Origin of the sequence: Labrenzia sp. 011 (assembly GCF_003075075.1) — a bacterium.
Lineage (GTDB): Bacteria > Pseudomonadota > Alphaproteobacteria > Rhizobiales > Stappiaceae > Roseibium.
On record NZ_QCYM01000023.1, the window covers coordinates 1 to 55899 of the forward strand.

56 protein-coding genes and 1 pseudogene (1 of these 57 only partly in view) are annotated in these 55899 nt (G+C 63.0%); 25 read left to right on the plus strand and 32 right to left on the minus strand.

Annotated features, from left to right (window positions below; all coding sequences use genetic code 11):
* Window positions 1-197, plus strand: a 197-nt coding sequence (locus tag DCO57_RS23730) for a hypothetical protein (protein ID WP_205756220.1), incomplete at its 5' end; no start/stop codon positions are given.
* Here the strand turns inward: DCO57_RS23730 and DCO57_RS19010 are convergent.
* The 6 genes from DCO57_RS19010 to DCO57_RS19035 all read right to left on the minus strand — a co-directional run bounded on the left by DCO57_RS19010 (window position 194) and on the right by DCO57_RS19035 (window position 6483).
* Window positions 194-1402, minus strand: a complete 1209-nt coding sequence (locus DCO57_RS19010) for an acetyl-CoA C-acyltransferase (protein WP_116700498.1) — start codon at window positions 1400-1402, stop codon at window positions 194-196. The genes DCO57_RS23730 and DCO57_RS19010 overlap by 4 nt on opposite strands.
* Window positions 1399-2850: an AMP-binding protein gene (locus DCO57_RS19015; RefSeq protein ID WP_116700499.1), complete on the minus strand. Its 1452-nt coding sequence runs from the start codon at window positions 2848-2850 to the stop codon at window positions 1399-1401. Before DCO57_RS19015 ends, DCO57_RS19010 begins: the two co-directional genes overlap by 4 nt.
* A gap of 39 nt (window positions 2851-2889) precedes the next feature.
* Window positions 2890-3474 carry a biotin transporter BioY gene (locus DCO57_RS19020; protein ID WP_116700500.1) on the minus strand — a complete coding sequence of 195 codons (585 nt, stop codon included), beginning with the start codon at window positions 3472-3474 and terminating at the stop codon, window positions 2890-2892.
* A 117-nt stretch (window positions 3475-3591) separates the two neighbouring features.
* Window positions 3592-4200, minus strand: coding sequence for an energy-coupling factor transporter transmembrane protein EcfT (locus DCO57_RS19025; RefSeq protein ID WP_116700501.1), 609 nt, complete (start codon window positions 4198-4200; stop codon window positions 3592-3594).
* Window positions 4197-4973, minus strand: a complete 777-nt coding sequence (locus tag DCO57_RS19030; protein ID WP_116700502.1) for an ABC transporter ATP-binding protein — start codon at window positions 4971-4973, stop codon at window positions 4197-4199. Before DCO57_RS19030 ends, DCO57_RS19025 begins: the two co-directional genes overlap by 4 nt.
* 100 nt (window positions 4974-5073) lie before the next feature.
* Window positions 5074-6483 carry a PLP-dependent aminotransferase family protein gene (locus DCO57_RS19035; protein WP_208978041.1) on the minus strand — a complete coding sequence of 470 codons (1410 nt, stop codon included), beginning with the start codon at window positions 6481-6483 and terminating at the stop codon, window positions 5074-5076.
* A 101-nt stretch (window positions 6484-6584) separates the two neighbouring features.
* On the opposite strand from DCO57_RS19035, the gene DCO57_RS19040 reads away from it, so the two are divergent.
* Window positions 6585-7181 (plus strand): LysE family transporter, encoded by a 597-nt coding sequence (locus tag DCO57_RS19040; protein WP_116700503.1) that lies wholly within the window; start codon window positions 6585-6587, stop codon window positions 7179-7181.
* 46 nt (window positions 7182-7227) lie between these two features.
* Here the strand turns inward: DCO57_RS19040 and purU are convergent, their stop codons facing one another.
* Entirely contained in the window at window positions 7228-8085 is an 858-nt protein-coding gene (gene purU / locus DCO57_RS19045; protein WP_116700504.1) for a formyltetrahydrofolate deformylase, read from the minus strand.
* Window positions 8086-8419: 334 nt separating this feature from the next.
* Between purU and DCO57_RS19050 the strand changes: the two genes are divergently transcribed.
* Window positions 8420-8836: a D-Ala-D-Ala carboxypeptidase family metallohydrolase gene (locus DCO57_RS19050; protein WP_116700505.1), complete on the plus strand. Its 417-nt coding sequence runs from the start codon at window positions 8420-8422 to the stop codon at window positions 8834-8836.
* A 32-nt stretch (window positions 8837-8868) separates the two neighbouring features.
* On the opposite strand, the gene DCO57_RS19055 is transcribed toward DCO57_RS19050, so the two are convergent.
* Window positions 8869-9228, minus strand: a complete 360-nt coding sequence (locus tag DCO57_RS19055) for an ArsC family reductase (RefSeq protein WP_116700506.1) — start codon at window positions 9226-9228, stop codon at window positions 8869-8871.
* A gap of 253 nt (window positions 9229-9481) precedes the next feature.
* On the opposite strand from DCO57_RS19055, the gene DCO57_RS19060 reads away from it, so the two are divergent.
* From DCO57_RS19060 to DCO57_RS19095, 8 genes are all read left to right on the plus strand, one after another.
* The gene (locus DCO57_RS19060; RefSeq protein WP_116700507.1) at window positions 9482-11239 is read left to right on the plus strand and encodes an adenylate/guanylate cyclase domain-containing protein; all 1758 of its coding nucleotides are present in this window, start codon (window positions 9482-9484) and stop codon (window positions 11237-11239) included.
* Window positions 11240-11255: 16 nt separating this feature from the next.
* Window positions 11256-12425, plus strand: a complete 1170-nt coding sequence (gene argE, locus DCO57_RS19065) for an acetylornithine deacetylase (protein ID WP_244287977.1) — start codon at window positions 11256-11258, stop codon at window positions 12423-12425.
* Between the two features lie 117 nt (window positions 12426-12542).
* Entirely contained in the window at window positions 12543-14126 is a 1584-nt protein-coding gene (locus DCO57_RS19070) for an ABC transporter substrate-binding protein (protein WP_116700509.1), read from the plus strand.
* Window positions 14127-14201: 75 nt separating this feature from the next.
* Window positions 14202-15176: an ABC transporter permease gene (locus DCO57_RS19075; RefSeq protein WP_116700510.1), complete on the plus strand. Its 975-nt coding sequence runs from the start codon at window positions 14202-14204 to the stop codon at window positions 15174-15176.
* 15 nt (window positions 15177-15191) lie between these two features.
* Entirely contained in the window at window positions 15192-16169 is a 978-nt protein-coding gene (locus tag DCO57_RS19080; protein WP_244287978.1) for an ABC transporter permease, read from the plus strand.
* A gap of 6 nt (window positions 16170-16175) precedes the next feature.
* Window positions 16176-17897, plus strand: coding sequence for an ABC transporter ATP-binding protein (locus tag DCO57_RS19085; protein ID WP_116700511.1), 1722 nt, complete (start codon window positions 16176-16178; stop codon window positions 17895-17897).
* Between the two features lie 622 nt (window positions 17898-18519).
* On the plus strand, window positions 18520-20109 hold the full coding sequence (locus DCO57_RS19090; RefSeq protein WP_208978042.1) for an HAD family hydrolase: 1590 nt from the start codon (window positions 18520-18522) through the stop codon (window positions 20107-20109).
* Window positions 20110-20214: 105 nt separating this feature from the next.
* On the plus strand, window positions 20215-22011 hold the full coding sequence (locus tag DCO57_RS19095; RefSeq protein WP_116700512.1) for an IlvD/Edd family dehydratase: 1797 nt from the start codon (window positions 20215-20217) through the stop codon (window positions 22009-22011).
* A 71-nt stretch (window positions 22012-22082) separates the two neighbouring features.
* On the opposite strand, the gene DCO57_RS19100 is transcribed toward DCO57_RS19095, so the two are convergent.
* The 3 genes from DCO57_RS19100 to DCO57_RS19110 form a co-directional block, all read right to left on the minus strand.
* Window positions 22083-22418 carry a chlorhexidine efflux transporter gene (locus tag DCO57_RS19100; RefSeq protein ID WP_133192710.1) on the minus strand — a complete coding sequence of 112 codons (336 nt, stop codon included), beginning with the start codon at window positions 22416-22418 and terminating at the stop codon, window positions 22083-22085.
* A 96-nt stretch (window positions 22419-22514) separates the two neighbouring features.
* Complete coding sequence (locus DCO57_RS19105) at window positions 22515-22832, minus strand: type II toxin-antitoxin system RelE/ParE family toxin (RefSeq protein WP_116700514.1); 318 nt, start codon at window positions 22830-22832, stop codon at window positions 22515-22517.
* A 4-nt stretch (window positions 22833-22836) separates the two neighbouring features.
* Complete coding sequence (locus tag DCO57_RS19110) at window positions 22837-23091, minus strand: addiction module antitoxin (RefSeq protein ID WP_116700515.1); 255 nt, start codon at window positions 23089-23091, stop codon at window positions 22837-22839.
* Window positions 23092-23216: 125 nt separating this feature from the next.
* On the opposite strand from DCO57_RS19110, the pseudogene DCO57_RS23960 reads away from it, so the two are divergent.
* The 3 genes and pseudogenes from DCO57_RS23960 to DCO57_RS19125 form a co-directional block, all read left to right on the plus strand.
* Window positions 23217-23321, plus strand: a pseudogene (locus tag DCO57_RS23960) (IS6 family transposase); the annotation flags it as partial.
* Window positions 23322-23711: 390 nt separating this feature from the next.
* A complete protein-coding gene (locus DCO57_RS19120) occupies window positions 23712-24380 on the plus strand; it encodes a hypothetical protein (RefSeq protein WP_116700516.1) in 669 nt (222 codons plus the stop codon).
* A 282-nt stretch (window positions 24381-24662) separates the two neighbouring features.
* Window positions 24663-24944 (plus strand): SCP2 sterol-binding domain-containing protein, encoded by a 282-nt coding sequence (locus tag DCO57_RS19125; protein WP_116700517.1) that lies wholly within the window; start codon window positions 24663-24665, stop codon window positions 24942-24944.
* Between the two features lie 142 nt (window positions 24945-25086).
* On the opposite strand, the gene DCO57_RS19130 is transcribed toward DCO57_RS19125, so the two are convergent.
* From DCO57_RS19130 to modA, 9 genes are all read right to left on the minus strand, one after another.
* Window positions 25087-26490: a TRAP transporter large permease gene (locus DCO57_RS19130; RefSeq protein ID WP_116700518.1), complete on the minus strand. Its 1404-nt coding sequence runs from the start codon at window positions 26488-26490 to the stop codon at window positions 25087-25089.
* A 10-nt stretch (window positions 26491-26500) separates the two neighbouring features.
* The gene (locus DCO57_RS19135) at window positions 26501-27121 is read right to left on the minus strand and encodes a TRAP transporter small permease (RefSeq protein ID WP_116700556.1); all 621 of its coding nucleotides are present in this window, start codon (window positions 27119-27121) and stop codon (window positions 26501-26503) included.
* 159 nt (window positions 27122-27280) lie between these two features.
* On the minus strand, window positions 27281-28288 hold the full coding sequence (locus DCO57_RS19140; protein ID WP_116700519.1) for a DctP family TRAP transporter solute-binding subunit: 1008 nt from the start codon (window positions 28286-28288) through the stop codon (window positions 27281-27283).
* A 266-nt stretch (window positions 28289-28554) separates the two neighbouring features.
* Window positions 28555-28734 (minus strand): hypothetical protein, encoded by a 180-nt coding sequence (locus tag DCO57_RS19145; RefSeq protein ID WP_116700520.1) that lies wholly within the window; start codon window positions 28732-28734, stop codon window positions 28555-28557.
* A 40-nt stretch (window positions 28735-28774) separates the two neighbouring features.
* Window positions 28775-30109 (minus strand): sigma-54 dependent transcriptional regulator, encoded by a 1335-nt coding sequence (locus DCO57_RS19150; protein ID WP_116700521.1) that lies wholly within the window; start codon window positions 30107-30109, stop codon window positions 28775-28777.
* 11 nt (window positions 30110-30120) lie between these two features.
* On the minus strand, window positions 30121-31905 hold the full coding sequence (locus DCO57_RS19155; RefSeq protein ID WP_116700522.1) for an ATP-binding protein: 1785 nt from the start codon (window positions 31903-31905) through the stop codon (window positions 30121-30123).
* Window positions 31906-31942: 37 nt separating this feature from the next.
* Window positions 31943-33034, minus strand: a complete 1092-nt coding sequence (gene modC / locus DCO57_RS19160; protein WP_116700523.1) for a molybdenum ABC transporter ATP-binding protein — start codon at window positions 33032-33034, stop codon at window positions 31943-31945.
* Entirely contained in the window at window positions 33027-33734 is a 708-nt protein-coding gene (gene modB / locus DCO57_RS19165) for a molybdate ABC transporter permease subunit (RefSeq protein ID WP_116700557.1), read from the minus strand. Before modB ends, modC begins: the two co-directional genes overlap by 8 nt.
* A gap of 92 nt (window positions 33735-33826) precedes the next feature.
* Complete coding sequence (gene modA / locus DCO57_RS19170) at window positions 33827-34588, minus strand: molybdate ABC transporter substrate-binding protein (protein ID WP_116700524.1); 762 nt, start codon at window positions 34586-34588, stop codon at window positions 33827-33829.
* Between the two features lie 159 nt (window positions 34589-34747).
* On the opposite strand from modA, the gene DCO57_RS19175 reads away from it, so the two are divergent.
* The 3 genes from DCO57_RS19175 (at window position 34748) to DCO57_RS19185 (ending at window position 37532) form a co-directional block, all read left to right on the plus strand.
* Window positions 34748-35926: a hypothetical protein gene (locus tag DCO57_RS19175; RefSeq protein ID WP_116700525.1), complete on the plus strand. Its 1179-nt coding sequence runs from the start codon at window positions 34748-34750 to the stop codon at window positions 35924-35926.
* Between the two features lie 99 nt (window positions 35927-36025).
* Window positions 36026-36490, plus strand: coding sequence for a DUF1203 domain-containing protein (locus tag DCO57_RS19180; protein ID WP_116700526.1), 465 nt, complete (start codon window positions 36026-36028; stop codon window positions 36488-36490).
* 208 nt (window positions 36491-36698) lie between these two features.
* Window positions 36699-37532 carry an isocitrate lyase/phosphoenolpyruvate mutase family protein gene (locus DCO57_RS19185; protein ID WP_116700527.1) on the plus strand — a complete coding sequence of 278 codons (834 nt, stop codon included), beginning with the start codon at window positions 36699-36701 and terminating at the stop codon, window positions 37530-37532.
* Window positions 37533-37575: 43 nt separating this feature from the next.
* Here the strand turns inward: DCO57_RS19185 and DCO57_RS19190 are convergent, their stop codons facing one another.
* Entirely contained in the window at window positions 37576-38736 is a 1161-nt protein-coding gene (locus DCO57_RS19190) for a citrate/2-methylcitrate synthase (protein ID WP_116700528.1), read from the minus strand.
* A 76-nt stretch (window positions 38737-38812) separates the two neighbouring features.
* Between DCO57_RS19190 and DCO57_RS19195 the strand changes: the two genes are divergently transcribed.
* Entirely contained in the window at window positions 38813-39916 is a 1104-nt protein-coding gene (locus DCO57_RS19195) for a citrate synthase/methylcitrate synthase (protein ID WP_165814788.1), read from the plus strand.
* Window positions 39917-39980: 64 nt separating this feature from the next.
* Here DCO57_RS19195 and DCO57_RS19200 read toward each other — a convergent pair whose 3' ends face one another.
* Both DCO57_RS19200 and DCO57_RS19205 read right to left on the minus strand, forming a co-directional pair.
* Window positions 39981-40709 (minus strand): tellurite resistance TerB family protein, encoded by a 729-nt coding sequence (locus DCO57_RS19200; RefSeq protein WP_116700530.1) that lies wholly within the window; start codon window positions 40707-40709, stop codon window positions 39981-39983.
* Between the two features lie 122 nt (window positions 40710-40831).
* Window positions 40832-41305 carry an Lrp/AsnC family transcriptional regulator gene (locus DCO57_RS19205; RefSeq protein ID WP_116700531.1) on the minus strand — a complete coding sequence of 158 codons (474 nt, stop codon included), beginning with the start codon at window positions 41303-41305 and terminating at the stop codon, window positions 40832-40834.
* A gap of 128 nt (window positions 41306-41433) precedes the next feature.
* Here DCO57_RS19205 and hppD point away from each other — a divergent pair, with 128 nt between their 5' ends.
* Complete coding sequence (gene hppD, locus DCO57_RS19210; RefSeq protein ID WP_116700532.1) at window positions 41434-42546, plus strand: 4-hydroxyphenylpyruvate dioxygenase; 1113 nt, start codon at window positions 41434-41436, stop codon at window positions 42544-42546.
* 199 nt (window positions 42547-42745) lie between these two features.
* On the opposite strand, the gene gshB is transcribed toward hppD, so the two are convergent.
* The 3 genes from gshB to rsmI form a co-directional block, all read right to left on the minus strand.
* The gene (gshB, locus tag DCO57_RS19215) at window positions 42746-43690 is read right to left on the minus strand and encodes a glutathione synthase (RefSeq protein ID WP_116700533.1); all 945 of its coding nucleotides are present in this window, start codon (window positions 43688-43690) and stop codon (window positions 42746-42748) included.
* Window positions 43691-43871: 181 nt separating this feature from the next.
* Entirely contained in the window at window positions 43872-44255 is a 384-nt protein-coding gene (locus tag DCO57_RS19220; protein ID WP_116700534.1) for a YraN family protein, read from the minus strand.
* The gene (gene rsmI, locus DCO57_RS19225) at window positions 44256-45170 is read right to left on the minus strand and encodes a 16S rRNA (cytidine(1402)-2'-O)-methyltransferase (RefSeq protein ID WP_116700535.1); all 915 of its coding nucleotides are present in this window, start codon (window positions 45168-45170) and stop codon (window positions 44256-44258) included.
* 251 nt (window positions 45171-45421) lie between these two features.
* Here rsmI and DCO57_RS19235 point away from each other — a divergent pair, with 251 nt between their 5' ends.
* The gene (locus DCO57_RS19235) at window positions 45422-46651 is read left to right on the plus strand and encodes a penicillin-binding protein activator (protein WP_116700537.1); all 1230 of its coding nucleotides are present in this window, start codon (window positions 45422-45424) and stop codon (window positions 46649-46651) included.
* A gap of 34 nt (window positions 46652-46685) precedes the next feature.
* On the plus strand, window positions 46686-47921 hold the full coding sequence (gene coaBC, locus DCO57_RS19240; RefSeq protein ID WP_116700538.1) for a bifunctional phosphopantothenoylcysteine decarboxylase/phosphopantothenate--cysteine ligase CoaBC: 1236 nt from the start codon (window positions 46686-46688) through the stop codon (window positions 47919-47921).
* Window positions 47922-48000: 79 nt separating this feature from the next.
* Here coaBC and DCO57_RS19245 read toward each other — a convergent pair whose 3' ends face one another.
* The 3 genes from DCO57_RS19245 to DCO57_RS19255 all read right to left on the minus strand — a co-directional run bounded on the left by DCO57_RS19245 (window position 48001) and on the right by DCO57_RS19255 (window position 49989).
* A complete protein-coding gene (locus DCO57_RS19245; RefSeq protein WP_116700539.1) occupies window positions 48001-48798 on the minus strand; it encodes a class III extradiol ring-cleavage dioxygenase in 798 nt (265 codons plus the stop codon).
* Window positions 48799-48968: 170 nt separating this feature from the next.
* Window positions 48969-49550: an OmpA family protein gene (locus DCO57_RS19250; RefSeq protein ID WP_116700540.1), complete on the minus strand. Its 582-nt coding sequence runs from the start codon at window positions 49548-49550 to the stop codon at window positions 48969-48971.
* Between the two features lie 22 nt (window positions 49551-49572).
* A complete protein-coding gene (locus DCO57_RS19255; protein ID WP_208978044.1) occupies window positions 49573-49989 on the minus strand; it encodes a hypothetical protein in 417 nt (138 codons plus the stop codon).
* A gap of 167 nt (window positions 49990-50156) precedes the next feature.
* On the opposite strand from DCO57_RS19255, the gene dut reads away from it, so the two are divergent.
* The 3 genes from dut to cysK all read left to right on the plus strand — a co-directional run bounded on the left by dut (window position 50157) and on the right by cysK (window position 52414).
* The gene (gene dut / locus DCO57_RS19260; protein ID WP_116700541.1) at window positions 50157-50612 is read left to right on the plus strand and encodes a dUTP diphosphatase; all 456 of its coding nucleotides are present in this window, start codon (window positions 50157-50159) and stop codon (window positions 50610-50612) included.
* 18 nt (window positions 50613-50630) lie between these two features.
* Complete coding sequence (locus DCO57_RS19265) at window positions 50631-51290, plus strand: HAD family phosphatase (RefSeq protein WP_116700559.1); 660 nt, start codon at window positions 50631-50633, stop codon at window positions 51288-51290.
* A gap of 164 nt (window positions 51291-51454) precedes the next feature.
* Window positions 51455-52414: a cysteine synthase A gene (gene cysK / locus DCO57_RS19270; RefSeq protein WP_116700542.1), complete on the plus strand. Its 960-nt coding sequence runs from the start codon at window positions 51455-51457 to the stop codon at window positions 52412-52414.
* 33 nt (window positions 52415-52447) lie between these two features.
* Here cysK and DCO57_RS19275 read toward each other — a convergent pair whose 3' ends face one another.
* Entirely contained in the window at window positions 52448-53419 is a 972-nt protein-coding gene (locus tag DCO57_RS19275) for an agmatinase (protein ID WP_116700543.1), read from the minus strand.
* 211 nt (window positions 53420-53630) lie between these two features.
* On the opposite strand from DCO57_RS19275, the gene DCO57_RS19280 reads away from it, so the two are divergent.
* Window positions 53631-54053 (plus strand): VOC family protein, encoded by a 423-nt coding sequence (locus tag DCO57_RS19280; protein WP_116700544.1) that lies wholly within the window; start codon window positions 53631-53633, stop codon window positions 54051-54053.
* 178 nt (window positions 54054-54231) lie between these two features.
* Here DCO57_RS19280 and DCO57_RS19285 read toward each other — a convergent pair whose 3' ends face one another.
* On the minus strand, window positions 54232-54471 hold the full coding sequence (locus tag DCO57_RS19285; protein WP_116700545.1) for a BrnA antitoxin family protein: 240 nt from the start codon (window positions 54469-54471) through the stop codon (window positions 54232-54234).
* Window positions 54472-54606: 135 nt separating this feature from the next.
* A protein-coding gene (locus DCO57_RS19290; RefSeq protein WP_116700546.1) for a YifB family Mg chelatase-like AAA ATPase crosses the window boundary here: on the minus strand, window positions 54607-55899 show its 3' portion. 234 nt of this gene lie beyond the right edge of the window; the window shows 1293 of its 1527 coding nt (coding positions 235-1527); the start codon falls outside the window, past its right edge; it ends in the stop codon at window positions 54607-54609.

Below are 55899 nucleotides of genomic sequence, written 5' to 3' on the forward strand. Positions count from 1 at the left end.
ACCTTGCAGCCCGGAACACGATGTCCGATTTTCAGGAATTTAGGACGAAAAACCCTCTCGCCAGCGACGTTGCCGCCGTCGATGAGCCGCGTTATACGCAGCACACTCCACACCGTCAACTCCTGAATTCGAAAAAAATCAAAAAACCCGAAAAAACTTTCAGTGCCGATTTTTTTTCGGCGAAATCATGCGGTTAGTCGTTACCCGCCTTTGCTCTTCGCGGGTCCGGACCGGCCTCCACAACCAGTCCTGCGGCCAGTCCGCCGGCTGCCGCAATCAGCGCCATGCCCCGGAATTGGGCAGACTCGGCGAGATCCTCCTGCAACCGCAGCCGCTCAAACAATTGCACCGCCAGAACAGCGCCGGAAGCGCCGACCGGATGGCCGCGTGCCAGGGCGCCGCCGAGCGGATTGAGGCGGCGGGGATCGATCCCGAGGTCCTCCACCGTGACCATGGCCTGAACCGCATAGGCTTCCATCAGTTCCACCGTGGTCAGGGACGCTGCCTCCAGGCCGAGACCGGCAAGCAGGCTCCGGGCAACCGCGATCGGGGCCAGGGCGGGCGCGGCCGGATCGCCGCCCGCGGTCAATCCGGCGACGATGCGCATCGAAGGTCGCCCGTTTTCCGCCGGACAGGTCCTAGTCAGGCAATCTTCCGCTACCAGCAGGACCGCGGCAGCCCCATCTGCCTGGCAGCAGATGGTTGCAGCACTCAGGCCGGTGTCTCCGGATCCGGCCAGAACAGGGGCGCGCAGGGCGGTTTGCAAAGACAGCGCTCTCGTGAAGCTGTCCCGATCAGCTCCCGGTTCCTCCACTTGCACCAGTCTGTCGCGCAAGGCGTTGGCCGCCTCGGCGGCCTTGGCATGCGACTGAACGGCGAAGTCCGCCTGGACCGTGCGCAACACGCCCCGTTCCGCCGCCAGCCGTGCGGCCGCAGCCGCCAGATCCGGATCCTCATAGGGCGGCGGCGCAAAGGCGGGCCGGTCATAGGCCACGGGCCGGGCCTCAGCGGACTGCGGACGGTGCATGCGAATTGGTGCCCGGCTGAAGCTTTCCGTGCCACCTGCCAGCACACAGTCGGCCGCCCCCGCCTCGATCATGCGGGCGCCGAGCAGGATGGCATCGAGACCGGAACAGCATTGGGTGTCCACGGTGAGCGCGGGAACGGAGGGCGGCAGGCCCGCACGCAGGGCGGCCAGGCGGGCCGGATTGCCGCCGCCATAAAGCGCATTGCCCAGAATGACATGATCGATCCGGCCTTCAGACAGCCCGCCATCGGCGATGAGCCGGGCCAGAACCGACGCGGCCAGCTCATCCGCCTGAAAGCGGGACAGGGCGCCACCGCGCGGGGCGATGGCCGTGCGTCTTGCCGCAGCAATGACAACCCGACGTCTTGCGGTCATGCCTTCTCCCTGCCTTGCTCCCCAAGAAGATCAGAAACGATCCGTTGAATATCCGGCTTTCCGCCGGCGGTCAGAGGGAGGCTTTCGCGGATATGGAAATTCCGGGGCACCTTTCCGGCGGCCAGACGGTCCCTGCAGTGACGCTGAAGAACATCTGCCGGGTCGGTCAATGGCCTGCAGAGCTGCACGACCGCTTCCAGCCTCTGGCCCCGGACGCTGTCAGGAAGACCGGCCACGACAGCCACCGCGACGGCGGGATGATCCACCAGGACCGCTTCGACCTCCTCCGGATAGACATTCAGTCCACCGGTGATGATCATCCGGTTGCCGCGCCCGGTCAGAAACAGAAAGCCGTCACTGTCGAGAAAGCCGTTGTCGCCGAAGGTCAGCCAGCCGTCGTGCCAGCGGGTCTGCGGTGCCTCTCCACAGATATAGCCGGAAAACAGCATGCCGCTCCTGACCCAGACAGGACCGGAGCGGCCTGCGGCTGCCGGGTTCCGCGGATCTCCAATGACGATCCGAACGCCCGGTGCGGCACGCCCGACCGAACCTGCGGGCACAGTGTCCTCAGGCGCAGCGATGGCAATGAAACTGGTTTCGGAGGCGCCGTAGAATTCGATCAGCCGGGCCTGCGGAAAGACACCGGCGAGGGCCTTGCGATCCTCCTCCCCCCATTTGGCGCCACTGGCCAGCACCTGGCGCACGGCTTCGACCGGCCCCAGGCGGCGTGCCGCCGCGCACAGATAATGAAGCTGGGTGGGCGTTGCATAGAGCGTGGCTCCGGATCCGGCGGATGCGAGTTCCGCCAGCAAGTTGCGCGGATCGAAGCGCGGCAGGAGAACGACCTCCCGGCCATAAGCGAGACCGCAGACGGCACCATAAAGATGCAGGGAGTGGGTCAGTCCGCCGGGCAGAACCACGCGATCCGCCTGCGCGGGACCGAACATGCGATTGCTGAGTTCGAAACTTTCCAGCCAGGAGCCATGGGTGCGCACATAGCCCTTGGGCAGGCCGCTGGTGCCGGACGTGAAGCCTGCATAAAAGAGATCCGCCGCTTCGGGTGGCGCATCCGTGTCCGCCGCATCCGGTACCGGCCGCGGCGCAAGGTGGCGGCGGGCAGCGGCAAACGACCCGTCGTCGATGCAAAGGTCCGGCTTCACCCCGGCCAGAATGTCGGATTTCAGGCCTGCGGGCCAGGCAGCATCGGCGACCACCGCAATCCGCCCGGTACGGGCGCAGGCAAAGAAACAGATGAGCAGCGCAGCCGGGTCCCTCAAAAGCAGGAGGATCCGGCCAGCGCGCGGCGCGTGGCTGCGAAGATGGCCTTCAACCGCCGCGATGTCGCGCAGCAGTTCCCGCCACGTCCAGCCGGCAGAGCCGCATCGCAGAGCGGCGCCGTCCGGGTTTTGCGCGGCAAAGGCCGTCAGATTGTCGCCGACAAATGCCATGGCGGGGCGGTTCCGAATGCGGCTCTCTTCACAGCCCGGTCAGTTCACCGTCTTGTCGTTCGCACCGGTCGGCGTGCGGGAGAGAACGGCTCCCGGCAGGCCGCGGGCAACCGTCTGGGTGATCAGCGCGGCCAGAACGACCTTGATCAGATCGCCGGGAATGTAGATGACGCTGGCAAGGGCCGCTTTCGGCAGGGACAGGCCCGCCATGAGGGCGACGCCGGGAACCCCGAAGGCATAGACCACGACAATTCCGCCAAGAGCCGCCGAGAGGCCCGCCGCCGCCAGGATGTTCATGTCGGACGTGGCGCGCATGACCCATCCGGCAACGAAGGCGCCGACCGGCCAGCCGATCAGAAAGCCGACGGACGGTGTCATGAAGACACCCCAGCCGCCCCGGCCACCGGACAGGAAGGGGGCGCCGAGCGCGACGAGAAACAGAAAGAGCAGAACAGCGAGCCCGCCGCGAACCGGCCCGAGCATCACGCCGGCCAGCATCACGCCGAGGGTCTGCGCGGTAATGGGCACGCCCCCCATGAGCGGAATGGCCACGGGCGGCACGAGCCCGAGGGCGGCAATCAGCGCGGCGTAGAAGGCAACATGCACGAGGGACCGGTCAGTCATTTGTTTTTCCTTGGTTTCCTGTTTGACGACCCGCGGAGGGCCTCAGCAGTGCAGTCATCTGCCGGGGCGATAGCGCAGATCCACGGCGAAGGCCAGACCCGAGCGGCATGTTCCTGCTCAACCCGAGAGTCCCTCGGAGCCGCCGCGAGCCTTCAGGGCTTCGGCCACATTATCCGACATGCGCAGCGATTGAACAGCAAAAGGCGCCAGCAGCCGCCAGGAGGTTCTCGATCCCGTCCGTGCCTGCCAGGCTTCCCGCAGCATGGAAAAGATCTGCGTCATGTGCGGCGCGAAGCGCAGGGCCAGCGCCACGCCCAGCGCCGGTTTGCGGGAGGACAGGCCGACCCATTCAAGAGGCCGGAAGAGCGGGCGGACAGCTTCCAGCATATCGTCCAGGCGCGTGGTCACCGAAACGAAATTCGCCGCCAGGAACATGACGACCAGCCGCAGCACAACCGCAATGCCCTCCATGAGCGTGCCGGACAGCCAGTGCAGGGCAACCAGAATGACGAGAAACACCGTCAGACCGCGCAGCAGCTTCAGCTGCGCCAGCCCCTGTCTTCCCAACGAGGCATACAGTGCGACAACGGCGGCCAGACAGGCCAGGAAAATCCAGATCGAGGCGGTCTGGAACAAAAACAGGCTGCCGATGGCCACCGCCAGGAGCTTGACCCCGGCGGGCGTCCTGTGCGCCCAGCTGTCGCCTCTGAGATAAATCGAGATCAAAGGGCCGCGAGCTCCGCTTCCGTCCCCAGCCTGCGGCGGATGTCGGCGGAATAGGCCGGCAGGACCGTGTCGGGAGGTCCGTCCATGCGCAGACGCCCGTCCTCCAGCCACAGGATCCGGTCGAATCCGGCCAGATGACCCAGGTCGTGGCTGACCATGACGATCTTCTGCGGCAGGGACAGGAGCTTGTCGCGGATCCTGCCGGTGGCGAGCGCGTCCAGACTGGTCAGCGGTTCGTCAAGAACCAGCAGCCTCGGCTCCATGACCAGGACGGCGAGGATGCAGATGAGCTGCTTCTGTCCCCCGGACAATTCTGCTACCGGGCTGTCCGCAAGTTGCCCGCAGCCATGGCGGGCGAGAAAATCCCGGGCGCGGGCGCGGCTTTCGGTCTTGTCCGCTCCGAGTTGCGTCAGTCCGAAGGCGATCTCCTCCTCGACCGTCGGAAAAATGGCCTGATGATCCGGGTTCTGGAAAACGAAGCCCACATGGCGCGGCAGTTCCGGCAGGGCCCGCTCGCCCGGCGCCCCGAATAGGGTGAGGCTGCCGGCGTCCGGTGTTCTCAGCCCGTTCAGCAACCGGACGAAGCTGCTCTTCCCGGAACCGTTGAGGCCGATCACGCCGATCCTGTGCTCCGACAGGGTCAGGGACAGCCCCTGCAGAATACGCCTGCCGCCGATGGAAAGCCCGATGTCATGGAACTCCGCATAGGGACTCGCCTCGGGATCACAGACGCGCGGCCGCTGTTTCCTGGTGTTTTTCCGCCAATACGCCATGTCACCTCGTCGCCGGACGTTGCAGGACGGCCGGTTCCAACCCTTGTCGCGCCGCTTATTGACCGGTCCGTGCCGGTTGTCAAAGCCTCTGCGGGCGGGCTCAGCCTACCGGCCGCGTCAGTTCCGGCAAGTCAGCCAATTGGTCGATCGTCGCCCTGACCTTTCCGAGAGCCCAACGGAAACGGTCTTCGCAGTCCTCCGATCCGAAAGTGATGCGCAGATAGGGGGCGGGTGTGTGATCCCGAACCTGAAAATATCTCGACGAGAGAACCGCGACACCCTGGTGGCCAAGCGTGGCCTGAAGCGTATCGGGATCGACAGTGTCCGGCAGCCGCAGCCAGCCGAACACCTTGTCCGGCCCGCCTTGAAGAAAATAGGGCGACAGGAGATCCTGCGCATGCAGGAACCGGACACGGTTGGCCTTCCGCTTCAGGCGCAGCGCCTTGAACAGATGCCCCTCCCGGACCCAGCCGGCGATCAGTTCGGCGGTGATCGGCGAGGCCATCCAGGTGCTTTCGCCGATCTTGTTGCGGATGCTGTCGCCAAAGGCGGCCGGCACGTGGACAAAGCCGATCCGGCTGCCGGGAGAACAGACCTTCGATATGCTGGCGATCGACGCGGTCCGTTCCGGGGCGAGCGCTCCGAAAGCGGGCAGGCTTTCCGGCAGAAACGGCGTGTAGGGATCGTCCTCCACGATCCTGATGTCATGGGACCGCGCCACGCGGACAAGATCCTGCCGTTCCTCCACGGACATGGTGTGGGTGGTCGGATTCTGCATGTTGGGCATCAGGAAAACCCCCTTGACGCCGTGGGTTTCCGCCGCCCGGGCAAGCGCTTCCGGATCCATGGCGCCGAAACCGCCGTCCGCCCGCCGCAGGGCCGGCAGGGGAACCGGTTTCAGACCGATGCCCGCCAGGGAACTGAAGATCGACGGATAGGTAAAGCGGTCAACGGCGATTGCGTCGCCGGGTCTGAAGAGCGCCTGACAGGTCACCTGGATGCCGTGCTGGGCGCCGCAGGTGACGGCAACACGGGCCGGATCGGCGTCGAGACCGTAATCCTTGAAGACGAGAACCCCGGTTTCCCGGTGCGCCCTCAACCCCTCGGAGGGCACGAAACCGTTCAGCCGGTCGATGCCGAACGTGCGGGCCATGCGCATGAGCCCGTCGGACAGGCTCGGATTGAGATGCGGATAGGCGAAATTGCGGGCCAGATCGACAGCATCGGGTTCCTCTTCCCTGGCGATCAGCGGGGAGACCTTCTGCTTTTCCGGGGCGACATAAGTGCCGCGGCCGGTCTCGCCCTTCACCAGCCGGCGCCGTTCCGCCTCGCCATAGGCCCTGGTGACGGTCCCAAGGGTCACGCCCAGCCGGTAGGCCAGTTCCCGCTGCGGCGGAAGCCGGTCCCCCTGCGCCAGGGAACCGCTGGCGATATCGGCCTCCAGAGCGTCGGCGATGGCCAGATAAATCGGCCCCTGCGCCGCCGTGATGTCCGGGATCCACATTGTCATGAGAACAATGTTATCATTGACGGATACAATTTCTCAAGACACTTGGTATTTCCGTGATTTTGTATCGATTGTATCGATCTCTTGCCGTCCGGAGACAGACCATGGATCTTGCCACGTTGCTCGCCTTCGCGGTCTTCGTCATCGTGATGACCGGAACGCCGGGTCCGGGGAACCTGACCTTCCTGGCGGTCGGCGCCTCCGCCGGATTCCGCAGGGCGTTTCCGATCATCGTCGCCTCCCAGATCGGGGCAGTGCCGCTGCAGCTCGGCGTTGCCTACGGTCTCGGCCATGTCATGGCCGGCGGCGGTCCGGTGGTCGTCCTCTTCAAGGGCCTGAGCATGGCCTATATGACCTATCTCGCCTGGCGGATAATTTCCCTCTCCGTCAAGCCGAAGGGCGAGGTTGCCCTGCCGGGCTTCAGGGAAGGCCTCTTGATCCATCCGCTCAGCCCGAAGACCTGGGCAATGAACCTGGCGGCCTTCTCGACCTTTCTGGCCGGAAACGGTCTCGGCGTACATGAAAACGCGATGATCCTGGTCACCGGCTTCGTGCTCGGCGGCTCGGTGTTTCATTCGCTCTGGGCACTGGCCGGCGTTTCCATCCTCGCGCTGATCGGCGACGGCCCCCTGATGCGGGCGATCACCATCGCGATGGCGGTGGCGATGATCGCCGCCACGCTCTGGTCGCTTGTGCTGTGAATGCCCGAAACTGCGGGCAAAACGATCCGGCCTTGTCCCCTTCGGATTACGGGGTGAAGACAATCGTCTTGTTGCCGACGATCATCACCCGGTTCTCCAGATGGTATTTCACCGCACGGGCAAGGACGCGGGCTTCGATGTCCCGGCCACGGGCGACGAAATCCTCGGCGGACAGGGCATGGCTGACCCGTTCCGCATCCTGTTCGATGATCGGCCCCTCATCGAGATCCGGCGTGACGTAATGGGCCGTGGCGCCGATCATCTTCACGCCGCGCGCATGGGCCTGGTGATAGGGTTTGGCTCCCTTGAAGCTCGGCAGGAAGGAATGGTGAATGTTGATCACCTTGCCGAACAGCCGCTTGGACAGGTTGTCGGACAGCACCTGCATGTAGCGGGCCAGCACCACCAGATCGGCACCGGTTTCCTTGACCAGTTTCAGCAGCTTGTCTTCCTGCTCGGCCTTGTTTTCCTTCGTCACCGGCCAGTGATGGAAGGGAATGCCTTCATGTTCGGCCGTCCGCCGGCCGTCCGCGTGGTTGGAGACGATCGCCACGACTTCCGCATCCATCCAGCCGACGCGGATCTGATAGAGAAGGTGCAGCATCGCGTGATCGAATTTCGACACCATGACAATCACCCTCGGCCGTCGGGCCGTATCGACCAGCTTCGCCTTCATGTCGAACCGGCTGATGACCGGATCCAGCGACTTCTGAACGCTTTCCAGCGAGACGCCTTCCGGGGCCAGAATGGCGATCCTGAGGAAGAACTGATTGGTGACCCGGTCCCAGAACTGATCGCTTTCGGCGATATTGGCGCCGAAATCCGCCAGTTCCGTCGTCACGGCCGCCACGATTCCGGGCTTGTCAACGCATGACAGCGTCAGAACGAATAGGCTATCGGACATCTTCTTACGTCTCCAAATTGTCCCAGGACCCTTTCACGGCCGGCTTGTGCCGGTCATCAGGTCGTATTCTTCAGCAGCTTCCGCAACAGCATGACCCTGCAATACCGGCACAGCGGCATGAAAATCCGACAGGGGCCGACAATTGCGGCGCCATCCGGGAAGGGCATACCCGATCGGGCACCGCCGTGCACCCGAATTGGCACAGCCGAGCGGTAGAGGAACTATTCCGATTCATGATCGGTTAACCAAGTTTTTCATCACATTTTTAATCAAATTGTCTGAGCCTGTGCGCGGGGGACGACATTGCAATCAGTTTCGACAAGGCTTGCCCGTCATGCGTCAGCGCCTCATCGCCTGGATCGTATTCATTGGATTTATCGCCACGCTCACCGGCTGCGGCACCGTTGCCGGTGTGACCGGCATGGGCTGGGTGACCGCATCCCACAATTCGATCGAATATGACGACAGTTCCTGGTGCGTGCCGCGCAAGCTGAAAAAAGTGCTCAACCGGGTCGCCAAGCGCTACGGCAAGGTCACCGTGCATTCCACAAAGCGCTGGTGGCTGGAAAACTGGTGGAAGGGCGGTGCCCGGAACTCCTATCACCTGAACTGCCAGGCAGTGGATTTCTCGGTCGCCGGCAACCCCTCTTCCGTCAGCGCCTTTCTGAAAGCGCAGAAGGAAGTCGGCGGCTACAAGCACTATGCCTCCGGCCACTACCACATCGACACCGGCCCCCGGCGCACCTGGTAGTCCGGACGCCGGTGCGCGCCAGGATCTGGCACCTATTTAAGTTCGCCCAGTTCCAACGCCATTTCCCAGGCAACGGGGTCGAACCCGATGAAGTTCTTCGTTTCGCATTCGACGATCGGACGCCTGATTGCCGAGGGGTGCTCGCTCATGATCCTGAGAGCGCTGACGGCGTCTACGACGGAGTCCTTGATCTCGTCATCCAGTTTCCGCCAAGTGGTGCCGCGCCGGTTCAAAACCGTGTCCCAACCGAATTCGCCGACGAAGGTCGCCAGCTTGTCCGCATCCACCCCGTCCTTGCGGTAATCGTGAAATTCATATTCAAGTCCCGCCTCCTCGAGAAATGCCCGGGCTTTCTTGACGGTGTCGCAGTTCCTGATGCCGTAGACCTTCATGTTCCGATATCCCCGTGAAAATGTCCTGCGGGACAGTTGCGTCTGGCGGATCGAGTTTCAAGCACCCGGAAAGACTTTCCACCATTGGAGCCCCCGCCGGGTTGACCGGAAGGCGCGGGCGCGTCACTGATCCCCCGCCCGACAGTCCGGCCGGCGCCCCGGTCTTTGCAATCCTGCCGCTTTGCTGCATTCATACGATTCGGCCCGCCTGCAGGAGGCGCCGCCAAACCGGCAAGGATGCCTGGAGAACTCCATGAGCGTACCCGCAGCTGCTTCCGTTCCCGCCCAACCGGCCTCCCGGCAGGCCAAGGCCGGTTTGCGGCAGGGTTCCGGCAACTGGCGCCAGCGCCTGAGGCTGTGGAGCGGGCTGATCCTCTTCACCTTCTGCCTCAGTCACTTCCTCAACCACGCTCTCGGCATCATTTCCGTCGAGGCGATGGACAAGGCCTCGGCCTGGCACTACTGGGTCTGGCGCAACCCGTTCGCAGAGGCGCTTCTTGTGCTGGCGGCTCTGACCCATGTAACGCTTGCCCTGTGGCGCACAGCCCGGCGCCGGACGCTGAAGATGTCGCGCTGGGAATTCTGCCAGCTGGCGCTCGGCCTTTACATCCCCTGGTCGCTGATCCCCCATGTGGCCTTCACCATGGGGCTTGCCTGGGAATTCGGATTCTCGCCGGTCTATTCGCAGATGCTGACCATGCTGTGGCCGCAAGGCGCCCTGACCCAGTCCATCCTGCTGCTGGTTGTCTGGTCTCACGCCATGATCGGCCTTCATTTCTGGCTGCGGCTCTATCCCCTCTACCGGCGCCTTCTTCCGCTGGCCGCCACATTTGCCGTCACAGTGCCCGTGCTTGCGCTGTGGGGCTGGATCGAAGGCGCCCGGCGTCTGGCCCTGAGCCGGGATATCGCCGTGCAAGTCACGGCCGACCAGCGGCTGTGGGCCGAAAGTCTGGCCTTTCAGCTCCGGGCGGTTGTCTTCGGCCTCATCCTGATCAGCCTTCTCATCGTGCTGATCCGCTATCTTGTTCAGCGCTTTGCCTCCGGGATTTCGGTCACCTATCCCGGTGGTCTCAAGATCCGTGTGTCTCCGGGACCGACACTTCTGGAAATGAGCCGGATGAAGGACGTGCCACATGCGGCCGTCTGCGGCGGGCGGGCGCGCTGCTCGACCTGCCGTGTGAGAATCGTGGAAGGCGGAGATACGCTTGATTTGCCGGGGCCGGCGGAATCGGCCGTGCTTTCCAGAATTTCGGCCGGGGAAAACGTGCGCCTCGCCTGCCAGATCCGGCCCCGGGCAAATATCGAGATTCAGCCGCTGGTGCCGGTGCGGGCGGCGGAGGGCTCCATGCGGCATCTCCAGGATGCCTATTTCTGGGGCGTGGAACAGGTCGTGACGGTGATGTTCGTCGACCTGCGCAACTTCACCCGCATCACCGAATCCCAGCTCGCCTATGATGTGGTGCATCTGCTCAACAGCTATCTCGATCAGGCCTCCGCAGCCATCCGCGCCGAAGGCGGTCATGTCGACAAGTTCATCGGCGACGGCATCATGGCCATCTTCGGCATGGAGACCGACGCCGCCACCGGTGCCCGGCAGGCCCTTCTGGCCAGCAAGCGCATCGAAGATGTCATGGCGTCCCTGGAGGCGGAAAAGGGGCCGCAGTTTCGCGATCCGATCCGTCTCGGAATCGGACTTCATCTGGGCCCGGCCATCCTGGGCCGGATCGGCGCGGCAGGCACCAACGGTGGACGGGGCGGCCTGACCGCTCTCGGCGACGTGGTCAACACGGCCAGCCGGCTGGAAACGGAAAACAAGGCTCACGGAAGTTTCCTTGCCGTTTCCAAGGCGGTGACCGACGCCGCAGGTGCCGAGATTTCCGGAGCGCAGACTTCGGAAATCAAGTTGCGGGGCAAGGAAAACGCCCTGCAGATATTCACGATGGTCAGCCTGGAGGGCCTCCAGGTGCCTGACGCGGAAACGAGCCGCAAAAGCGCTGCGGCCACGCGATGAAAACCCTGGAGGAAACGTGAGCCAGACCTGTTCACCGCGCGAGATGCTGAAGAAACTGATCTCGTTCAACACGATATCGGACCGCAGCAATCTCGCCCTGATCGACTTTGTCGAGGACTATCTCGCCGGACTGGGCGTGGCATCGACCCGTGTTGCGAGCGACGACGGCATCAAGGCGTCGCTTCACGCCAGGATCGGTCCGGAGGTCGACGGGGGCGCCGTTCTGTCGGCGCACACGGATGTGGTGCCTGTGGAGGGCCAGGACTGGTCACATGACCCTTTCACCGCCCGGGAAGCCGACGGCCGGATTTACGGACGCGGCGCGGCGGACATGAAAGGTTTCGCCGCGACGGTGCTGGCGAAGGTGCCCGATTTTCTGGCGGCCGACCTCGGCAGACCGGTGCATATCGCCCTGTCCTACGACGAGGAGACCGGCTGCACCGGCGTCACGCCGCTCATCGAGGACATGCTCGCGCAGGGGCCGCGCCCGCAGTTCGTCATCGTGGGCGAACCCACCGGCATGAAAGTGGTGACCGGTCACAAGGGAATTGTCGTTCTCAAGACCCGAATCCGCGGGCACCCGGTGCATTCCAGCCAACTGCACCGGGGCGTTTCCGCCATTTCCGCGGCGGCAAAACTGATTAGCTGGCTGGATGGCAGAACCGCGCAGAACAGGGAGAAGGCCGATCCCGCCTGTCCCTTCGATCCGCCCTACACGACCCTTCATTGCGGCGTGATCCAGGGCGGGCAGGCGCATAACATCACGTCGGAACACTGCGAATTTGTCACCGATATCCGCATGTTGCCGGGTGAAAGGGCGGAAGACTGGGTGGCGGCCTACCGATCGTTCATCGAGCGCGAAGTATTGCCGGACATGCAGGCGATTTCAGCGAACTGCCGGATAGATGTGGAGGAAATCGCAAATGTACCCGGCCTCAGGGAAGAAGAAGATGGCCACGCCGAAACGGTCGCGCGGCGTCTGACCGGTGACAATGCCCGCAATGTGGTGGTTTACGCCACCGAAGGCGGCATTTTCCAGAATCACGGGTTTTCCACGGTCATCTGCGGTCCGGGATCCATCGACCAGGCGCATCAGCCTGACGAGTTCATCGAACTGGCAGAACTGGACCGCTGTGCCGACTTTTTGCACAGACTGACAGCCGGATTGGCGCAAATAGACTCCTAAACCGGTTTGAAAGCGGGCAGTTACGGTGTCATAGTTCCCGAGTACAGGGCAGGCGTGCAACTTCGGAACGTGCCAAAGCACTCGGATTGCATTTCGGGAAACCGGAAAGAGGGGAAAATGATCAGGAAATCTTTTGTGTTCGCCACAGCTTTACTTGTGGCAGGATCGTGTACCGCTGTTCAGGCTGAAACACTCAAGTTCGCCTTTCAGGGTACTTTGAACGCGCTGGATCCTTACAGTCTCAACGAAACTTTCACGTTGTCGTCCCTCGGGAATACCTACGAGGGACTGACCCGACGGGCTGCTGATCTGTCGATCGAGCCCGGTCTGGCGGAACGCTGGGAGATCGTCGAGCCGAATCGGTGGCGGTTCTACCTGCGCAAGGGCGTCAAGTTCCACAATGGCGGCGACTTCACCGCAGAGGATGTGGCCTTTTCCGTCGATCGCGTCCGCTCCGAGGGATCCGATCTGGCCACGCGGGTGCCCGCCGACGCCAAGGTCGAGATCGTGGACGATTATACGGTCGATTTCGTCCTGACCGGCCCGAACCCGATCCTGCATTACGAGTGGGACACGTTCTACATCATGGACAAGGAATGGACGACCGAGCACGACGCGGTCCGGGTCACATCCGCGTCCGACACCGCCGCCAACTACGCGGCCCTGCATGCGAACGGCACCGGCCCGTTCAAGATCACCAGCCACGAAGCGGGTGTGAAGACCGTCTTCGAAAAGAACGACGACTGGTGGGATGAGGCGACGCACAATCTCGACACGGTCGAGTTCACACCGATTTCCTCCGATGCGACCCGTGTCGCGGCCCTTCTGTCCGGCGAACTGGACATGGTCTATCCGATTCCGGTCCAGGACATCAAACGCGTCAACGACAATGCCGGCACGATCGCCCTGACCGGGCCTGAGCTGCGGACCATTTTCCTGGGCATGGACCAGATGCGCGACGAACTGCTCTATTCTGACGTGAAGGGCAAGAACCCGTTCAAGGATGCCAGGGTCCGCAAGGCCGTCTATCAGGCCATCGACATCGAGGCGATCAAGAAGAAGGTCATGCGCGATCTGTCGACGCCGTCCGCCATCATGATCTCGCCGTTCCTGTTCTCCAGGGCAGGTGAATTCGAGCGCTATCCGTACGACCCGGAAGCGGCCAAGGCCCTGTTGGCCGAAGCGGGATATGCGGACGGGTTTTCCGTCGGCATGGATTGTCCGAACGACCGCTATGTCAACGACGAGGCCATCTGTCAGGCGGCCGCGGCCATGCTGGCGCGAATCGGCGTGAAGGTGAATCTAAACGCCCAGCCGAAAGCCAAGTATTTCGCCAAGATCCTGGCTTCGGGCGGCTATGACACGTCCTTCTATCTGCTTGGATGGACACCGGGTTCCCTCGACAGCTGGAACGTGCTCGACAACCTGATGAACTGCCGGGACGAGACCGGCGCCGGCTCGCCGTTCAACAATGGCGGTTTCTGCGACGCCCGGATCGACGAACTGAGCGACCAGATCCTGGTGGAAATCGATCCGGACAAGCGGGACGAGCTTATCGCCGAGGCCTTCAGGATCAGTCATGACAACGCCTACTACATTCCGCTGCATCAGCAGGGTCTTGCTTGGGGCGTTTCCGACAAGGTGCAGCTCGTCCAGCGTGCCGACAACCAGTTCAAGTTCCGCTTCGTGACCAAGAACTGACCGCGCTTTCGAACGCTCCTCGCTCCCGGCCCCCGGCCGGGAGCGTCTTTCATCTTCCCAGACCAAAGAGCCGATATGATTGGTTTCGCGACGCGCCGCTTCGTACAGGCGATGATTGTCATGCTGGTGGTGGCGCTTCTGTCCTTCACCATGTTCCGTTTTGTCGGCGATCCGATCAACCAGATGGTCGGTATCGAAACTTCCCTGGAAGACAGGGAAGCCCTGCGGGAACGGCTCGGGCTGAACGACCCGATTCCCCTTCAGTTCTACCATTTCATTTCCCGGGCGGTGCGGTTCGACTTCGGCACCTCCTACCAGTTCCGCCAACCCGTCTCGGAGCTTTTCGCCAAGCGCATTCCGGCAACGCTCGAGCTGAGTTTCACGTCGGCACTCTTCGCCCTTATCGTCGGCGTGCCAATGGGCCTCTTCGCCGGCCTCAACCGGGACTCTTCCATCTCGAAACTGTTTCTTTCGGTATCGCTCATCGGCATTTCCCTGCCGACGTTCTTCATCGGGATCCTGCTGATCTTCCTGTTTTCCGTGACCCTGCAATGGCTGCCGAGCTTCGGCCGCGGCGAAACCGTGCAGATCGGCTCCTGGTGGACCACCGGGTTCCTGACGGTGTCCGGCCTCAAGGCCCTGGTGTTGCCTTCGATAACCCTCGGGCTCTACCAGATGACGCTGATCATGCGGTTGATCCGCGCCGAAATGCTCGAGGTCATCCGGACCGACTACATCAAGTTCGCCCGCGCCCGCGGCCTGCCGGACCGGCTGGTCAATTTCCGCCACGCGCTCAAGAACACGCTGGTTCCGGTGGTGACCATCACCGGACTGCAGCTCGGTTCGATCATCGCCTTCGCGACCATCACCGAGACCGTGTTCCAATGGCCCGGCATGGGGCTCATGTTCCTGCAGGCGGTGCAGAACGTCGATATTCCGATCATGTCGGCCTATCTGATGCTGACCGCCTTCATGTTCGTGGGCATCAACTTCATCGTCGACATTCTCTATTTCCTCATAGACCCGCGCCTGCGGGTCGGCCGGCCGTAAGGGAGACCCCAGCCAGTGCCTACCGTCTCCAATGAAGAAGCCAAGGCCGATGTCCCTGAGCGAAGCGAAGCGGCTGCGGCCACAGGGCGGCTGACCCGGATGCTGGAAAGCGACTTCCTGCATGCCTTTCTCCGCTCCAGGGTCACGGTGGTTGCAGCCTGCGGCACGCTGACTCTATTTCTGCTCGCCTTCCTGGCGCCGTGGATCGCCCCGCACGATCCCTTCGACCTGGCCTCGATATCCATTCTCGACGCACGCGTTCCGCCGATCTGGATGGAGTATTCCGACCCGCGCTTTCCACTGGGAACCGACGACCAGGGCCGGGATCTTCTTTCCGGCATCTTCTACGGCATGCGCATTTCGCTGATCGTCGGGTTCTGTTCCGTCGCCGCCGCCGCCGTGATCGGCATTACGCTCGGCCTGGTCGCAGGCTATGCGGGCGGGCGGGTCGATGCGCTGATCATGCGCATCGCCGATGTCCAGCTGACTTTCCCGGCGATCCTGATCGCGCTGCTGATCGACGGTGTCGCGAACGGCATTTTCGGTTCGCTCGACCGCGACGTCTTTGCTTTCTACATCCTGATCGTGGCGCTGGCCCTGTCCTTCTGGGTCCAATACGCGCGCACCGTGCGCGGCTCCACCATGGTGGAGAAGAACAAGGAATATGTTCAGGCCGCCCGGGTGATCGGGCTTCCGCCGGTCATCATCATGGCGCGTCATATCCTGCCCAACGTCATGGGGCCGGTGATGGTGATCGCCACCATCAATCTCGCACTGGCGATCGTGACGGAAGCGACCCTGTCCTTCCTGGGGGTCGGCATGCCGCCCACCCAGCCGTCCCTCGGCACGCTGATCGCCATCGGCAACGATTTTCTCTATTCCGGAGAATGGTGGATCGCGATCTTTCCCGGTCTCGCGCTGGCCCTGCTGGTCCTGAACGTCAATCTTCTGGGCGACTGGCTGCGCGACGCCCTCAACCCGAAACTGCGGTGAGGTGACATGAGCGTTCTTGAAATCAAGGATCTCACGGTTGAATTTCCCGGCCGCAAATCCGTCTTCGTCGCCGTCGACGATGTCACCCTGAGTGTCGATGCCGGAAAGATACTCGGCGTGGTCGGGGAATCGGGTGCCGGCAAGTCGACGGTCGGCAATGCGGTTATCGGCCTGCTGCAGGAACCGGGCCATATCGCCGGGGGAGAGATCTTCCTGCACGGCCGGCGCATCGACCAACTCCCCTATAGGCAAAAGCGCCTTTTGCGCGGCCGCAAGATCGGCATGATCTTCCAGGACCCGCTGACCTCGCTCGACCCGCTGCAGACCGTCGAATCCCAGCTGGTGGAAACCATCCGCACCCATCTGCCGCTCTCCGCGAAGCAGGCGCGGCAGCGGGCCGTGGAACTGATCGACGCGGTCGGCATTCCCGACCCCGCCGAACGCATCGGTCAATATCCGCACCAGTTTTCCGGCGGCATGCGCCAGCGCGTGGTCATCGCCCTCGCCCTGTGCGCGGAACCGGAACTGGTGATCGCCGACGAACCGACCACCGCTCTCGACGTTTCCATTCAGGCGCAGATCCTGGAGCTGATGAAAAAGCTCTGTGCGGAGCGCAACGTGGCCATGATGGTGATCACCCACGATATGGGTGTCATCGCCGACATCACCGATCATGTGGCGGTGATGTATCGCGGCAGGCTCGTGGAATACGGGGAGACGAACCAGGTTCTCGGCGCACCGGACCACCCCTACACGCGGAGCCTGGTGTCCGCCGTGCCGCGGCCGGATATCAAGGTCGACCGGTTCCCGGTGGTGGACTACATCGAGAAGGCGGGAGCGCCGCAGCGCAAGATCGACATTTCAAGCCACTGGCTCGGCAAGGCCCGTGACTTCAGCGCGGTGTCCGGCCCGCTCGTGCGGATCCGTGACCTGGACATGCGCTTCGAGACCCGGGGATCGATCTTCCCGTCCAGACGGAAATACTTCCAGGCGGTCAGGAAGGTCAGCTTCGATATCGAACAGGGTGAAACCTTCGGGCTTGTCGGGGAAAGCGGTTCGGGCAAATCGACCATCGCACGACTGGTAACGGGCCTCTACCAGCCGACGGACGGCACCATCCTGTTCGGTGAAACGGAGCTCACTTCGCTGAAGAACCGCAAGGATGTTCTGGCGATGCGCCGCCAGATGCAGATGATCTTCCAGGATCCCTATTCGTCGCTCAACGCGCGCATGCGCGTGAAGGAGATCATCGCCGAGCCGATCAGGTTCCACAAACTGGCCTCCGGCAACGCGGAAGTGCGCCGGATCGTCGACGATCTTCTCGATCATGTCGGCCTGGGCACGGCCGCGGGACAGAAATTCCCGCATGAATTTTCCGGTGGTCAACGCCAGCGCATTTCGATTGCCCGAGCCCTGGCGACCCGGCCGCGCTTCCTGATCTGCGACGAGCCGACGTCCGCGCTCGATGTTTCCATCCAGGCCCAGATCCTGAATCTTCTGAAGGACCTTCAGGAGGAATTGCAGTTGACCATGCTGTTCATCAGTCACGATCTGGCCGTGATCCGGCAGATGTGCAACCGCATCGGTGTCATGCGCAACGGCGAACTGTGCGAGGTTTCCGGATGCGACCAGCTGTTCGAAGCACCGCAGCATCCCTATACGCGCGAACTTCTGGAGCTGATGCCCTCCATGGAGCTGCTGTCGCGCGCCAATCTGGCAACCGCCTGATTGCAGAAGCAGGTCCGGTAAGTCCCTGAAGACGAGTCTTTTTTCGGATTCTCCCGAGTCGCGCAGTTGACTCGGGCAAGAGGTGTGATTCCCGCTTCGGCGGCGGCGATAACCACAGTGGAGTGCGCACCCGGCAGATTTTGCCTCCCCCCGCCGTCACGCCTTGTCCGGTACAGAAGAACGCCCCGGAACCTCGCCGGAGATGGCAGTCAAACGACCTGTTTCACGGTGGAGAAATTACCTGTTGGGTACATTCCGATTCAGGCGAACTAAAAAGGTGAGCGCCACCGCGCGCCCCGTAAACCTACCTTCCGTCAAAAGGGTGTTTTTTCAAAAAATACTTCCGCCATTCTTGACAATACATCGGCTCCTGAAGACCGTTGCCTGTGAAACTTGTAGCCGGCGAAGAAGTCGTGGTGCGGCGGATCGCGGAAAGCCTCGGCACTTTTGCCATGCCTCCGCTTTGAGCTGCGTCCAGCCCCTCGCATCTTGCGGCTGCGCCATTGCCCGGCGCTCCCCCGTCCCGCATTTTCAATCGCGTTCCCAAGATGCGGTCCCGATCCATGCGGCATCCATGCAAGACGGGGGCACAGCTCAAAACACCAGGCGAAAGTTTCCGGCCATGCCGCAAAGATCTCTCACATCAACCCTGTGGCTCCTGTTCTCCGGGATGTCGGTTGTCTTTCTGGTCTTCGCCATGAGTGCGATGTCCTGGCACGGCGGCGAAGCGCCCCGCACGGTATTGGTTTTCGGCAGGTACAGCGTCCTGTTCTTCAGCATGTTTTCCGCGATCTTTTCGCTTCTCGCCCTGTCCTATTCGCTCAATTGCATGACCGGCCGCCCGCTCACCCTGGTGACCATTGCGGCCAGTTGCTTTCTTCTCGGTGTCACCACGGTGATCCTTCTGACCGGGACCCCATCCGACACTGCCGGCGTACCGGCTGTCTGCGCAGCCGTCATGATGGCGCTGCGTTCCTTCGGTGTTGCCCTGCTGCCGCCGCGTGGCGACCGGAACGGGCTGCGGGAAGCCAGCTGGTCGCTCGCGCTGGCGGCGGTGACGGCCTGGATCTGGTGGTTCATCGACCCGGCCCTGATGCCCGGCGCCATGGCGGCCGCGCTGCTGCTGTCCTGGCCGCATCTGATCGACGGGATCAATGCCTTCGCCGACAAGGTGTTTCACGCGGCAGCACTGGCGGCCGGCGCGCGCGATCTCGGTCCGGGTGCCTTCACACGGATTGCCCGGGCCCGGGACATCGTCATCGACAAGGCTGCGGTGATGTCCGGCCCGGACCTGATGGTCACCAATGTGATGGCCTTTGACAACGAGCCGAAAACGCTGCTCGCCGTGGCTGCCTCGGCCGAAGCCCAGTCCAGCCATCCGGTTGCCCTCGCCCTGCGCCAGCTTGCCTCCCAGTGGCATGTGGCGGTCAGGACGCCGGACCGGTTCGAGCCGGCGCCGGGGCTCGGTGTGGTTGCCCTGCTGGGCGGTCAGACCGTGGTGATCGGCACCACCAAGCTGCTCAGCCGGCTCAAGATCGACAGTTTCACCGCCGATGCGATCGCGCGGTCGCTGGAGGCGGACGGCAAGACCGTGTTGCGCGTCGCCGTCGGCGGCAGGGTGGTGGGAGTGCTGGGCCTTGAGGGAACCCTGCGGCAGGACGCAGGTGTCGCGGGCCACGCCCTGCGCAACCAGGGGCTGGCCCCCTGGCTTTTCAGCGGCGACAGCGAAAAGACCCGCAAGGCGCTTGGCGACATGCTGGGGCTGAAGCTGTTCGACAAGTCCAGACCCGGCGAAACCGCCCGGGACGCCGCCTGCAGGGCCGGGCTGGGGGCTCCGCTCGTGCTTACGCTTTCCCAGGACCGCGCCACCCTGGAACTGCGGGATTGCGCGCCCGCCGGGGAAGAAGAGGCTGAAGACGTGCCGATAGCCGTCAGCAACACGGATGACATCGGCGCGTTTCCGGCGCTCAAGTCCCTTGCCATGCGCCGCAACCTGCTTGCGTTGCACGCCAGACGGCTTCTGACCGGAATCTGGGCGCTGGCCGGTCTTTCCGGCGCCTGTTTTCTCGCGCCCCTTTCCGTCGCGCCGATGCTGTTTGCGCTTTGCCTGGCGATCCTGTGGGCCTTCGCGCGGTTTTCGGTTGCCGGGAGCGCGCGCAGACCCGCCGATGGGTTTCCCGGTTCCGTGAATGCGGGCCATGCCGCCGTTTAGGTCCACTGGGTACCGAATTGCCCGGCCGGCGCCTTTACAGCGTCGTGGAGCTGGTGTTTATCCACTTGACGCGTTTAAAGCGATTAAGTTGAGGGAGCAGGCTCCATGAGCGACACCAAACAACCGAAGCTGCGGTCTGCGGCATGGTTCGACAATCCTGACAATCCGAGCATGACCGCGCTGTATATCGAGCGCTATCTCAACTACGGCATCACCCGTGAAGAGCTGCAATCCGGCAAGCCCATCATCGGCATTGCCCAGACCGGGTCCGACCTCTCCCCCTGCAACCGGCATCACCTGGAACTTGCCAAGCGCGTGCGTGAAGGAATCCGCGAGGCCGGAGGGATCGCTTTCGAATTCCCGGTCCATCCGATCCAGGAAACCGGCAAGCGCCCGACCGCGACCCTCGACCGCAACCTTGCCTATCTCGGCCTGGTCGAACTGCTCTACGGCTATCCGATCGATGGTGTCGTACTGACCATCGGGTGCGACAAGACGACACCGGCCTGCCTGATGGCCGCGGCCACCGTCAATATTCCGGCCATCGCGCTGTCCGTGGGCCCGATGCTGAACGGCTGGCACAAGGGCGAGCGCACCGGATCGGGCACCATCATCTGGAAGGCGCGCGAAATGCTCGCCGCCGGCGAGATCGACTACGAAGGTTTCATGGATCTCGTTGCCTCCTCGGCGCCCTCCGTCGGCTATTGCAACACCATGGGCACGGCGACCACGATGAATTCTCTCGCCGAGGCGCTCGGCATGCAGCTTCCCGGCGCGGCGGCGATCCCCGCCCCCTACAGGGAGCGCGGCGCGATCTCCTACGAGACCGGAAAACATATCGTCGACATGGTGCGCGCAGACCGCAAACCCTCCGATGTCATGACCCGCAAGGCTTTCGAGAACGCCATCGTCGTCAATTCGGCCATCGGCGGCTCGACCAACGCGCCGATCCATCTGAACGGCATCGCCCGCCATCTCGGCGTCGAACTGGACAACGACGACTGGCAGACGCTCGGGCACGACGTGCCGCTGCTGGTCAACCTGCAGCCGGCCGGGGAATATCTCGGCGAGGACTATTTCCATGCAGGCGGCGTGCCTGCGGTCGTGGCGGAACTGATGCGCCACGGCAAGCTGCCGCACCCGGACGCGATCACCGTCAACGGCAAATCCATAGGTGAAAACTGCGAGGGCATCATCACCGACCTGCCAGATGTGATCAAATCCTATGACAAGCCGATGATGGAGCGCGCCGGCTTCATCAATCTAAAGGGCAATCTCTTCGACAGTGCGATCATGAAAACCAGCGTGATCTCCGAGGAATTCCGCAACCGGTATCTCTCCAACCCGGACGACCCGGAAGCCTTCGAGGGCCGGGCCATCGTTTTCGAGGGGCCGGAGGACTATCACCACAATATCGACAATCCGGATCTCGACATCGACAAACATTGCATGCTGGTCATCCGCGGCACGGGCCCGATCGGGTATCCGGGCGGCGCGGAAGTGGTCAACATGCAGCCGCCGGCAGCGCTGATCAAGCGGGGCATCACCTCGCTGCCGTGCATCGGCGACGGCCGCCAGTCGGGAACCTCCGGCTCGCCGTCGATCCTCAATGCCTCTCCGGAGGCGGCCGCCATGGGCGGGCTGGCGCTTCTGAAGACCGGCGATCCGGTACGGATCGACCTGCGGAAAGGCACTGCCGACATCCTGATCTCCGACGAGGAACTGGCCCGGCGGCGCGCCGAGCTTGAGGCGGCAGGCGGTTTCAAATATGCCGAAAGCCAGACCCCCTGGCAGGAAATCCAGCGCTCCATGATCGGCCAGTTCGACAAGGGCATGGTGCTGGAGCCGGCCGTGAAATACCAGGACGTCGCCCACAAGGGCCTGCCGCGCGACAGTCACTGACCCGACAGCGGTGGGCGTCTACATCATCAGGCCCGGTCAATTCTCTCTGTCGAAACTGGGAAGACGCGGTCCTAACCAAGTGTGAAGACGTAGGTGAAGGCGACCACAAAACTTGTCACAACAATATCGGTCGCCAAGGCTTCAAGGATCGTTAGGCCGAACCACAACGTGTAGATCGGCAGCGACGTGATCAGAAGCGACAGTTCGAAACCAACAGCATGCAGAACACGGCCAAACGGCGTCCGATTCGATGACACGCATCCCCTTCGCGCACCTAGGTGATCCACAATCCAGATGTAGACGAGGCTGATCAGCACCGCCTTGAGCGAGAGGACCAGACCAAGCACACCGATATCCATGAGGCTCTTGTCGAAGAACGCAGCACCTGCGGGGATCAGGAAAGCCATGATGTAAATCGGCTCCACGGAGTAACCCCATCGGCATAAGCAAATTCAATAACTTGCGATGTTGATCAGCCTCGGGTCCCCACGCTTGTTCACAGATTAGCCTACACCGAAGTCATGCCGGAACCGGTCGATCTGATGCATGCGCTCATGCAGGATGGTCACGACCCCGATGTCGCCATTCGAGAGATGTCGCCAGTAGACGAAATGGCGCTCGTAGCGAAAGAAAAACCCCTCAACGCCGAATTCGGCCGGGATAGGTTTTGATGCGACACCGTGGGCATTGATCCTGTCGAAGGCCGCGAACAGACCGGTGACATACTTCTCTGCCTGATCATCTCCCCACCTGTCACGGGTGTAGCGGTAGATATCATCAAGGCGATGGGACGCTCCTTCCTGTATACGGATAGCGGGCATCGGATCAGGCCCGGTTCCGCGCGATAACCTCGGCAGCAGTCAGTGGTTGATACGTCTCCTCGGGGGCTGCGAATGCGTGGGTCAGCTCGCCCTTCAGCCGATTGAAGGCTTCCTGCTCTGCCCTCTCCTTGTCACGCCGGATCAGGTCGCGGATGTACTCGCTGACGTTCTCATAGGACCCGTCATCGCCTACGTTAGCCGACACGAAATCACTCAATGCTCCACCAATGCGGACGGTTATCGTGGTTGTTCGGGACATGGCACTTCACCCCTCACTTCATGTGTATTCAATATAACCAAAAACGCACACAAAACAATAATGGGCTGCGCACTACTCCTCCCGATCATCGTTCACGCCGCAAGGGCTCCCGCATTCCCAGGTAGATCATTTCCTAGGCGGTTTGGGCGTATCATTGCATCGCGTTGAGAACGGCAGACGTTGAAGCCCTCCGGGCGGAGCGGGGTATTTTTGTCAGCCGTGAAACGGTCTCCAGCGCATCAATAGCCTGGCCCCAGGTCGGCCCACTCACGGTTTCCACCTGATGTGCGCGCCTGTCCTGAGCGTAAACTCTGAGAAGGCTGTTCATCCTGTTTGAAAGTCTGAAGGTGTTTGCGACCAAACACTCCCCGAAAGGTTTCAAGGCGAACAACCCGAACAAGTTGGAATTTCCAACGCATCTGAACATTCGACCGCTTCGTGCGTTCTTCTTAAACAAGGGATTCTGATTGCCCTCAAGATTTATGGCAAATCTGAAATCCCAAGGTCCGCTTTCCAGACAAAATCCTTCGAGGCTGCCGTTTTCGGAGCCTTTCATCTATGGAGAAGCGTTCCTGCCGATAAGAAACGCACCAGTCACGGGGAAAAGGGGCCGGAATATTATGTGGAATTTCATCCAACAGAACCACGGTGCGATCAGCGCAATCGCGTCGATCCTGACGCTAGCTATATGGGCTCTCTATTTCCAACTGCTCCTGAACAGCTATAGGCACCGCATTCGTCCGAAGATCAATATCAATCGGGGAGGGGGCCGCACGAGTGCCGCCAGATGTGTGATCAGCAATATGAGTGCCGAAGCCATCTACATTGAGGCAATCGCACTTACACTCGGGGACGGCCACCGGCGAAGTGTTTGCCAGTTGAGCGAGCTTGAGGTGTCTCTCTCAAGCGAGAGCGATCCGCGTTCGCAAATCTTTCAGGGGCCGCTGAACAGCGGTGAATTTATCGATATCGGCACATTTGACAGCCTAATCGACCGGGCCAGAAATTCCTTTGCCGAACAGGAAGCCCTTAGAAACGATACGGAAAAGCTTCAAGTGATGGTCGTCGGTAACTATACCGGAGACGACGGCCTGATCGCGGCAGAACGCAGTTATGAGCTGGAACTGAAGGAAGAGAAGCGGCTCTTGATTTCAGACACTGTATCGACGCGGCAGGTCCGGTCGAGGCACGAACTCCGAAATATCGAGAAGTTCATGCTGGAATGGGGGCGTTTCGCAAACGCCAGTCAAAGGACAATTTCAAAGGACGGCAGTTTGAAGCGTGGCTGATCATTCAGGCGGTTTCCTGGTATCTGCGCTATTCGCTGTGAACAAGCCTGGGGTCCTGCGGTTAATCGGCATCGCAAGTTATTGAATTTGCGTATGCCGATGGGGTTACTCCATGGAGCTGCTTCACACTTTGCCGTTAATGCAACGGTCCCGTTTCCTGCCGGTTTTCTGTTTGACGATGCAAGAGCGAAGACGCGATATTCGCACTTGACGATTACGTAAACGGCATGCTTCAAGAGCACTGGGAAAGGCCGCAGGCCTCAGTCAAACGGGAGAAGACAGATGTCCCTGGAAAAGCTTACCGAAGGCGTCCGCGCGAAGGTTGCCGATGGCGGTATCGAAGAAAGCGTCAAGTTCGATCTCGGCGAAACCGGCATCATTTATCTGCAGGGTTCCGCAGTCTCCAATGAAGACCAGGATGCCGACTGTACGATCAACATGAGCGCCGAAGATCTGGAGGCGCTGCTGGCCGGCGACCTGAACCCGACGGCCGCCTTCATGGGCGGCAAGATGCAGGTGGAAGGCGACATGAGTGTCGCCATGAAGCTGGGCAGCATCGTCTAGGCCTTTCGGCAACGCAAAAACGGTGTCTCAGCCGGCCCTCGGGGCCGGCTTTTTCTTTGGGACCGAAGGGAACGCGCGCTCCCCATGAAAAACGGCGGGCCCGAAAGCCCGCCGCCTGGAGTTTCTTCGCGTCCGGTGTTTCCTACCGGTTGGTGACGATCTCCGGTCCCATCAGGCTGTAGGGCAGCCATGTGGAGAGTGCCGGGATATAGGTGATCAGGATCAGGAACACGAACAGGATCATCACGAAGGGCGCCGACGCCCTGACCACCTGCACCAGACTCATCCCCGTTATCCCGGAGGTCACGAAGAGATTGAGCCCGATAGGCGGTGTGATCATGCCGATTTCCATGTTCACCACCATGATGATGCCCAGATGCACCGGATCGACGCCAAGCTCCATCGCGATGGGGAAGACCACCGGCGCAACGATCAGCAGCAGACCGGACGGTTCCATGAACTGGCCGCCCAGGAGCAGCAGCAGGTTCACGGCGATCAGGAAGGTGAACCAGTTGAACCCGGCACCGATCATCCAGTCGGTGATGGCCTGCGGAATGCGCTCCGACGTGAGCACATGGGCGAAGAGCAGTGCATTGACGATGATGAACATCAGCATGATCGTCGTTCGGGCCGCATCTATCAGCACTTTCTTCGTGTCGGCATGGAAACAGCCGGGCAGAAAGTAGACGACGGTCAGCACCAGGTTCCGGACGACCGCCGCCAGGATGGCCTCGCCCTCCTTGCGCATCGGCACGTCCTTGAGCGGTCCCATGTCGCGATAGATGAAAATCGCGATCAGGAAGGCGTAGACGGCCGCCACGGCCGCGGCCTCGGTCGGTGTGAAGATGCCTCCGTAGATGCCGCCCAGAATGATCACGATGAGCAGCAGACCGAAGGCCGCCTCTCCGGCAGCACCCAGGATCTCGCTCATGCCGGCAAAGGGCTGCTTGGGCATCTTCTTGATGCGTGCGTTGACGTAGATGGCCGTCATCAGCATCAGACCGGCGACGACGCCGGGGACCACCCCGGCCAGGAACATCCGGCCGACGGACACATCGGTCGCAGCGGAATAGACCACCATGACGATGGAAGGCGGGATCAGAATGCCGAGCGTGCCTGCATTGGCAATGACGCCGGCAGCGAATTCCTTGGTGTAGCCGACCTGGCGCATGCCGGCGATGGCGATCGTGCCGATGGCGACCACGGTTGCCGGAGACGACCCGGACAGCGCCGCGAACAGCATGCAGGAAAACACCGCCGCGATGGCCAGACCGCCCCGGATGTGACCGACACAGGCAATCGCGAAGCGGATGATGCGCCGGGCGACACCACCGGTCGACATGAAGGCGGAGGCCAGCACGAAGAACGGAATCGCCAGCAGCGTGTAGTTCTGCGATGCCGTGAACAGCTGCAGAGCCACCGAGGAGATCGAATCGCTGGAGAAAAGGACAATCGCCAGGACGCTCGAAAGGCCCAGGGATATGGCGATCGGAACGCCCAGGAACAAAAGTCCGAGGACGAGAATAAAGAGAATTGCAGCTTCCATCGGTCCCGCCTCAGTCCTTCAGAATGTCTTTGTTTTCCGCAACGAGGTCTTCCGCCTCATGTGCGGCGATCATCATCTCGCGTTGACCGGTGATGATCTGCCAGGCGGCCTGAAGGCAGCGGAACAGGAAGAGGGCGAGGCCGACGGGAAGGATCAGATAGGCGATCCAGCGCTGGACGCGCTCCTGGGTGCCGAAGGTCTCGATGATGGCCTGCGGATAGCGCAGATCATCGAGGCCGATGCCGATCTTGTACATCTTCTGCCAGTAGTCGATGGCGCCGCCGCGGGTGTTGAGACCGAAGATGTGCAGCCATTCGGAATGCAGCAGGGTCAGCGCATAGACGGCACCGCAAAGTGCGCCAAAGACAGCGACGACCCGGAACAGCTTCTCGGGAAACAGGCGGATCACCGCATCAACACCCAGATGGGCGCCGATCTTCACGCCGTAGCTCATGCCGAACAGGATCAGCCAGGCAAAGAGGATGCGTGTGAACTCCAAGGCTCCGGTCCAGCCGGAATTGAACCCGTACCGCGCCACCACCTGGGTGAAGGATACGATGGTCATCGCCGCCAGGAGAAAGGCCAGAACCCCTTCCTCGAAGCGCGTGACCCAGTTGTCGACGCGTTGCATGCGTTCCCCCGAAATCGGGCCTGCGGGCCCCATGTATCTCCGCAGCAGCGTTCATGCTGCTGCGGGACAATTGAAGGAAGGGCCGGGCAGGACCCTCCGGGACTCAGGTGAGTCGCGCGAAGGTGTGCCGGCCCTTCCGATAGTCGCGTTGGCCGCTGATCAGTTGGTGTTGTTCGACGCCACGGCAGCCTCGATCAGGTCCTTGCCGATATCGCCTTCGAACTTTTCCCAGACCGGCTTCATCGCATCGACCCAGACCTTGCGCTGTTCCGGGGTCAGTTCGCGGATGGTGGAGCCGGCCTCCAGAATACGGGCACGGTTAGCCATTTCCTTGGCCGCGACAGCGCCGTTCGCTTCGGCCGTGACTTCCTCGACGATGGTCAGGAACTGGTCACGGACGTCCGGCTCCAGGCTGTTCAGCCACTCATCGGAAGTGACGAGCAAATAGGCCAGCAGCTGGTGGTTGGTTTCCGTGATGCCGTCCTGCACTTCGAAGAATTTCTGCGTGTAGATGTTGGACCAGGAGTTTTCCTGACCATCCACCACACCGGTCTGCAGAGCGCCGTAGACTTCCTTGAAGGCCAGCTTCTGGGCATTGGCCCCCATGGCTTCGATCATGGCAACCGCCACGTCGGACGTCTGGACACGGAACTTCAGACCCTCGGCATCGGACGGCAGGAGAAGCGGCTTGTTGGCCGAGAACTGCTTGAGGCCCGAGCTCCAGTAGCCAAGTCCCAGGAAGCCGTAGTCGGTCATGGAGCCGAGAAGCGCCTTGCCGTCCGGGCCGGTGGAGAAACGCTCGACGGCGTTGAGATCCTGGAACAGGAACGGCAGATCGAACAGACGGAACTTCAGCGTATAGGCTTCGAACTTCGAAAGGGACGGTGCGGCAAGCTGAACGTCGCCCAGCAGCAGGGCTTCCATAACCTTGTCGTCGTCGAAGAGCTGCGAGTTCGGGAACACCTGCATGCAGGCCTTGCCGTCCATTTCCGAATTGACGCGATCGGCCAGCATCGTGGCGGCGTCGCCCTTCGGGTGACCGGTGGCGGCGACAACGTGGCTGAACTTGATGACGATTTCGCCGTCATCGCAGGCGTCGGCTGCATAGGCATTGGCGGAAAGTGCGAAAGTCGCCGCGGTTGCAGCGGCGAGAACGAATTTTTTCATCGGATGTCCTCCCAGACATTTCGGAATGACGGCCGTTCGGACCGGACAGCACAGTGGCTGGTCGGCGCAGCAATCGCAAAGTCCGTGCCAAGTGCCGCCAGCTTCTGAAAATGTGCCTGTTTGCACAGACTATCAGACTTCCGGGGCCGATGACATCCCGGTCAAATCGCATGAAATGTGTGCGTCCCGACACATGAACGGATTGCAATGTGTCGGTTTCGACACATTGCAATCCGTCCGCCTGCTGGAGTCCCCATCGATCCCGGTCAGTCGGAGGATCGTGAGAGCGCCCCGCTGCGCGGGTCCTGCCGGAACGGCGATACCAGTCTCCGCAGCTTGTCCGGGTTGCGAATGATGTAGATGCACTCGACCATTCCGACGGCTGAATAGCCCAGCGTCATGGCCGTATGGATTTCCGGGCCCTCGAGCAGAGCCAGGCCGCGCATGCCGTTTGTGACATGTACCTGACGTCGAGGGTCCGAAAATCTAGCCGACGACCACGTCTTCCCGGCCGAGACCATGCTTGCGCATCTTCTCGTAGAGGGCCTTTCGGGAAATGCCGAGATTTTCGTAGGTCGGCTTGATGGCGCCGCCATTGCGTTTCAGTTCGGCGGCGATGAGCACCCGCTCGTAGGAGGCAACCTGGTCGAAGAGGGACGAACCGCCTGCGGCCCGCGGTGCTCCGGCCGGCTCCAGTCCCAGCACGAAGCGGTCGGCGACGTTGCGCAATTCGCGGACATTGCCAGGCCAGTCCCGGGTCATCAGTCCTGCCAGAAACCCTTCACCGATGTCCGGGATCTCGCGCCGGTAGCGGGCGCGCGCCTCCACGGCCAGATGCCGGAACAGCAGCGGAATATCCTCCAGGCGTTCCCGCAGCGGCGGAATTTCGACATTCACCACGTTGAGCCGGTAGAAGAGATCCAGCCGGAACCGGCCTTCCTTGCCGGCCGTCTCCAGATCCTCCTTGGTTGCCGCGATGAAGCGGACATCCAGTTCGATCGGCCGGTTGGATCCGAGCCGCTCGATCGTCCGGGTCTCGATCACCCTGAGAAGCTTGACCTGCAGCTCCAGCGGCATGGATTCGATCTCGTCGAGAAACACCGTGCCGCCATGGGCGTGCTCGAGCTTGCCGATCCGCTGGCCGCTGGCGCCGGTAAAGGCCCCCTTCTCGTGGCCGAAGAGCTCGGATTCGATGATTTCCGCCGGCAGGGCACCGCAATTCAGGGCAACGAACGGTCTCTCGCGGCGTGGCCCCTCGTCGTGCAGGGCCCGGGCGACGACTTCCTTGCCGGAGCCGGTCTCCCCCAGAATGAGGATGTCCGCATCGGTGGCAGCCAGAGCCATGACATTGCGGCGCAGAAGATCCATGGCCGGCGTGCGTCCCACGAGACGGCTTTCCAATCCGGTCCTGTCGGCCAGTTCCTCGCGCAGCTTGCGGTTTTCCAGAACCAGCCGGCGCTTGTCCAGCGCCCGCTCGACCACGGAGGCGAGCCGGGACACGGAGAAGGGCTTTTCCATGAAATCATAGGCTCCGGCCCGCATGGCCTCGACCGCCAGCGGCACGTCGCCATGTCCGGTGATCAGCACGACCGGGAGGGCCGGATCGATCTCAAAGGCGCGCCTCATGACCTGAAAGCCGTCCGAACCGGGCATGCGGATGTCCGTCACCAGAACGCCGTAGAAACCGCGGTTGATGTGCTCCAGCGCCGCATCGGGCGCTCCGGTGGCAAAGACCTTCTGGCCGGAGAGCTCCAGCCCCTGGGTCAGAGACTCGCGCAGGTCCGCTTCATCGTCAACCAAAAGCACGGTCGCCTGGTCCATCTGGATGTGCCCTATTCCGCCGCCAGCATCTGTTCGTCCGCAATCGGCAGACGCATGGTGAATTCCGCGCCGCCATCATCCCGGTTCGCCGCCTGCAGCGTCCCGGAAAAGTCATGGACGATCTTATAGGCAATCGACAGGCCAAGCCCAAGGCCCGCACCGACATCCTTGGTGGTGAAAAACGGATCGAAGATCTGCGGCATGACATCCCCGTCGATGCCGGGTCCGTTGTCCCGGACCCTCAGGACGGCTTCCTCTCCCTCCAGGCGGAGCGTCAGGGCAACCATCGGGCGATCCGCGCCGCCCACCGCGTCCAGCGCGTTGGAAAGCAGATTGATGACCACCTGCTCCAGGCGGATCTGCCCGCCTTTCACGATGATGTCGGTCTCCGGCAGATCCGTCGTCAGAACGATACAGCTCTGCTTGATCTGCGGCTGGAGCAGCAGCAATGTCTCGTCGATCACCTTGCGCAGGGAGACCGGCCGGATGTCCGTTCCGGACTTGCGGGTGAAGCCCTTCAGGGTCTTGGCGATTTCGGCCATGCGGGCAACCATGCCGCCGATCCGGGCGAGATTGGCCCTGGCCTCTTCGGCGCGGCCGCGCTCGATCAGCATTCCGGCGACTTCCGCATCCGAGCGAATGGCCGCCAGCGGCTGGTTGTATTCGTGGCTGAGCGCCGCCGACATCCGTCCCAGCGTGGCAAGCTTGGCCGCCTGCACGAGTTCGGCCTGGGCCAGGCGCAGGTTGGTTTCGGCCTGCTCGCGCTCACGCACCTCCTCTTCGAGAAGTTCGTTGGCCTTGCGCAATTCGGCCGTCCGGCTTCGCACCCGCCGTTCCAGCCGCAGAGCTGCGGCCTTGTCGCGGCGGATCTGCCGGCTGAATTCCTCCCGCCTCAGGAGCACGATCCACAGACCGCCGGCGGCAATCACGCAGCCGAGAAGCGCGGCCACCATCGCCCAGGCGGATTGCTGCCGCGCATCATCGATGCTCACGAGCGTTGCGACGTTCCAGCCCAGAACGGGCAGGGAGGTGGCCAGCCGCATATGTGTATTGATCGCACCGGTGGATGGCAGCAGCAGGCCGAGGCGGCCGAGACCCGAGAGATCGTCTATGTTTCGACCGAAATCGATGTCGGAAATGAACCTTCCGCGCCAGCCGGGGACATTTGTCACCACGACCCGGCCGTCTTCGTCCAGTGCCAGGATCGGATCCTTGCTGAGCGCCCAGGCCTGTTCGACATCCTCCAGGCTGACGCGCACGGCCAGGATGCCGATCAGCCTGTCGCCGTTGCGCAGCGGCGACGCGAAGATATAGCTGGCCGCCGACTGCGGGTTTCCGGGAATGAGCTGCCGTCCGAGCTGGCCCTGACTGGCCTGCTCGAAGGCTTCGGATATGGCTGCGGCTCCGCCGATCGCGCCGAAGGGGACACCGTGCTGACTGGTAACGATGACCCTGCCGAGCGGATCCATCAGCCAGACTTCCTCCGCGCCGGACATCCCTGCCGCGACGGAGGTGATGGTCCGGTCGATTGAAATATCCCGCCCCGACACCAGCCGGCCCGTTTCGGGCCCGCGCGCCAGCAGCGGCGACAACAGCCGGAACTTGTCCAGAAGCCGTTCCAGAACGGCGGCCTGAACCGCAAGATTGGCTTCCGCCCGGGTTTCGATCTCCGCCAGGGAAAGACGCAGGCTGGCCAGTCCGGTCAGCCACAGGATAGCCAGGCTGGCCGCCACCATGGCCGCCCCGATGCCCAGTTTCAGATTGCGCCATGCCCGGCGTCGGGATCCGCGTGTCATGGCACCAGTATAAGGCAGACGTCTCTCCGCCCGCAATTCATACCGGCGGCGCCGGAGTGTCCTGCCCCCGGTCAATCGCCACACTCTTGATCAGCGCGGTCACGGACCTGCCAGGCTGCAGGCCGAGATCCGAAACCGAGGCCCGGGTCACCCGGGCGCGAATCCTCTGGCCGCCCAGGTTGCACAGGATTTCCGCGTAGGGACCCGTCTCCCCGGCAATGCTCTCGATTGTCGCCGCAAGGGCATTGCGAATGGACAGACCTTGCGGCGGGACGGTGGCGAGCGCCACGTCGCGGGCAAGGATGCGCAAGCGGACGGGGGCGCCCGGTTCGGCCGCCATGCCGGGAATCTGCAGCACCGCTCCGCCGATATCCACATGCGTGAGATCCCAGTCCGAATCGATCCGCGTGACGGTGCCGCTCACAAGCGCACTTGCCTCGCGGCGGCCGGTCACGCGAACCAGGTCTTCGCGGGCAAGCATGTCCGCGACGGTGCCGAAGGCCAGGGTCTTTCCCTGCGAGAGAAGCACCAGCGTATTGGACAGACGGGTCACTTCCTCGATGGAATGGCTGACATACAGGATCGGAATGGCCGCCTCGACGCAGAGACGGTCGAGATAGGGCAGGATATCGTTGCGGCGGGCGTGATCGAGATTCGCCAGCGGCTCGTCCATGATCAGCAGACGCGGACCGGACAGCAGGGCCCGGCCGATGGCCACCCGCTGCCTTTCCCCGCCGGAAAGCGTCTCGGGCTTGCGGGAGAGCAGCGCCGTCAGCCCGAGCAGGTCGACAACTTCGCCGAAATCCCGTGTCCCGGACCTGCGGCCCGCCCAGCGCGCATAGGTAAGATTGGCCCGGACGCTCAGATGCGGAAACAGCCGCGCATCCTGGAACACATGGCCGATGCGCCTTGCCTGAACCGGCAGGTCGATGCCCTTGTCCGCATCGAACAGGATCGTGCCATCGACCGAAATGCGCCCCGACGACGGTGTCACCAGACCGGCGATCATGTTGGTGAGGGTGCTTTTTCCGGCGCCGGACTGGCCGAACAGGGCGGTGACGCCGTGGCCCTCAAACCGCGCGGCGAGATCGAACCGGCCGACACGGCCCCTGATGTCCACGTCAATCATGGCCGCCGCCCAGTCTGCCGCGCAGGCGGCGGGCGAAGATTTCGGAAGCAATCAGCGCAACGAATGCCACGGCAGCCGCGATCAGCGTCAGGCGAAAGGCGGCCAGGTCGCCGCTCGGGGTCTGTGTCGCGGTGTAGAGTGCAAGCGCCAGGGTGCGGGTTTCGCCGGGGATGTTGGAGACGAAGGTGATGGTGGCGCCGAATTCGCCCATCGCCTTGGCAAATCCCAGGATCGCGCCGCCGAGAATGCCCGGCACGGCCAGCGGCAGCGTTACCGTCAGGAAGGCGACCATCCGGTGGGCGCCGAGAGACCTGGCGGCCGCCTCCAGCTTGGGATCGACCGCCTCGAAGGAAATACGGATCGGGCGGACCATCAGGGGAAAGGCCATGACCCCGGCCGCCAGCGCGGCCCCGGCCCAGTTGAAGGCAAAGCTGATTCCGAAGGTGTCGAAGAGGAACGCCCCCGCAGGCCCCTTGCGGCCGAAAGCCAGGAGCAGGAGGTAACCGGTGACGACCGGCGGCAGGACGAGGGGCATGTGTACAAGCGCATTCACGATGCCATGCCCGGGAAAGCGGTAGCGCGCGAGAAGATAGGCGACCAGAACGGCAAGCGGCAGCGCCACGAGCAGAGCTGCTGCGGCCACTTTCAGCGTCAGGAGCAGGGCCTGCCATTCCGCCGGTTGAAGATGAAAAAAGTCCACGTACACTCAATCTGCCGGTTTCGGACCGGCCGGACCCTCCGGCCGCTCGGATCGTCCCGTTTTCAGATGTCTTTACCTGAACGCTGGACGATCTACTCCACCTTATCGGTCACAAACCCCAGCGAGCGCAAGATTTCCTGCGCGCGCGCGCCGGCCAGATACTTCAGAAAAGCAGGCGCCGCCGGGTGGGTGTGAGCGCTTGTCAGCGCTGCCAGATAGCGGATCGGCGGGTGGCTGTCCCCCGGCAGTGTCGCAGCAATGACGACCGCCGGCTCCACCAGGGCGTCTGTCCGGTAGACCAGTGCGAGAGGCGTGTCGCCGCGTGCGGCCGAGGCAAGCGCGATCCTGACATTTTCCATCGGTGCGAGCCTTGCGGAAACGGAAGCCCAGAGGCCGAGATACTCCAGCGCCGCCTTGCCGTAGCGCCCGGCGGGAACCGTCTCCGGATCGGCAATGGCCAGGCGGCCGCTACCGAGCGCCGCACGCAGGCCGTCCGGGGTCAGCGTCACTGCCTGGCTGTTTTCGGGGCCGACCAGAACCAGTGCGTTGGAGGCGAACTCCAAAATGGTGTCGGCCCGGACCGCATCCCTGTCACGGACGTAGTCCATCCAGGCAGCATCGGCGGAAACAAACAGGTCCGCCGGCGCGCCGGCCTCCACCTGCCGGGCCAGCGTGCCCGTACCGGCGAAGGAGAACACCACATCGGTGCCGGTCTCCTCCTCGAAGGCAGCGGCGATGCCTTCCATGGCTTCACGCATGCTGGCCGCGGCAAACACGGTCAGCGGCGTTTGGGCGGCGGCCGGAAGGACCATGACCACAAACAGACACAGGATAAAAAACAAGCGCTGAAACATCTTTCCTCCGGCGTTGCATTCAACTCCTGCCTTACGCCAGCCCGGACACCTGTTCAAGAGACGCGCCAGCCCGCCGCCAGAAGCGGCGGCGCACCCGTTTACGAAATTCTTACAATGAAATGCGACAACCCGGGACGATCAGACAGGGAGTTTCAGCCAGTGCCCAATCTTGCCCAGCGCAGCCTGGAAGGAACGTTCCTCTGCGTCTACGGTTTTGTCTGCCGGCTCTACAGACCGCTGCGCTGCTGGATCGGCGCGGGCGTTTTCTGCCTGTTCATCGCCATGACGGCGGCGGTCGTTCATGTCTTTCCGCTCTCCAACTGGGACATGTTCGCCTATACGGCAACGGTTCTGGAACCGGAGATAACCGACCCGGTGGAGCTGCACCGGCAAAGCTATGCCGCGGTCAGGGACAACGTGCCGGAGGGCGAATACCTGATCCTGACCCAGGACCGCCCCTACCGCATTCGCCAGGCGGATGACCCGGCCGCCTTTGCAACCATGCTCGGATTCTACCGGATCAAGATCCTCTATGTGGAAACGGCGCGCCTGCTCTCCGGTTTCATGGATCCGGTGCAGGCCTTGCGGATGATTTCGATTGCCTCGGCGGTCGCGGTAGGCGCCATCCTGCTTGTCTGGATGGCACGAAGCGGAACGCTGATGTACGGGCCCGTTGCGGTGGCCCTGCTGGTCCTGTCCGCCTTCGGGGATGCGGCGCAACTGCTGTCGCCCGATCTTTACGCAACCGTCTTCCTGGTTCTTGCAGCCTTTCTCTATCTGGAACGGCTCGATCTTCCCGCGGCAGCCAGCCTGTTCGCCGCCTTTCTTGTCCGCCCGGATCATCTGGCGTTCATCGGTGTGTTTTTCGTTTTCGCCGCGATCTACGGGCCCGGCCGGTGGAGCATGACGGCCTGCTTCGCGGCAAGTTTCGCCGCCTATCTGTGGCTGACCGGCGGCGCGGACCATCCCGGCTGGTGGATCCACATGTGGTTCACCCATGTGGAATATGTACCGACCCTCGAGGGTTTCGATCCGCCCTTTTCGGTTCCCGGATATCTTCTGATGCTGGTGCGCTCGACGGTCAGATCGCTGATGAGCCAGACCTGGCTGGCACTCCTGTTCGCGCAAGTGCTGTTTTTCGCCAAATGCCTCTCGCCGGCGGAAATGAATGAACGGGCCAGGGTGCTGCTTTACGCGGTATTCGCCTCGATCTGCGCCAAATATCTGGTGTTTCCGCATTACGAAACCCGCTTCTACCTGCCGTATCTGGTGATCATGGGCATGATCCTTCTGGTCAGCTGGCATCGTCAGCAGGAGCGGCGGACCGTTCCTGCATAGGCGCTTTCGCGGACCAAGTCCGCGGTGCTCGCAAATCGGGTCGTTTCCGCAATCGCACGGTCCTAGGGTCGCTTCAAGTCACTTGAGGAGACCAGGACCATGTTTCAGATCCACCCCCTACCCGCCGCCGCCTTTTCCTGTCTGAACGATCTGTCGGAGGAAGAGCTCGCCGAGAGAGCCATCCAGATCCACGTCTCGGACGGCTCATTTCCCTGCCGTGTATCCCTGGCCGATGCGACCGCGGGGGAGCGGGTGTTCCTGCTCAATTTCGAACACCAGCCGCATGGCACGCCCTACCGCGCCAGCCATGCCATCTTCGTCAGGGAAAACGCGCAGGAAAGCCGACCCGAGCCGGGCGTGATCCCGCAATCCATCGCCAGCCGCCTATTGTCCGTGCGCGCATTCAATCGCCAGCATGAGATCATTGATGCGGACGTCGTCGAGGGAACACATGCGGCGGAGCTGATTTCGGCCTTTTTCGCCAATCCGGATACCGGCTACATCCACCTTCATTTCGCCCGAAGGGGCTGTTTCGCCGCGAAGGTCACCCGGGCGGGGCGGTGAGCCCCGTGAACACGGCAGGCAGCTGAAGGCCCCAGGCGGTTTTGACCGCTTCGCACAGCGATGCCCCAACTGGCGCCATGTTTCCGGATAAACTGGCTCTTCCGGAGGCCGAGGTCCAGCGGGATTGTCTCCAGACATGAAATTCATGCACAAGACTAAACTTGGGGTATGCTATTTCATATTTTACTACCATAAGGAGATTCGCGCCATGCAGACTGCCGCAAACCGACGGACCGCCTTCAGAGCCTTGCACGAAAGGGGGCGGGCATTTCTGATGCCCAATCCCTTCGACATCGGATCGGCCCGCATCCTGGATGGCCTGCGGTTCGATGCAATCGCTACCTCCAGCGCCGGCTATGCCTGGACGCAAGGGGTGAGGGACGCGGAAGGCCTGATCAGCCGGGACGCCGCACTCGCCCATGCGGCAGACATCCTCGCCGCAACCAGCCTTCCGGTGAACGGAGATCTGGAAAACGGGTTTGGCGACAGCCCGGAAGACGTGGCCGAAACGGTCAGCGGCGCCATCGAGACCGGCCTCGCCGGCTGTTCGATCGAGGACTACACGACCGATCCCGCTCACCCCTACTATCCGCTGGAGCAGGCGGTGGAGCGCATCCGGGCCGCAGCAGAGACGAAAAACAGGCTGGCGCCGGATTTCGTGCTGACCGCCCGCAGTGAGGGACCGGTGCATACCGACCATGAATTGCAGGAAACCATCAAACGGCTCAATGCCTTTGTGGACGCGGGCGCCGATTGTGTCTACGCGCCGCAGGTGACGGACAAGGAACAGATCCTGACTCTTCTGAAGGCCGTGAATGCGCCGCTCAACATTCTGGCCGGTCGCAGGAACTTTCACCTGACCCGAAAGGAACTCGGCGACATGGGTGTGACCCGTGTGTCCATCGGCTCCGGTCTTGCCCGGGTCGCCTACCGGGCCTTTACCGAAGCGGCGGTGGACATCAAGGACGGCGGCGCCTTTGGATGCTTCGACCGCATGAGCGAGGCGGTGGATTTCGAATCTTTCCTGAAATCCAGACCCTGACTGGAGAAACCGCCTCCGGACAGGGCAGACCAGGGGTTCACGCCTAGCGTTCCCCCACATAGGCGGCTCTGGGCCGGATCTGTTCAGGGGCGGAATATTGTTCGAGGGCGTGGGCGATCCAGCCGGTCATTCGCGCCGCGCAGAAGATGATCTTGCCGGCATCCTTCGGCAGCTCATAGGTTTTCTGCACCGCCGCCAGAGCGAAATCGATGTTGGGCGCCCGGCCGTAAAGATCGTCGGCGACACCGATCAGCTGCGGCAGGCGCTCGACGAAGGGATGGTTCCGTTCGTCGCGGATCAGCATTTCCAGCAGGCACACGGCGCGCGGATCACGCTCCCGGTAGACGGAATGGCCGAAACCGGGCAGGCTTTCACCGCGGCCGAGCCGGTCGGACAGCACCGCCTCGATATCCGCTTCCGGTGTCAGATCCGCGAGCCAGGCGGTCACCCGGTCGGATGCCGCCCCGTGCCGCGGGCCGGCGAAAGCACCGAGACCGGAGAGCAGGGCCGCATGCAGCGGCGCGCGGGTGGAGGCGGCGCAGCGCACGGAAAAGGCGCTGGTATTGAGTTCGTGATCGGCGCAGAGCACCAGGGCGGCCCGGATCGCGTTTCGGCCGGCCGTGGAAACGCCATAGGCTTCAGCGAACTGGGTGTGGATCGGAACGGCCACCGGCTTTGCATTCAAAAGCGCGGCGGTTCCGTAGCGCAGCAGCGCAGCACCCTTGGTCTGCAGCAGTTTCGGGGCATGGGTAAAGGCCGCCCTGTCCTGCAGCGGCCAGGCGGCAATGGCCATCATCAGCCGGTCCAGCGGTCCTAGGCCCTCCGGCAGATCGGGATATTTCTGCGGCGCCTTTTCCGCGAAGGGATCGTCCTCGGAACCCCATAGCAGTGTGGCGACCGTTTCCAGAGTGGAGTTTTCCGCCAGATCCGTCGCGCGCCGTCCCCGGTAGACCGGTCCGTCTTCGGAAATGAGCGTCAGCTCGGTTTCCAGAACCGGATCGCCCGTCAAGGGGCGCATTCCGGCCTGATCGTCCGCCTTCCGGCCCTTCAGGCGACGAACATCCGCCGCGTCGTAGCGGCGCTGCTTGCCGGGACCGGCCACCGAGGAGATCAGCCCCCGGCTGACATAGGCATAGAGGGTGGCCGGCTGCACGCCGAGTTCGGCGGCGGCTTCGCGGGCGGAGAGATAGATTGGCTTGCTCATGTATTGATTGTATTTATCAACGTTGATCAATGCAATGCTTTCTTCCTATCTGGCGCAAACAGACAAGGAGATGACCATGACAGAAGCACCAGATCCCGCCCGCATGATTCCCGATCCGACCGCCGGACTGGAAGGGGTCGTCGCCGCCACCACGAAACTGAGCCATGTCGACGGCGAGAACGGCATCCTGATCCTGCGCGGGAAAAGAATTGAGGACCTTGCGGGCAAAGCCCCGTTCGAGACGGCGGTTCGGCATCTGTGGCAGGATTTCGACATCGCCGGCGGCGCGGCCCTGCAGGCGGTCTTCGGACAGGCCCGCATCGCGGCCTTCGCGGCAGTTCCCCTGCTTGAAGATGCGGCGCCCGAATTGTCCGTCTTCGAGCGCATGCAGCTGGGCCTGGCAGCCCTGCCGCTGAAAGGTGATCTGCCCGATGCGGTCGCCATCGCCGGAGCCCTGCCGGTGTTTCTGGCCGCGTCCCACAGGATCGCATCGGGACGGGTGCCTGTCGCCCCGGACAATACGCTGGAGACGGCCACGGACCTGTTGCGGATGCTGACCGGTGCGCTGCCGCCGGACGGCCATGCGGCGGCCCTGAACCGCTATCTGGTAACCATCCTCGATCACGGGCTGAACGCCTCCACCTTCACCGCCCGGGTGATCGGCTCCACCCAGGCGAACCTGAAACAGGCGGTTCTCGGCGCCATGGGCGCCTTGAGCGGCCCGCTGCACGGCGGTGCTCCCGGGCCGGTGCTCGACATGATCGACGCCATCGGCCAGCCGGAAAACGCGCAAGCCTGGATCGGGGAGGCGCTTGCCCGCAAGGAGCGGCTGATGGGCTTCGGTCACCGGATCTACCGGACCCGCGATCCGCGTGCCGACGTCCTGAAGGCGGGACTGAAGCTGCTGGGACCGGACAATCCCAAGGTCAGGCTGGCGGAAGACATAGAAACTGCGGCGCTGGCCGCCCTGAAACGGGCCAAGCCGGACCGGCCGCTGGAAACAAATGTGGAATTCTACACGGCGGTCCTTCTGGATGCGATCGGCATCGACCGTACGCTTTTTACCCCGCTTTTCGCCACCGGCCGCACGCCGGGCTGGTGCGCCCATGTGCTGGAACAGCGGCAGACAGGCAAGCTGATCCGGCCGTCTTCCCGCTATGTGGGGCCGCAAGCCGGGTGAGGCGGCAGAAGGCAAGGTCCCGGCTCAAGGCCGGGCCGGCATCGCAGACAGCATCCGGTCAGATTTAGCCTGCCGCTTCGGCTTCACGCACGGCGAACTCGATCTCGTCGACCAGACCGGCATCCAGCTGCAACCGGGCGGCCAGCATCTGCAGATATGCCTTTTCGGCCGGGTGATCGGGATCAATGGCGAGGCGGGAGGCGGCATAGAGTTCGGCGGCCGTTTCCTGGCAGGTGGCGCAGGCGACGACCTTGTCGAGATCGAGCGGTGCGCGCAGCTCGTCCATCAGGAAGGCCTTGGCCTCGCTGTCGAGACCGGCCTCGTCGATCTTGGCGAAGATCCGGTCCTGCTCGTCCCGGTCGATATGGCCGTCCGCCTTGGCGGCGGAGATCATCGCGGTCAGAAGAGCCACCGCCATCTGGTGTTCGCCGCCCGGATGTTCACCGGGATCGAAGGCGGTGCCGCGCGGACCTTCCACCGGAATCGGCTCATCGGCCGGATATTGCGGACGTGGTGCATTGTTCTGGTTCGCCTTGTGACCCTGATAGGCCTTGTAGGCGAGACCGGCCACCAGGGCCAGACCGCCATAGGTGACCGCCTTCTTGCCGATCTTGCGGCCGCTTTTGGTGCCGAGCATCAAGCCAGCGAGGCTGCCGAGCGCCAGCCCGCCGCCCTGGGAGGAGAGAAAATCCTTGCCCTGAGAGAGCAGGTCCGCGGACCCGCCCCGGTTGCCTGACGGATCCGAGGCCTGTCCGCCCAGAAACTGATCCAGCAAGGATTTTGCGTCGAACATGATTTTCTCCCTGAAATGACCCGGTGCGGGCAAGAACTGTCGTCCTATGAAATGGGACTTTCTGCAAGCCTCGCAAGTTCCCATGTCGATATCTCCGGAGATCTGCGGTTCCCGGTATCGCCTCACCGCTCGCCGAGCGGCAGCAGGTTGTCGTCTTTCAGCGTTTCCATGGCGATGGAGGAGCGCACGTTATGGACCGCCTCCTGGGGCAGCAGGTCGTCATTGATGATGCGGCTGAGCGCCTTCAGGTCCGGCACCACGATCTTCAGCATGTAATCGACATCGCCCGTCAGGGTGTGCGCTTCCTGAACCTCCGGCATGGCGGTGACCATGTTCCTGAACTTTCGGGCGTTTTCCTTGCTGTGCGCGCCCAGCGTCACGCCGACATAGGCGGTGACACTCAGCCCGAGGGCTTCCGGATCGAGTGCCGCCCTGTAGCGGCGGATGATCCCCGCTTCCTCAAGCTTCTGCCGGCGGCGGGAGACCTGGCTGGCGGACAGGCGGATCACCTCGCCAAGCTCGGCATTGGTCAGCGCCGCATTTTCCTGCAGGGTTGCCAGCAGTTTCACGTCATAGGCATCCAGTGCGATTTTCATGCACAACTCTTCTATATTTTGCACTATTTGCGCACCATCATACGCAACTTCACGTGTTTTGCACTCTTTCTGCGCGTCTTTGCCGTCATACTCGTGCGAACAGCTGCATTGACACAGGAGAGTTCATCTTGGGACCGTTTCCGCACGACGCGCCACCGGCGAAAATCACCGCAGACAATCCGGCAGGCACGGACGGGTTCGAATTCGTCGAGTTCGCCCATCCGGAGCCGGAAAAGCTGGACGCGCTGTTCCGCAAGATGGGCTATCTCCCGGTTGCCAGGCACAGAACGAAAAACATCACGCTCTACCGCCAGGGCGACGTCACCTATGTGCTGAACGCGGAACCGGACAGCCACGGCATGAAATTCGCCGGCGAACACGGCCCCTGCGCCCCGGCCATGGCCTGGCGGGTCGTCGATGCGCAAAAGGCCTTCGAGCATGCGGTCGCAAAGGGGGCCACCCCCTATGACGGCAACGACAGGACGCTGGACGTTCCGGCCATCGTCGGCATCGGCGGGTCGCTGCTCTATTTCGTCGACACCTATGGCGACAAGGGCTCTGCCTATTCGAAGGATTTCGACTGGCTGGGCGAGACCGACCCGAAACCGCAGGGTGTCGGCTTCTATTATCTCGACCACCTGACCCACAACGTCTTTCGCGGCAACATGGACAAGTGGTGGGATTTCTACCGCGACCTCTTCAATTTCAAGCAGATCCACTTCTTCAACATCGACGGGCGCATCACCGGCCTCGTCAGCCGGGCGATCACCAGCCCCTGCGGCAAGATCCGCATTCCGCTGAACGAGTCCAAGGACGACACCAGCCAGATCGAGGAATATCTGAAGAAATACAATGGCGAAGGCATCCAGCATGTCGCCGTGGGCACGGACGATATCTACGACAGCACCGACCGGCTGGCCGACAACGGGCTGAAATTCATGCCGGGCCCGCCGGACACCTACTACGAGATGTCCCACGACCGGGTGACGGGACATGACGAACCGATCGAGCGCATGAAGCGCCACGGCATCCTGATCGACGGCGAAGGCGTGATCGATGGCGGCACGACGAAGATCCTTCTGCAGATCTTCTCCAGGACCGTCATCGGGCCGATCTTCTTCGAATTCATCCAGAGAAAGGGCGACGAGGGCTTCGGCGAAGGCAACTTCCGCGCCCTGTTCGAATCCATCGAAGAGGACCAGGTCCGCCGGGGCGTTCTGAAGCCGGAGGCCGCGGAATAGGGGCGGTTTCTATCGGCTTTCGAGTCATCCCCGGCTTGACCGGGGATCCACTCGTTTCCAGAGAATCGCGGATTTGAACCGTGCGCCGGAGACGTTCCATACCCAAGAAGGAACAGCGGATCCGGAGAGAGGTGGATTGGATCCCCGGTCGCGCTACGCTTGCCGGGGATGACCGAAGATAGAGACCCGCTGTATCGCCTCAGCCCTTCACCTTCGCCTCCAGCACGTCCCACACCATTGCCGCCACGTCCGGGCCGCCCAGCTTGCGGATGGCGCGGATGCCGGTGGGGGCGGTGACGTTGATCTCGGTAAGCCAGCCGTCGATCACGTCGATGCCGACCAGAATGAGACCCTTTTCGCGCAGGGACGGGCCGAGGCGGGCGCAGATGTCGCGTTCCCGGTCGGTCAGGTCGCTGTCGGTGGGGGCGCCGCCGCGCACCATGTTGGAACGCAGGTCCCCGGCGGCCGGCACGCGGTTGACCGCGCCGGCGAACTCGCCATCCACCAGCAGGATGCGCTTGTCGCCATGCTTCACATTGGGCAGGAACTGCTGGATGACCCAGGGTTCGCGGAAGGTGGCGGCGAAGAAATCATAGAGCGATCCATAGTTGAGATCGTCCCGCGTCAGGCGGAAGACCGCCGCGCCGCCATGGCCGAAGAGCGGCTTCATGACGATGTCGCCGTATTCCTCGCGGAAGAGATCGATCTCGGCCTTGTCCCGGGTGATCAGCGTCGGCGGCATCAGGTCGGCGAATTCGGTGACGAACAGCTTCTCCGGCGCGTTGCGCACCTCCGCCGGATCATTCACCACCAGCGTGTCCGGATGGATCTTCTGAAGAAGATGCGTCGCGGCGATATAGGCCAGATCGAAGGGCGGATCCTGGCGCATCAGCACCACGTCCATCTCGCGCATGTTGAAGCGCCGGCTCTCGCCAAAGGTGAAGTGGTTGCCCTTTTCGTCGCGTACCTGGACCGGCTCCAGGGAGCAGAATACCTCGTTGCCGCGCATGGCCAGCCGGTCGGGCGTATAGTGATACAGCTCGTGCCCCCGTGCCTGCGCTTCCAGCATCAGCGCAAAGGCGCTGTCGCCGGCAATGTTGATGGTCGAGATATGGTCCATCTGGACCGCGATTTTCAAAGCCATGGGGCAACTCCCGGCGGGGCGCAGGTCATGCGCTGGGGGATTTCAGAACGGTTGGTCCAGATATGCGGTGCCCGATGGGCTTTGTCCAGAGGCAGGCGTCAACGGAAGCACTGTCCCTGCGAACCGGCAAGGCGCGGGCGGACGTGCGCAGGGCAAACCACCACGGGCCGGACAACAACGTCTATTCGACCGCCTCGAAAGCATTCTCGATACGCTCGGGCAGGGCCCAGGGGCGAACGACGATCACGTCGAAGCGGAGCGTGTAGAAGCCGGCCTTGGGATGTTCGGCCACAAAGATCCGGGCGGCCCCGGAAATGCGCCTCCGGCTGGCCGGTGTCACGGCTTCCAGCGCCGCACGGCGGGTCTTCCTGGCCTTGACCTCGACAAAGGCGACGGTTTTCCGGCGCTTGGCGATCAGATCGATCTCGCCTGCCCTGGTCCTGTAGCGGTGCTTGAGGATCCGCCAGCCGGTCAGACGCAGGTACCAGGCCGCGAAGGTCTCGGCGGAAAGGCCGAGTGCGTGGGCACGGCGGCGCTGCTCGGTACCCGTCCTGCCGCGGGTCATTCAGGCCTCCCCCGACTTGAGGTCCAGTGCCCGTTTGTAGACCTCGTTGCGGTCCAGACCTGTCGCCCTGGCGACCGTCTTGGCGGCGGCGCTGACCGGCATGTCCTGAAGCGCCTCCAGAAGCAACATATCCAGATCGGCCCCTTCGGATTCGGGTCTTTCCTCCGCCGGGCCGATCAGAATGACGATCTCGCCCTTGACCTGCCGGTCCGCGAAGCGCTCCGCCAGATCGGCGAGGGAGCCGCGCTCGAAGGTCTCGAAGCGCTTGGTCACTTCCCGCGCCACCACCGCGTCCCGCTCTGCGCCGAGAATTTCGGCCATCAACGCCAGGGTGGCGCCGGTGCGATGCGGGGATTCGAAGAAGATCAGCGTTGCCGGAACGCCAGCGAGCTCCGTCAGGCGCTTGCTTTTCGGCCCGCCCTTTTGCGGCAGGAACCCGGCAAAGAGAACCGTGTCGCTGGGAAGTCCGGAGGCAACCAGTCCGGCGAGCGGGGCGGAGGCGCCCGGCACAGGAATGACGTCGTAGCCTTCCGCAACCACATCGCGCACCAGCCGGTAGCCCGGATCGGAGACCAGCGGCGTGCCGGCGTCGGAAACCAGGGCGACGGCCCTTCCGGCCTGAAGCTCGGCAAGGATCCTCGGCCGCTGCCGGTCCGCGTTGTGCTCGTGATAGGGAACCAGCGGTGTCCTGAGACCGAATTTCCGGGTCAGGGTCGCGGTGACCCGGGTGTCCTCGCAGGCGATGATGCTGCTCGCGGCCAGGGTTTCCAGCGCCCTTACGGTAATGTCGCCGAGGTTGCCGATCGGCGTGGAGACGATATAGAGCGCCGGCTCCAGATTGGGTGCGGAAAAGGCGTGTTCGGAGAGGCTGTACCGGTTCTTGTCCGCCGTCGTCGGCGGCGTTTCGGTTGCCATGGGGGCCTCCTTTCGCGCTGGGCCGGGTCAGGCGGCCTTCGGATGCAATCCGCAGAACCAGGCCGACCGACACCGCTATGCGGGAACCGGCGAATCCGGTCTCCGGGCAATGGCATTCTTCCTTGCGCTACCTGCTGGACGCAACCGATGCAAGGCAAATCCACCGCTGATCGGGCGGATACGTCATTGAAACACCGCTAAAACTGGACATGCCCGCAGTGAGTACGTAAGTCTTTTGCCAAGGATGACGGATGAACAGGGCAAGTGGAATGCGGGGCAAGATCGTGCATCGGCGCAGACGGGTTTTCTTGAAATCGGCGCTGGCAAGCGCCTGTGCGCTGCTGCTGGCCAGCTGCATGGGCTCGACACTCGGCTCGCTGCCGGGCGATCAGGTGCAGCCGGGCGCCCAGCCGCAGACCACCGGTGAGGTGATCGGCACAGGCAGCGTTCGCGTCGGCCTGCTGCTGCCTCTGTCCAGCAGCAACGGCAACGCCTCCATCGGAACGGTCTTCAAGAACGCCGCAACGCTGGCGCTGCAGAACTTCCCGAGCGCGGATGTCCAGCTGCTGGTGAAGGATACCAACGGCACGGCTGCAGGCGGCCGGGCCGCGGCCCAGGCGGCGATATCGGAAGGCGCGGAACTGATCCTCGGCCCGGTGTTCTCGCCGGCGGTCTCGGGCGCCGCTGCCGCGGCCCGGGCCACGGGCGTTCCCGTCATCGCCTTTTCGACGGACACATCCGTCGCCTCCAGGGGTGTCTATCTGCTGAGCTTCCTGCCGGAAAGCGACGTCAAGCGCACGATCGGCTATGCCAACAGCCAGCAGAAGAGATCCTATGCGGCGCTCATTCCGGAAGGCTCCTACGGCGCGGTGGTGGAAGCCGCGTTCCGCCAGGAAGTCGGCCAGGGAGGCGGCCGCATCGCCACCATCCAGCGCTACAAGCTGAACGGCACCGATACGTCCGATCTTGTCGCCAAGACACAGGCGCTGCAACCGGTGCTGAACAATATCGATGCGCTGTTCGTGCCGGCAGGCGGCGGCGTGCCGGGTCTTGTCGTGCAGACACTGGTCAGCCAGAACGCCAATCTCGGCCGCATCAAACTGCTTGGCTCGGGCCAGTGGGACTCCGCGCAGGAGAAAAACAACCCGGTGCTGGCCGGTTCCTGGTTCGCGGGCCCGGAAGACAAGGGTTTCCAGGCGTTCGCCAAGCGCTATCAGAGCATCTATGGATCGGTACCGCCCCGCAATGCCAGCCTCGTCTACGACGGCGTGACGCTGGCCGCCGGCCTGATCCGCTCCGCCGGGCCGCAGCGCTTCCAGCAGAGTATCCTGACCAACCACGACGGCTTCATCGGCATTGACGGCCTGTTCCGCTTCCAGTCCAATGGCCTCAACCAGCGCGGTCTGGCCGTCTACCAGGTCACCGGCAAGGGCACGCAGGTGATTTCCCCGGCACCGAGGGATTTCCGGTCCGGGTTCTGACTTTAATCGCCAGCGGCGGGAGTATGGGGTCGAGATGCTGAGCGGCAAACAGATCGTGCTGATCATCAGTGGCGGCATCGCTGCCTACAAGTCCCTCGACCTGATCCGGCGGCTGAAGGAACGCGGCGCGCGGGTGATCCCGGTCATGACCGGGGGCGCGCAGGAGTTCATCACACCCCTGGCGGTCGGCGCGCTGTCCGCGGAGAAGGTTTTCACCGGTCTGTTCGACCGGGAGGCCGAGCATGACGTGGGCCATATCCGGCTGGCGCGGGACCACGACCTGATCCTGATCGCCCCCGCGACGGCGAACCTGATGGCCAAGATGGCCCATGGCATCGCCGACGACCTGGCGACGGCGATCCTGCTGGCGACCGACAAGCCCGTGCTGGCCGCACCGGCCATGAACCCGAAAATGTGGCAGAACCCGGCGACACAGCACAATCTGACGGTCCTGAAGGACCGCGGCATCCGCTTCTGCGGACCGGCCAGCGGCGAAATGGCTGAAAAGGGCGAGGCCGGTGTCGGCCGGATGAGCGAGCCGCTGGACATTGTCGCGGCCGTGCAGACCATGATCCGGGGCAGGGATCTTCAGGCGGGGCGCCTGCCGCTTGCCGGAAGGCATGTGCTGATCACCTCCGGACCGACCCATGAACCGATCGATCCGGTGCGCTACATCGCCAACCGGTCCTCCGGCAAGCAGGGGCATGCCCTTGCGGAGGCCGCTCGTGAAGCCGGCGCGCGGGTGACGCTGGTCTGCGGTCCGGTCAATCTGCCGGACCCGGCCGATGTTACGGTGATCCGCGTCGAAACGGCCGCCGAGATGCTGAAGGCTGTCGAGACCAGCCTGCCGGCGGATATCGCCATCATGGCCGCCGCCGTCGCCGACTGGCGCATGGCCAGTGAAGGCACCCAGAAGATCAAGAAGGATGGCAGCGGCAAACCGCCCGCGCTGGAACTGACCGAGAATCCGGACATCCTGGCCACCATCGGCCATCACCAAAGCCTGCGGCCGAAGCTGCTGATCGGCTTTGCCGCCGAAACCCGGGATCTGCTCACCAACGCCCTCGGCAAGCTGGAGCGCAAGAACGCCGACTGGATCGTCGCCAACGACGTCAGCCCGGCAACCGGCATCATGGGCGGGGACGCCAACACCATCCATCTGGTCAGCCGCAGCGGCGTCGAGGACTGGCCGCAGATGTCGAAAACGGATGTCGCCCGGCAGATCGTTGCGCGGGCAGCGGATACTCTGAACGGAGCTGCGAAAACCTGACCATCCCTGCGCCCGGCGCCGGACAGGCGTCCGCATCAATCTTCAGTGCCGGGACAGGACCAATCGCAGGAGATGGCGGTCAGCTGCGCGGGGCGAAATCGTAATAGCTCATGCTGAGCGTGCCGTATTCGTAGCTCCGGTGCAAGAGCTGCGCTGTCGTCTCCGGCCCGCCCGCGCCGAAGGCGAAGAAAAGCGGCAGAAGATGGTCCTCGGTGGGATGATTGCGCCGGAAGTCCGGTGCCGAGCCGAGTTCACCGAACCAGTCGATCGAGCCCGATTGCAGGCCTTTATCGAGCCACCGGTCGAAGCCGGTCGTCCAGTCCGGCACGGCTGAGCCCTGGGGCCGGATTTCGCCAAGATTGTGGGTGGTGCTGCCCGAGCCGACGATCAGAACCCCCTTTTCCTTCAGGGGGGCAAGGATCCGGCCGAGCGCGAAAAGCGTCGCCGGCGTGCTGTCGTGCGGCAGGGACAGGGCGGTCACGGGAATATCCGCATCCGGAAAGGCAAGGGAGAGGGGCACCCAGGCGCCATGGTCCAGCCCCCAGCGGCTGTCCATCTGGAAATCATGACCGCCGGCTTCAAGCAGATGCGCAACCGCGCCGACCTCGGCCTCTCCCGCCACGGCAGGATAGGAAATCTCGTAAAGGGGCGCCGGAAAGCCGCGGAAGTCATGATAGGTGCGCAGGGGACCCGGAGCGGACAGTTTCAGACCCTCCGTTTCCCAGTGCGGAGAGAGGATCAGGATCGATTCCGGCCGGGGCCGGCCGGCGGCAAAGGATTTCAGAAAGCGGCTGGCCGCCGTGTCCTCCAGCGCCAGAGACGGTGCGCCATGAGCCAGGAAAACCGCGCCACCACCGGATTGATCGTCAGTCACCATTTCACACCCTCGATCTCCATTTCTTCACACCAAAGATAGAGATCCGAGCGTTCACCGCTAGGCGTGGTTCCGGAAATTGCCTGTTCCGGAATATTGAACAATCAGCCCGGGCAAGGGCGCTTCGTTCAGACTTTCGTACTGACCGGCGCCCCGCCCGGATTGTCGAGACGTTATTTGAAGCCCAGATTGATCAACTGGACGCGCCGGTTGACTGCCGCGTCGGGCTGGGACGGATCGCGCAGCTGCTCTTCACCGAGACCGACGGCGAACAGATACTGGGGCGGCACCATGAAGGTCGTCACCAGTGCTTCGCGGACCGCCTGCGCACGCTTGATGGACAGGTCCAGATTGTACTGACGTGCTCCTTTCGCGTCGGTGTGGCCGACGATGACGAAAGTCTGTCCCTGCAGATACGGCGTATGAAGCGCATCGGCGATCACGCCGACGGTTTCATAGGATTCCGGACGGATACGGGCGGAATCGAAGTCGAACGTGATTTCGACGTTGAACTGGCGCAGGCTTGCCAGCTTGTCCGCCAGGGGCAGATCGTGCGGCGAGTTGGCGCCGGGATATTTCTGAATGTTCTCGATCGCCGCCTTCTGCAATTCATCCGCAGACAGGTTCACTTCCTGCTGCGCGCCCTGAAGCGAGTTGATGATCTCATTGCGGTTCAACTCGGTCTGCGCGGCCAGGCCGGTGCAGGATACGGCAAGAATGGCGGCCGAAAGACCGGCCAGAAGATACGTTTTCATGGGAAATCTCCAAAACCCGGCGTTACCGGTACCCGGCCATATCAATGGCGGTGTTGCATTTCGCGCCGACCGAAGGCTTTGCCTTCAGCAGGCAGCGCAGAATGTGCCCGGCACCTTCCTTGACGCCCTTGCAATATTGCGCGATGTCCCGGCTGCAGATTTGCGGAACCGCCGCCTGGGCTGCGAGCCGTTCCGAAATCAACGAAATGACGACCTTCCGGTCGGCATTGCATTTCGCGGAGACTTTCGACTGATTCTGTTCAAGGCACTGCGTAATGCCGTTGTTCGCGAGTGTGGCCGACTTGCAGTAGGTCTCGATGTCCTTGCCGCAGCTTGCGCCCAGCATCTTGATGGCCTCGGCAAACCCTACGGTCTGCGCGACAGCCGGAGCGGTCACCAGCATCAAGCTGGCGGTGACCGCAAATATCAATTGTCTCATATTGCTTGTCTCCCAATACGGCCCATGGCCCTGGCAATGAGCCGGAGTGTTTCAGGAGAACGTCGCGACATCAAGGGCCTTTGACGTTTCTCCTGTCTTCATGCCCGCTGCGTTCTTGACAGTCCGCGACGAATATCGTCACTCGAGCCGACCAGAACAGCCGGAACCTGAAGATGACCATAACCCTCGACCTGAAGCGCCTCGACCATGGCAAGGATCTGCCGCTGCCCGCCTATCAGTCCGATCTGGCGGCGGGGCTTGACCTGCTGGCGGCCGTGGACGAACCTCTGGTGCTTGCACCGGGTGGGCGGGCGCTGGTTCCCACCGGTCTTGCGATGGCACTGCCGGCCGGCTTCGAGGCACAGGTGCGGCCGCGTTCGGGTCTTGCGGCCAAACACGGGGTCACCGTTCTGAACACCCCCGGGACGATCGACGCCGACTATCGCGGCGAGGTGAAGGTCATCCTGATCAATCTCGGCGAGACGTCTTTCGAGATCAGTCGCGGAGACCGGATCGCGCAGATGGTGATCGCTCCCGTTCTGCAGGCGCAAATCCGGGAGGCGGAAACCCTGCCGGATACGGCGCGCGGCGCCGGCGGTTTCGGCTCCACCGGCCGCAACTGACCCCTTACAGAGATGAGCATGACCCCGAACCTTGTCATTTTCGATTGCGACGGCGTTCTCGTCGACACCGAACGCGCCGCAAACCGGAACATGGCGGCCATCGTCACGGAACTCGGCTATCCGATGAGCGGGCCGGAATCCCAGCGACGGTTCATGGGACGGACGCTGGAGAATATCCAGGAAATGGTAGAGGAACTGACCGGCCGCAGTCTGCCGTCCGACTGGCCGGATCAGGTGCGCCTGCGCGACCTGAAGGCCTTCGAAGCCGGAGTGGACGCCATTGACGGTATCGAGGCCGTTCTGGACGACCTGGACCGGCGGGCGGTGCCCTATTGTGTCGCGTCCTCGGGCAAATACCGGAAGATGCACACCACGCTGGGCAGTTCCGGCCTGTTGCCTCGGCTGAAGGACAGACTGTTCTCGGCGGAGGATTGTGAACACGGCAAACCCGCCCCGGACGTCTTTCTTCTGGCCGCCCGGACAATGGGCCATCGTCCGGAGACCTGCGTCGTCATCGAGGACAGTGTGCCGGGCGTCCTGGCGGCCGGGGCCGCCGGCATGCGCGCCTTCGCTTTCGTCGAGGATCCGGCCTGCGACCGGGAGGCGATGCGGGCAGCGGGCGCGACGCTTTTTACCGCCATGACGGAGTTGCCGGAACTGCTGTTTTCCAAAACATGAGCCTTTTACGGAAAATGGTTTTACCGGCATGACCCCAAAGGCATTCTGCGCCCCTTAAAACTTGCCGCCCGCCGTATTATCTTAGCGCACCAAGCAGTCAGGATACGCGGGTTTCCGCTTTCCCGAGCTGTCATACAAGAGCAGGTTGCTCCAGGGAGATATCGATGACCATCAAGACCAGCGGCCGCGGAAAGATCTATTCCTCCATCACGGACACTATTGGCGACACGCCGCTGGTGAGACTGGACCGTCTCGCCGCGGCCCACGGCGTCAAGGGCAACCTGCTGGCCAAGCTTGAATTCTTCAATCCGATCTCGAGCGTCAAGGACCGGATCGGTGTTGCCATGATCGAGGCCATGGAAGCGGACGGCCGGATCGTGCCGGGCAAGACCACGCTGGTGGAGCCGACCTCGGGCAATACCGGTATCGCGCTCGCCTTCGTTGCCGCGGCCAAGGGCTACCGGCTGATCCTGGTGATGCCGGAGACCATGTCCGTCGAGCGGCGCAAGATGTTCAAGATCATGGGCGCGGAACTGGAGCTGACCGAAGGCCCGAAGGGCATGAAGGGCGCGATCGCCCGTGCCGAGGAGCTGCTGGGCGAGATCGAGGGATCGGTGATGCCGCAGCAGTTCGAGAATCCCGCCAATCCGGAAATCCACCGCACCACCACGGCGGAGGAAATCTGGAACGACACGGACGGCAAGGTGGACGCGTTCGTGTCCGGCATCGGCACCGGCGGCACGATCACCGGGGTGTCCCAGGTGCTCAAGCAGCGCAATCCCGACCTGCATGTGGTTGCCGTCGAGCCTGCGGACAGCCCGATCCTGTCCGGCGGCCAGCCGGGTCCGCACAAGATCCAGGGCATCGGCGCGGGCTTCGTTCCCTCCGTGCTGGATACATCGGTCTACGATGAAGTGCAGACCGTCGCCAATGAGGACGCCTTCGCCATGGCCCGCGAAATCGCCAGGACCGAGGGCGTGCCGGTCGGCATTTCCTCCGGTGCCGCCCTGACCGCGGCCATCCGCGTCGGCAAGCGGGAGGACATGGCGGGCAAGAACATCGTCGTGATCATTCCGTCCTTCGCCGAACGCTATCTGTCCACGGCGCTGTTCGAAGGACTGTGATCCGCGGGCCACTGCAGATCCGGTGAGCGCCGGTTATCCTCGCCGGTGGTGCAGAACCCTGCCGATGGTGTTCATCAGAAGCTGCGCGGCCAGGGTGCCGGTGGAGCCGGTCGGATCGTAGTCCGGGGCGACCTCCACCAGATCGATGCCGACGATGGACCCGCGCCTGGCGAGTCCGTCGATCAGTTCCAGCACCTCGTAATACAGGAACCCGCCATGGCTGGGCGTTCCCGTGCCCGGGGCGATGGAGGGATCGAAGGCGTCGATGTCGATGGTCAGATAGTAGCGCGCGCCCTCCGGGATACGCGCCAGCATGCCGTCAATCCCGAGCCTGCGCACATGGCGCACGGACTGGATGTCCGACCCCATGCGGCGGGCATCCTCGTAGCCATCGCGCGCCGTTGACGAGACATTGCGGATGCCTATCTGGGAAAGACCCGTCACATAGGGTTTTTCCGCCGCCCGGCGCATGGGGTTGCCGTGGCCGTAGCGCACGCCGTGGCGTTCGTCGACAAAATCCAGATGCGCATCGATCTGCACCACATGGATCGGTTCCTGGCCGTCGAAGGCGTTGATGCAGGGAATGTTCACCGAGTGATCGCCCCCGAGCACCACGGGCAGGGCGCCCGCCTGCAGGATCCTGCGTACGCCGAACTCGATCCGTCTGTGGCTTTCGACCGTATCGGTGTGGACGATATCCGCATCGCCGATATCGACGATGCGCGTCGTTTCCGCCGGCAGATAGGTGATGTCGTCCTCGAAGTCATAAGCGCCGGCATGGCCGAAGGAAAAGAGGGTCGAGGACTCCCTGATGGCCCTTGGGCCCATGCGGGCGCCCGAACGCCACTGGGTACCCATGTCGAAAGGCGCGCCCATCACGGCGACATCCGCGTCGATGGCCTCCCAATCCGACTGATAGGGATATTTTCCGAACGTGCAGATCCCGACAAAGGGCAGGTTCAGCCGCCCGCCTTCGTAGCCGTGAGTTTCTCCATCCGATGCCATGCCGCACTCGCTCCTGACGTGAACCAATACGTCACTAGAACACCGATTCGGCGCTCGTGAAAGCCTGCTGCCTTCAGTGCCCTTCCCAGGGGAACAAACCGGTTGACCAACATACCAACTGGTTGGTATGTGTCTGGCGTCAGGGCGGCGCGGAAACATCTCCTCAGGTCGCATTGACCTGAAAACAGACGCAGATTTCTGGAGGAAAATAATGGAACCGACGATCTATCTGTTCTTCAACGGCACCTGTCTTGAAGCCATGACCCACTACGCAGAGGTGCTCGGCGGCACGATCGGCTACGTCTTCCGCAATGGAGACGCCCCCGACGACGGCAGCCGGATGCCCGGCGGCGCCGACATGATCATGAACATGAGCGTCACCCTGGGTGGGGCGACCGTCATGGCGTCCGACAATTGCGAAGACATGTACAGCGTGCCGCAGGGGTTCCGGGTGTCGATCTCCCCGTCCTCACGTGAAGATTTCGGCCACGTGTACGACGCACTCGCCAGGGATGCGCGGTCCGTCGAGATGCCGCCGGACGAAACCTTCTGGGCGGAGCGCTTCGCCATGTTCACCGATCGCTACGGCACCCCCTGGATGCTGAATTATACAGGCAACAAGGCGCCGGCCTGACGACCTGCGAACAGCCGCGCCGGTCACCGCGGCGCGGCCGGGCACCCCAGTGTCGCGAATGGTCCCCAGAGTATGTCGCGCTGAACTGAATTCAGAAAATCACCCGCATGTATTTGCGCTGCGAACGCTGCCCGGGGCGTCTTCCTGAAGCCAGGAATTGGCTCAAACGCGCCAGGCTCTAGCTCAGACCGGCGGCCTGCCTGAGCGCTGCGTTGATGCGCTCCTGCCAGCCGGGGCCGTCTTCCTGAAAATGCGCCAGAACGTCCCGATCGAGGCGCACGGAGACCGTTTCCTTGCCCACGGGGATCGCCGGGCGGGAGGCTTTGGGCGCCTCTTCGACCGGCTTCGTCGTTACCGACTTGAACAGGGACTCGGCCCTTTCGATGGCGCTGGTATGTCGGCGAGGCGGTTGAGCCATGGTCTGATTCCAATGTTTGAGGAGGTCGCGCACAGCATAACCTGAAAACCCGGGGTTACAGACTTTAATATGGTGCTCCCGGGGCGTGGTTCCCCTTGCCCTTGCCAGGGATGCCGGCTGGGCGGGCCGGACCCGCTATGCCGCGCGGCGCGACATGTCCTGGCCGCGATAACTCATCGCCTCGGCCAGATGGATACGGCTGACGCTGTCCCTTCCGTCGAGATCGGCAAGGGTGCGGGCCAGTTTCAGGACGCGGTGATAGCCGCGGGCGCTGAGCTGCAGGGTTTCGGCAGCCTGGCGCAGAAAGGCCAGGCCCTGATCGTCCGTCCTTGCCATGGTCTCGACAATGGCGGCAGGAGCCTGGGCATTGGTCCGGCAGGACACGCCGAGATCGAGAAAACGCTGTTCCTGTATCCTGCGGGCCTCGGCGACGCGCCCGGCCACCACGGCGGACGACTCGCCCTCGGCCGGGCCGATCAGATCGGCGGCGGTGACGGCAGGAACCTCGATCCGCAGGTCGATCCGGTCGAGGAAGGGTCCGGACACCCGGGCCTGATAGTCGGTCACGCAGCGCTCGCCCCGGCGGCACTGGTGGCCGGGTTCCCCCGCATGGCCGCAGCGGCAGGGATTCATGGCGGCGATCAGCTGGATACGGGCCGGATAGGTGACCCGGTGATTGGCGCGGGCAATCACCGCCTCGCCGGTTTCCAGCGGCTGGCGCAGGCTGTCGAGCACCTGCGGATTGAATTCCGGCAACTCGTCCAAAAACAGCACACCGTTGTGGGCGAGCGAGACTTCCCCCGGCCGGGCCCTCAGGCCACCACCGACGAGGGCGGCCATGGACGCGGAATGATGGGGCGCGCGGAACGGCCGCCGGTCGGTGAGCTTGCCTTCGGCCAGTTCCCCGGCCAGCGAGGCAATCATCGAGACCTCCAGGAGCTCGCGCGGGGTCAGCGGCGGCAGGATCGAGGGAAGCCGGCTCGCCAGCATGGATTTTCCGGAGCCCGGAGGACCGGTCATCAGCAGATTGTGGCCACCGGACGCGGCGATTTCCAGGGCACGGCGCGCGCTTTCCTGGCCCCTGACCTCGGCAAGGTCCGGCATGTCGCCCGCAGGCCCCTGAAGCTTCGCCGCGGGACGGGAGAGCACCTGCGTGCCCTTGAAATGGTTGGCGAGCTGGATGAGGGAACGGGGCGCGAGAATGTCCATCTCGGCATCGGCCCAGGCGGCCTCGCCGCCGCTTGCCTCGGGGCAGATCAGTCCCTTGCCGAGGGCATTCGCGCCCATGGCGGCGGGTAGAACGCCGGCGACGGGCGCCAGTGTGCCATCGAGGCCGAGTTCCCCCAGCACCACGAAGTCGGCCAGAAATTCCGCAGGTATCGCCCCGATGGCGGCCATGACGCCCAGCGCGATCGGAAGGTCGTAATG

Bases quoted from the DNA above. Each gene is read 5' to 3' on its own strand.
- DCO57_RS19010 (WP_116700498.1), bottom strand. From the start codon at position 1,402: ATGACCGCAAGACGTCGGGTTGTCATTGCTGCGGCAAGACGCACGGCC.
- DCO57_RS19015 (WP_116700499.1), bottom strand. From the start codon at position 2,850: ATGGCATTTGTCGGCGACAATCTGACGGCCTTTGCCGCGCAAAACCCG.
- DCO57_RS19020 (WP_116700500.1), bottom strand. From the start codon at position 3,474: ATGACTGACCGGTCCCTCGTGCATGTTGCCTTCTACGCCGCGCTGATT.
- DCO57_RS19030 (WP_116700502.1), bottom strand. From the start codon at position 4,973: ATGGCGTATTGGCGGAAAAACACCAGGAAACAGCGGCCGCGCGTCTGT.
- DCO57_RS19035 (WP_208978041.1), bottom strand. From the start codon at position 6,483: ATGACAATGTGGATCCCGGACATCACGGCGGCGCAGGGGCCGATTTAT.
- DCO57_RS19040 (WP_116700503.1), top strand. From the start codon at position 6,585: ATGGATCTTGCCACGTTGCTCGCCTTCGCGGTCTTCGTCATCGTGATG.
- purU (WP_116700504.1), bottom strand. From the start codon at position 8,085: ATGTCCGATAGCCTATTCGTTCTGACGCTGTCATGCGTTGACAAGCCC.
- DCO57_RS19050 (WP_116700505.1), top strand. From the start codon at position 8,420: ATGCGTCAGCGCCTCATCGCCTGGATCGTATTCATTGGATTTATCGCC.
- DCO57_RS19055 (WP_116700506.1), bottom strand. From the start codon at position 9,228: ATGAAGGTCTACGGCATCAGGAACTGCGACACCGTCAAGAAAGCCCGG.
- DCO57_RS19060 (WP_116700507.1), top strand. From the start codon at position 9,482: ATGAGCGTACCCGCAGCTGCTTCCGTTCCCGCCCAACCGGCCTCCCGG.
- DCO57_RS19070 (WP_116700509.1), top strand. From the start codon at position 12,543: ATGATCAGGAAATCTTTTGTGTTCGCCACAGCTTTACTTGTGGCAGGA.
- DCO57_RS19075 (WP_116700510.1), top strand. From the start codon at position 14,202: ATGATTGGTTTCGCGACGCGCCGCTTCGTACAGGCGATGATTGTCATG.
- DCO57_RS19085 (WP_116700511.1), top strand. From the start codon at position 16,176: ATGAGCGTTCTTGAAATCAAGGATCTCACGGTTGAATTTCCCGGCCGC.
- DCO57_RS19090 (WP_208978042.1), top strand. From the start codon at position 18,520: ATGCCGCAAAGATCTCTCACATCAACCCTGTGGCTCCTGTTCTCCGGG.
- DCO57_RS19095 (WP_116700512.1), top strand. From the start codon at position 20,215: ATGAGCGACACCAAACAACCGAAGCTGCGGTCTGCGGCATGGTTCGAC.
- DCO57_RS19100 (WP_133192710.1), bottom strand. From the start codon at position 22,418: ATGGCTTTCCTGATCCCCGCAGGTGCTGCGTTCTTCGACAAGAGCCTC.
- DCO57_RS19105 (WP_116700514.1), bottom strand. From the start codon at position 22,832: ATGCCCGCTATCCGTATACAGGAAGGAGCGTCCCATCGCCTTGATGAT.
- DCO57_RS19110 (WP_116700515.1), bottom strand. From the start codon at position 23,091: ATGTCCCGAACAACCACGATAACCGTCCGCATTGGTGGAGCATTGAGT.
- DCO57_RS19120 (WP_116700516.1), top strand. From the start codon at position 23,712: ATGTGGAATTTCATCCAACAGAACCACGGTGCGATCAGCGCAATCGCG.
- DCO57_RS19125 (WP_116700517.1), top strand. From the start codon at position 24,663: ATGTCCCTGGAAAAGCTTACCGAAGGCGTCCGCGCGAAGGTTGCCGAT.
- DCO57_RS19130 (WP_116700518.1), bottom strand. From the start codon at position 26,490: ATGGAAGCTGCAATTCTCTTTATTCTCGTCCTCGGACTTTTGTTCCTG.
- DCO57_RS19135 (WP_116700556.1), bottom strand. From the start codon at position 27,121: ATGCAACGCGTCGACAACTGGGTCACGCGCTTCGAGGAAGGGGTTCTG.
- DCO57_RS19140 (WP_116700519.1), bottom strand. From the start codon at position 28,288: ATGAAAAAATTCGTTCTCGCCGCTGCAACCGCGGCGACTTTCGCACTT.
- DCO57_RS19145 (WP_116700520.1), bottom strand. From the start codon at position 28,734: ATGCGCGGCCTGGCTCTGCTCGAGGGCCCGGAAATCCATACGGCCATG.
- DCO57_RS19150 (WP_116700521.1), bottom strand. From the start codon at position 30,109: ATGGACCAGGCGACCGTGCTTTTGGTTGACGATGAAGCGGACCTGCGC.
- DCO57_RS19155 (WP_116700522.1), bottom strand. From the start codon at position 31,905: ATGACACGCGGATCCCGACGCCGGGCATGGCGCAATCTGAAACTGGGC.
- modC (WP_116700523.1), bottom strand. From the start codon at position 33,034: ATGATTGACGTGGACATCAGGGGCCGTGTCGGCCGGTTCGATCTCGCC.
- modA (WP_116700524.1), bottom strand. From the start codon at position 34,588: ATGTTTCAGCGCTTGTTTTTTATCCTGTGTCTGTTTGTGGTCATGGTC.
- DCO57_RS19180 (WP_116700526.1), top strand. From the start codon at position 36,026: ATGTTTCAGATCCACCCCCTACCCGCCGCCGCCTTTTCCTGTCTGAAC.
- DCO57_RS19185 (WP_116700527.1), top strand. From the start codon at position 36,699: ATGCAGACTGCCGCAAACCGACGGACCGCCTTCAGAGCCTTGCACGAA.
- DCO57_RS19190 (WP_116700528.1), bottom strand. From the start codon at position 38,736: ATGAGCAAGCCAATCTATCTCTCCGCCCGCGAAGCCGCCGCCGAACTC.
- DCO57_RS19195 (WP_165814788.1), top strand. From the start codon at position 38,813: ATGACAGAAGCACCAGATCCCGCCCGCATGATTCCCGATCCGACCGCC.
- DCO57_RS19200 (WP_116700530.1), bottom strand. From the start codon at position 40,709: ATGTTCGACGCAAAATCCTTGCTGGATCAGTTTCTGGGCGGACAGGCC.
- DCO57_RS19205 (WP_116700531.1), bottom strand. From the start codon at position 41,305: ATGAAAATCGCACTGGATGCCTATGACGTGAAACTGCTGGCAACCCTG.
- gshB (WP_116700533.1), bottom strand. From the start codon at position 43,690: ATGGCTTTGAAAATCGCGGTCCAGATGGACCATATCTCGACCATCAAC.
- DCO57_RS19220 (WP_116700534.1), bottom strand. From the start codon at position 44,255: ATGACCCGCGGCAGGACGGGTACCGAGCAGCGCCGCCGTGCCCACGCA.
- rsmI (WP_116700535.1), bottom strand. From the start codon at position 45,170: ATGGCAACCGAAACGCCGCCGACGACGGCGGACAAGAACCGGTACAGC.
- DCO57_RS19235 (WP_116700537.1), top strand. From the start codon at position 45,422: ATGAACAGGGCAAGTGGAATGCGGGGCAAGATCGTGCATCGGCGCAGA.
- coaBC (WP_116700538.1), top strand. From the start codon at position 46,686: ATGCTGAGCGGCAAACAGATCGTGCTGATCATCAGTGGCGGCATCGCT.
- DCO57_RS19245 (WP_116700539.1), bottom strand. From the start codon at position 48,798: ATGGTGACTGACGATCAATCCGGTGGTGGCGCGGTTTTCCTGGCTCAT.
- DCO57_RS19250 (WP_116700540.1), bottom strand. From the start codon at position 49,550: ATGAAAACGTATCTTCTGGCCGGTCTTTCGGCCGCCATTCTTGCCGTA.
- DCO57_RS19255 (WP_208978044.1), bottom strand. From the start codon at position 49,989: ATGAGACAATTGATATTTGCGGTCACCGCCAGCTTGATGCTGGTGACC.
- DCO57_RS19265 (WP_116700559.1), top strand. From the start codon at position 50,631: ATGACCCCGAACCTTGTCATTTTCGATTGCGACGGCGTTCTCGTCGAC.
- cysK (WP_116700542.1), top strand. From the start codon at position 51,455: ATGACCATCAAGACCAGCGGCCGCGGAAAGATCTATTCCTCCATCACG.
- DCO57_RS19275 (WP_116700543.1), bottom strand. From the start codon at position 53,419: ATGGCATCGGATGGAGAAACTCACGGCTACGAAGGCGGGCGGCTGAAC.
- DCO57_RS19280 (WP_116700544.1), top strand. From the start codon at position 53,631: ATGGAACCGACGATCTATCTGTTCTTCAACGGCACCTGTCTTGAAGCC.
- DCO57_RS19285 (WP_116700545.1), bottom strand. From the start codon at position 54,471: ATGGCTCAACCGCCTCGCCGACATACCAGCGCCATCGAAAGGGCCGAG.